The sequence below is a fragment of the Pseudohaliea sp. genome, assembly GCF_054552115.1.
Window position 1 is genome coordinate 1 of the sequence record NZ_JBTOLW010000007.1, and the last position, 54,523, is coordinate 54,523.

Below are 54,523 nucleotides of genomic sequence, written 5' to 3' on the forward strand. Positions count from 1 at the left end.
AGCCGGTCCAACCGCCCAGCTTGCCCACCGTCTTGCGATCAAACATTGCCGCGCCCCATTCCCATCCGGTCTCGGGCACAATACGGCGGGTGAGGTCAGGGGCTCAACGCCCCCGGAAACCTTCGAAGAACCTTTTTTTTGCCCGGATTTCCCGTCGAGGCCCCCGCCGTGCCGGAACTCCCCGAAGTCGAGACCACCCGCCGCGGCCTGGCTCCCCACGCCGTCGGCGAGCGCATCCTGGCCGTCACCGTCCGCGAGCCGCGGCTGCGCTGGCCCGTCGACCCGGTGCTGCCCGCTGCCCTCGCCGGCCAGCGGGTCGACGCCATCGACCGGCGCGCCAAGTACCTGCTCTTCCGCACGGCCGCCGGGCGCCTGGTGGTGCACCTCGGCATGTCCGGGTCCCTGCGCGTGCTGCCCGCCGATACGGCGCCGGCGCCGCACGACCACATTGACATCGTCCTCGAAAGCGGGGTCGTCCTGCGCTACAACGATCCGCGCCGCTTCGGCAGCTTCCACTGGCTCCCGGGGAACGAAGGGCACCCGCTGCTGGACCCGCTGGGTCCCGAACCGCTCGGCGATGCCTTCGATGGTGACTACCTGTACCGGCGCTCGCGCGGCCGGCGGGCCCCGGTCAAGGCTTTCATCATGGACGCGCGGATCGTGGTCGGCGTTGGCAACATCTACGCCGCCGAAGCCCTGTTCCTCGCCGGCATCTCCCCCCGGCGCCCGGCCGGGCGCATCAGCGCCGCGCGCTACGACGCGCTCGCCGGGCATATCCGCGCGGTACTGACGGCCGCCATCGCCCAGGGCGGAACCACGCTGCGGGATTTCGTCGGCAGCGACGGGCGCCCGGGCTACTTCGCGCAGCAGCTGTGGGTCTACGGCCGCGCCGGTGAGCCCTGCCGGCGCTGCGGGGCCCCGCTGCGGGAGCGGCGCATCGCCCAGCGCGCCAGCGTCTACTGCGTAGCCTGCCAGCGGTGAACGGGCTACACTAGACTCGATAAAGGGAGCGGACCGGCCGGTCCGGGGGAGAGAAACATGAAGCTTCTTGAGGGGCTGCCCGCCCTGCTGCTTGCACTGGTCATCGCCGCGCCGACGGTCCACGCCCAGGCGGTGGATGAAAAACCCAACGCGTTCGCCATGGTCGGTGATCTCGTGGTCGCCCGGCCCATCGGCCTGGCCATGACCGCGGTGGGCGCCGCGGCCTTCGTCGTCAGCCTGCCGTTCACGGCCCTGGCCGGTCATGTGGGCGAGTCCGCCGAGACCCTGGTGCTCGGCCCCGGCGAGGCGACCTTCATGCGCTGCCTGGGCTGCCGCGAGGCGGGCTATACCTACAAGGACAAGGAACTCCGCGACGCCCGCGGGCAGAACGACTGACCCGGGCCCGGGTCAGTCCGCGAACCGCGCCGCCAGGGCCTCCGCGACAGCCGGGGGCACGAAGGGTTCGACGTTGCCGTTGAGCGCTGCGATCTCCCTCACCAGCGAGGACGAGATGTAGGACAGGTGCTCCGAGGGCGTCAGGAAGATGCTCTCGAACTCCGGGTAGATCGCCCGGTTCATGTTCGCCAGCTGGAACTCGTACTCGAAATCCGCCACCGCGCGCAGGCCCCGGAGCACGCAGCGCGCGCCGAGGCCGCGGGCGAAGTCCGTGAGCAGGTTACTGAAACCCTGGACCTCCACGTTCGGCAGGTGGGCGAGGGAGCTTTCGCAGAGGGCGACGCGCTGCTCGAGGTTGAAGAGCGGGGTCTTCTTTTCACTCCAGGCAATGGCCACGACCACGCGGTCGAAGAGCCGGGCGGCGCGCTCCGCCAGGTCCACGTGACCGTTGGTGATCGGGTCGAAGGTCCCCGGGTAGATCACCGTTTCCCGACTCATGGCAGCGGTTCCCAGCGGCTGTTCACATAGGTTGAGGGCGCCGATGGTAAACAATTCACGGGAGGGCCACAAACGCTCACCCGGGGGCCACAAACGGCCGGTAGAGGCCGAACTGCACTCCCCCGCCGCGGCCGCTGCGGTGGCAGGCCCAGCCCCCGGGCAGCAGCGCCGCCGGGTCGCGCTGGTCCGTTTCCACGTAGACGAGCGTGTCCTCGTGGCAGAGCGGCGCGAGCCGCGCGCTGGCCCGGGCCAGCGCGTCGCCGGCGAAGGGCGGGTCGAGGAACACCAGGTCGAAGGGACCCTCGCCGTGCTCGAGGAAGCGCTCTGCGCGTTCGCAGCGGCAGACGGCCCGCTCTCCGGCGCCCAGCGTCGCGAGGACGGCGCGCAGGCGGTCCATGGCCTGGCGGTCGCTGTCCACGAAGGTGACGCTTGCGGCGCCGCGGGAGAGGGCCTCGAGGCCCAGGGCGCCGCTGCCGGCGAAGAGATCGAGGCAGCGGGCGCCGGGCACGACGGCCTGCAGCCAGTTGAAGAGGGTCTCGCGGACCCGGTCCGCGGTGGGCCGCAGCCCCGGCCGGTCCGCCACTGCCAGGCGGCGGCCGCGCCACTCGCCGCCGATGATGCGAAGGCCGCCTCTTCCCCTCCCTGCCGCCATTTTTCCCGCCTGTGCCACGGTGATAGCATAGGCGCCCCGCGGGCGCCCGCCCGCGCACTCTAGCACGGCAGACATGAAGTTCTTCAAACGCAGGAAAGGCGCTGCCGACGAGGGCGCCGAGGCGCCCGCGAGCGACGGCGCCACCCCACCGGACGGCTCCGCCGAAGCCGGCCCGCCCGCAGCCGCGGATCCACCCCCGGCAGCAGAGGAGAGCGCCGGGCCCGGTTTCTTCGCCCGCCTGCGCCGCGGTCTCGGCCGCACCAGCGACAACCTCGTCGCCGGCCTCGGCAACCTGTTCCTCGGCCGCAAGGAAATCGACGCCGAACTCCTCGAGGAGCTCGAATCCCGGCTGCTGCTGGCGGACGTCGGCGTCGACGCCACCGTGCACATCATCGAGCAGCTCACGCAGCGCGTCTCGCGCAAGGAGCTGACCGAGCCCGCGGCCCTGCGCGATGCGCTGCGCGAGGAGCTGCTGGCCATCCTCGAGCCCTGCGAGCGGCCGCTTGCCATCGGCGGCGCCGCGCCCTTCGTGATCCTCATGGTCGGCGTGAACGGCGTCGGCAAGACCACCACCATCGGCAAGCTGGCCCGCCGCTTCCGGGACGAGGGCCGCTCGGTGATGCTCGCCGCCGGCGACACCTTCCGCGCCGCCGCCGTCGAGCAGCTCCAGGCCTGGGGCGAACGCAACGCCGTGCCGGTGATCGCCCAGCACACGGGCGCCGACAGCGCCTCGGTGCTCTACGATGCCTTCGCCGCGGCCCGTGCCCGGGGCGTGGATGTCCTCATCGCCGACACCGCCGGCCGGCTGCACAACAAGGACCACCTCATGGACGAGCTGCGCAAGGTCGTGCGCGTCCTCGGCAAGCTGGACCCGGCCGCGCCGCACGAGGTGATGCTGGTGCTCGACGCCGGTACCGGGCAGAACGCCCTCGCCCAGGCGGATACCTTCACGGAGGCCGTGGGCGTGACCGGGCTCACGCTCACCAAGCTGGACGGCACGGCCAAGGGCGGCATCATCTTCGCCATCGCCCGCAAGCTGGGCCTGCCGATCCGCTTCATCGGCGTCGGTGAAAGCGCCCAGGACCTGCGCCCCTTCGCCGCCGGCGAGTTCATCGACGCCCTCTTCGACCGGGACTGAGCGCCCGGTGATCACCTTCGAGCGGGTCAGCAAGCGTTTCGAGGGCGGCCACGATGCGCTCCGCGATGTCTCCTTCGAGGTCGGTGCGGACGAGCTCGTGTTTCTCACCGGCCACTCCGGCGCGGGCAAGACCACGCTCCTGCGCCTCATCATGCTGCTCGAGCGGCCGAGCCGGGGCCGTGTCCTGGTGAACGGCCGTGACCTCTCGCGGATCGCCCGCCGCGGCATCCCGGCGCACCGCCGCGAGGTCGGCGTGGTGTTCCAGAACCACCGGCTGCTCTTTGACCGCAGCGTCTTCGACAACGTGGCCCTGCCGCTGTACATCGCGGGCTACGACCACCGCGAGGTCGGCAAGCGCGTGCGCGCCGCCCTCGACAAGGTCGGCCTGCTCCGCCACGAGCGCGCCATGCCCGTGACCCTGTCCGGGGGCGAGCAGCAGCGCGTGGGCATCGCCCGCGCCGTGGTCGGGCGGCCGCCGGTGCTGCTCGCCGACGAGCCCACGGGCAACCTCGACCCGGCGCTGTCGGCGGAGATCATGACCCTGTTCGAGGACTTCTCCCGCGTCGGCGTCACGGTGCTCATTGCCAGCCACGATCTCGCGCTGATCTCCCGGCTCCGGCACCGCATCATCACGCTGCGCGAGGGGCGCCTGATGGGAGCGCCGGCCTGATGGCGGCCCGGCCTGCGCGCCGCGACGGTGTGCGCCGCGAGGGCGCGCGCGTGCAGCGCACGCGGCTGTCGCACCGGGTCAATGCCTGGGTGCGCCATCACCGCCTGTCTGCGGCCGACAGCCTGCGCCGGGTGCTCGAGCGGCCCACGGGAAGCCTGCTGACCTGGCTGGTGGTAGGGATTGCCCTCGCGCTGCCGGTGAGCCTGGCCCTCTGCCTGGACAATCTCCGCGGCCTCGGTGGCGGGGTCGATACCCGGGCGCAGCTGTCCGTGTTCCTCCGTCCCGCGGTCGACGCCGCCGAGGGGCAGGCCCTGGCCGTCGAGCTCGGCGACCGCGCCGCTATCGCCGCGGCGACCTTCCGCTCCCGGGAGGCGGCGCTGGAGGAGTTCCGCGCCCGCTCCGGTTTCAGCGACGTGCTCGGCGGCCTGGAGGACAACCCCCTGCCCCACCTGCTCCTCGTCGTCCCCCGGGACCCGGCGCAGGCCGGCGCGCTGGCCGGGGAGATCGGGGCGCTCGCGGCCGTCGACGAGGTGGTCCTCGACCTGGCCTGGCTGGACCGCCTGCAGCGGCTCACCGAGCTCGGCCGGCGCCTGGTGCTGGTGGTGGCGCTGCTGCTGGCGGCCGGGGTGCTGCTGGTGCTCGGCAACACGATCCGCCTCGCCGTGGAGGGTCGCCGGGAGGAGATCGAGGTCACCCGCCTGGTGGGCGCGTCCGATGCCTTCGTGCGCCGGCCCTTCCTGTACTCGGGGCTCTGGTACGGTATCGGCGGCGGCGCCGTCGCGGCGCTGCTCGTGGCCGCGGTGTTCGCCGCGCTGCGCGGCCCGGTAGCACAGCTGGCCGCGGCCTACGGCGCGGACTGGCGCCTGGCGGGCCTGGGGCTCATCGACGCCTTCGGGCTGGTGCTGGCCGGCGGGGCCCTGGGCCTCGTCGCTGCCTGGCTTGCCGTCGGCCGGCACCTGCGGCTTGATCCCGGGGAACTTCCAGGGAATTAGCACTCTAATACGCTGAGTGCTAAAATCGAGCACCAGTTTGGAGGGGAACCGCATGAGCACCCAGCTTCAGCCCATCGACCAGATGGTGCCGGGGGGCAACCTTGCCGCCTACGTGCAGGCCGTTGCCAGCATCCCGGTACTGAGCGCCGAGCGCGAGCAGGAGCTCGCCCGGCAGCTCCATTACCACAACGACGTGCAGGCGGCGCGCGAGCTGGTGATGTCCCATCTGCGCTTCGTGGTGCACATCGCCCGCAGCTACAGCGGCTACGGCCTGGCCGAGGCCGACCTGATCCAGGAAGGCAACGTCGGCCTCATGAAGGCCGTGAAGCGCTTCGACCCGGAAAAGGGCGTGCGCCTCGTGTCCTTCGCCGTGCACTGGATCAAGGCCGAGATCCACGAATACATCCTGCGCAACTGGCGCATCGTCAAGGTTGCCACCACCAAGGCCCAGCGCAAGCTGTTCTTCAACCTGCGCAGCGCCAAGAAGAGCCTGGCCTGGCTCACCGCCGACGAAGCCCAGGCCGTCGCCGATGACCTCGGCGTCAACGTGCAGGAAGTTCAGCGCATGGAAGGCCGGCTCTCGAGCCGCGACCTCGCCTTCGACGCGCCGGTGGACGGCGATGACGAGGACGGCTGGCAGGCGCCGCAGTACTATCTCGAGGATCGGGGCGGCGACCCGGCAGACGCCGTGGAGTCCGAGGACTGGCGCGCGCAGAGCGAAGGACGGCTGCAGGAAGCCCTGCGCAACCTCGACGAGCGCAGCCGCGACATCGTCGCCCGGCGCTGGCTCGCCGACGACAAGGCGACGCTGCACGAACTCGCCGCCGAGTACGGGGTCTCCGCCGAGCGCATCCGCCAGCTCGAGCAGGCGGCCATGAAGAAACTGCGGACCGCCATCGCCGCCTGACCCGTGGCCAAGCTCTTTCTCTCCCTCGGCGCGCTGGCCGGCCTGCTGGCCGTGGCTTTCGGTGCCTTCGGCGCCCACGCCCTGCGCGGGCGCCTCGACGACTACGCCCGCGGCGTGTTCGAGACCGCGGTGCAGTACCACTTCTACCACGCGCTGGCCCTCGCCCTGGTCGGCGTGCTGTTGCTGTCGCAGCCGGCGACGGCGCTGCTGAAGTCCAGCGGCTGGCTCTTCCTCATCGGCATCGCCGTCTTTTCCGGCAGCCTCTATCTCCTCGCCATCACCGGTATCAAGTGGCTCGGCGCCGTCACGCCCATCGGCGGCCTCGCCTTCATCGCCGGCTGGGGGTGCCTCGCTGCGGCCGCCTGGAAGCTGCTGCCCTGAAGGGCGGCGCAGGTCCGTGAGCGACGAGGCCCCGCGCGAGCACCGCCCGATCCGCAGCTTCGTGCTGCGCCACGGCCGCATGACCACGGCGCAGCGCCGGGCCTGGGAGGCCGGCTGGGAGCGTTTCGGTATCGACTTCACGGGCCGGCCGCTGGACTTCGATGCGCTCTTCGGCCGCCCCGGGCCGCGGGTGCTGGAGATCGGTTTCGGCATGGGGCACTCCCTGGCGGCGATGGCCGCCGCGGCGCCGGACAGCAACTTCCTCGGCATCGAGGTGCACCGCCCCGGCGTGGGCAAGCTCCTGCACCTGGTGCAGGAGCAGGGCCTGGCGAACGTGCGTGTCATGTGCCATGACGCCGTGGAGGTACTCCGCGACGGCATCGCGCCCGACAGCCTCGATACGCTGCAGGTCTTCTTCCCCGACCCCTGGCACAAGAAGCGGCACCACAAGCGCCGCCTCATCCAGCCACCCTTCGTAGAACTGGCCGCCTCGCGGCTGCGCCCCGGCGGCCGGCTGCACCTGGCCACGGACTGGGAGAACTACGCCGAGCAGATGCTCGAGGTGCTCTCCGCCTGCCCGCTGCTCGAGAACACGGCCCCCGGCACCGGCTACGCGCCGCGCCCGGCCCACCGGCCGCTCACCAAGTTCGAGCAGCGGGGCGAGCGCCTGGGTCACGGGGTGTGGGACCTGCTCTTCACGCGACTCACGCCCTAGTCCTCGAAAAACGCCCCGACCACGTCGTCGAGAAAGGCCAGCCCCAGCGGCGTGGTGCCGAGGTGCGCCGGGTCGTCCCGCAGCAGCCCCTTGCCCACCAGCGCCGCCACCGTGGCCGCGATCGCCGCATCGTCCAGCCCCGTCGCCTCGGCGAAGCGCGCGCGCGGCACGCCCTCGACCAGCCGCAGCGCACCCAGCATGAACTCGCCGGCGAGGTCCGCGGGCTCGAGGGTGCGTTCGCTGGCGGTAAAGCCCCCGGGCGCGGCATCGAGGTAGGCCTCCGGCTGGCGCCGCTTGGCATAGCGGCGCACGCGGCCGTCCGCGCCGGTGACCTTGCCGTGAGCGCCGGCGCCGATGGCGAGGTAGTCGCCGAAGGTCCAGTAGCCGAGGTTGTGCCGGCAGCGCCGGCCGGGCCGGCTCCAGGCCGAGACCTCGTAGCGCCCGTAGCCGGCGCTCTCCAGCCGCTTCGCGCCCTCGCTCTCCAGGTCGCCGAGGATGGCCTCGCCCGGCAGCACCGGCGGGCGGCGGTGGAAGACCGTGTTCGGCTCGATGGTCAGCTGGTACCAGGACAGGTGTTCCGGGCCCAGGGCGATGGCCGTGTCCAGATCCGCCAGGCCCGCGGCCACGTCCTGCCCGGGCAGGCCGTGCATGAGGTCGAGGTTGAGGTTGTCAAAGCCCGCCTGGCGGGCCGCGGCGACGGCCGCGAGGGCCTGGAGGCGGTCGTGCACGCGCCCCAGCCGGCCCAGGGCGTCGTCGTCGAAGCTCTGGATGCCGAGGGAGAGGCGGTTGACGCCCGCGCGGCGGAAAGCGGCGAACTTCGCCGACTCGGCGCTGCCGGGGTTGGCCTCCAGGGTGATCTCCGCATCCGCCGCCAGCGCCACGCGCTCGCGGATGCCCTGCAGCAGCCGCGCGATCGCCTCGGCCGAGAACAGGCTGGGGGTGCCGCCGCCGATGAACACGGTGTCCACCGGCCGCCCGCGCGCCGCGGCGGCCTCGCCGTCGAGGTCCATAAGCAGTGCGGTGACGTAGGCATCCTCGGGCAGCTGCTGCCGCCCGTGGGAGTTGAAGTCGCAGTAGGGGCACTTGCGCTCGCACCAGGGCAGGTGCACGTAGAGCCCCAGCGGTGGGCGGTTCACGGTGTGGCGTCGAGCCCCCGCAGGGCCTCCAGCAGCGCGGCGCTGGCGCGGGCGCGATGGCTCAGCCGGCTCTTCTCCGCGGGCGCTAGCTCGGCGGCGGTCACCGCCAGGCCCTCGGGCTCGAACAGCGGGTCGTAGCCGAAGCCGCCGTCGCCGCTTACCGCCTCGCGGATCCGGCCGGGCCAGCGGCCCTCGGCGATCACCGGGGTCGGGTCGTCGCCGCTTCTCAGGTAGACCAGGGCGCAGTGAAAATGGGCGCCGCGCTGCTCCGCCGGGACCCCGGCGAGGGCCTTGAGCAGCTTCGCGTTATTGGCCGCGTCACCCTGGTTCCCGGCATAGCGCGCCGAGTAGATCCCCGGCGCCCCGCCGAGCGCATCCACGGCGAGCCCCGAGTCGTCGGCGATCGCCGGCAGCCCGGTGTGCGCCGCCGCCGCCCGCGCCTTGAGGATGGCGTTCTCCACGAAGGACAGGCCCGTTTCCTCGACTTCCGGTACCCCGAACTCGTCCTGCGGCCGCAGGGTGACGCCGAGCGGCGCGAGGGTGCGGGCGAGCTCGGTGATCTTGCCGCGGTTGCCGCTGGCGACGACGATCTCGGTCATGCGGGCCTCGTGAGGTGGTAGATGGCAGTCTGGGCGAACAGGTTCGGCCAGGCCCGGGCCAGGCCCGGGCCGCCGGCGCCGACCATGTCGCGGGCGAGGATGCGCACGCCGAGCTCGGCGCAGAGCTGCTCGAAATCGCGCACGGTGCAGAAGTGGATATTCGGCGTGTCGTACCAGCGGTAGGGCATGAAGCGCGACACGGGCATGCGGCCGCGGGTCGCCAGGTGCACCCGGCAGCGCCAGTGGCCGAAGTTCGGGAAGGTGACGATGCCCTGGCGGCCGACGCGGAGCATCTCGGCGAGCACCCGGTCCGGGTAGTGCATGGCCTGCAGGGCGTGGGCGAGCACGACCGTGTCGAAGCTCCCGTCCGGGAAGTTGGCCAGGCCCCGGTCCAGGTCCTGCTGCACGATGTTGAGGCCGCGGCCGACGGCCCGGGTGATGTTGTCCTCGTCGATCTCGATGCCGGTGCCGGCGGTGCCGCGCGTCTCGCGCAGGAACGCGAGGAACTCGCCGTCCCCGCAGCCGAGGTCGAGGACCCGGGAGCCCGGGTCGATCCAGCGGGCGCTGTGGGTGAGGTCCTGGCGCATCAGCTCACCTCTACCTGCTGCAGGTAGGCGCGGAACAGCGCCAGGTAGCGCGGGATGGGCATGAGGAAGGCGTCGTGGCCCTCGTCGGCGGCGATCTCCGCGTAGCTGACCTCGCGGCGCGCGGCGATGAGCGCGTCGACGATCTCCCGGGAGCGCGCCGGCGGGAAGCGCCAGTCCGTGGAGAAGGAGAGCACGAGGAAGCGGCAACGGGCGTGCTCGAAGGCGGCCACCGGGTCGTCGCCGTACTCGCGGGCGAGGTCGAAATAGTCCAGCGCCTGGGTCATGAGGATGTAGGTATTGGCGTCGAAGCTGTCGGAGAAGCGCGAGCCCTGGTAGCGCAGGTAGCTCTGCACCTGGAACTCCACCGGCTCGTCGCCGCCGACCTCGAAGCTGCCGGAGCGCAGCTCGCGGCCGAATTTGCTCGCCATGGCGTCGTCGGACAGGTAGGTGATGTGGCCGACCATGCGCGCGAGGCCGAGGCCCCGGGCCGGCACCTTGCCGGCGCGCAGGTAGTGGCCATCCTCGAAATCCGGGTCGGACTGGATGGCCTGGCGCGCGACCTCGTTGAAGGCGAGGTTCTGCGCCGAGAGCTTCATGGCGGCGGCGATGACGACGCAGTGGCGCAGCCGTTCGGGGTAGAGCAGTGCCCAGCGCATGGCCTGCATGCCGCCGAGGCTGCCGCCGATCACGGCCGCCCAGCAGTCGATGCCGAGCGCGTCGGCCAGCCGGGCCTGGCTGTGCACCCAGTCGCGCACACGCAGCGCCGGGAAGTCCGGCCCCCAGGGCTGGCCCGTGGCCGGGTTGATGGAGGCCGGCCCGCTGGAGCCGTGGCAGCCGCCCAGGTTGTTCAGGGAGACGACGAAGAAGCGCTCCGTGTCGATGGGCTTGCCGGGACCGATGCATTCGTCCCACCAGCCCGGCTTGCGGTCCGCCTCGCTGTGCCGGCCGGCGGCGTGGTGGTGGCCGGAGAGCGCGTGGCAGACGAGGATCGCGTTGTCCCGGGCGGCATTGAGCTCGCCGTAGGTCTCGTAGATGAGGTCATAGGCGGGCAGCACCCGCCCGCTGGCGAGCGTCAGGGGCTCGTCGAAATGCAGGGTCCGCGGCGTGACCAGGCCGACGGAGCCGGCATCGGGATGCGTGGCCACCGCGGTGCCGTCACACACCCATGACCAGCGCCGGGTGCAGCCCCACGCCGGCTGCCATGTGGCGCAGGGCGATCTGCAGCACGTTGATCAGGATGAAGACCAGGATCGGCGAGAAGTCGAGGCCGCCCATGGGCGGCAGGATGCGCCGCACCGGCGCCATCACGGGCTCCGTGATCTGCCACAGGAGCAGCAGCGCCGGGTGGCGGCTGGTCGGCGCGACCCAGCTGATGATGATCATGGCGAGCAGGGCGAAGAAGTAGATGTTGATCAGCAGCCCGAGCACGCCGATCACCGACCAGGCGAGGATGAGGGTCGGCCCGACCATCCCGACCCCGTGGATGAGGAGCAGGGTGATGATGCCGAGGGCCTGCAGCACCACCGCGAGTACCAGCGAGGCGCTGTCGAAGCGGCCGAAGGCGTGGAAGAGACGCCGCGTGGGCCGCACCAGCGGGTTGGTCGCCCGGACCACGAATTGGCTGATCGGGTTGTAGAAATCCGCCCGGGCGAAGTGGAACAGGAAGCGCAGCAGCATGACCAGGAGGTACAGGCTGAGGGCCGTCTGGATCAGGTAGGCGAAGATCTCGTTGATGGCACTCATGGTTTTATATCCTTTACTGCTCAGCCCAGCTCGTCGGCCATTTCCTTCGAGCGGGCCAGGCACGCGGCCATGGCCCGGGCGACCGTCGCCTCCAGGCCGTCACCCCGGAAGCTCTCGATGGCGCGCTCGGTGGTACCGCCGGGGGAGCAGACGCGCCGGCGCAGCTCGGCGAGCTCCACGCCGCTCTCCGCCGCCATGCGCGCGGCGCCGAGGCAGGTCTGGGCGGTGAGGGCGGTGGCGGTTTCCCGGTCGAGCCCCAGGCGCTCGCCCTCCGCTGCCATGGCCTCCATGAAGAGGAAAAAATAGGCCGGGCCGCTGCCGGAGACGGCGGTCACGGCGTGCAGGTCGTCTTCCGCCTCCACCCAGCGCACCAGGCCCACGGCGGAGAGGATCTTGGTGGCATGGGCGCGCTGGGTCTCGTTCACGGCGCCCGTCGCGTAGAGGCCGCTGGCACCGGCGCCGAGGAGCGCCGGCGTATTCGGCATACAGCGGATGACCGGAACGCCGGGGCCGAGCCAGCGCTCGAGGCTGGCGACGGGGATGCCCGCGGCGATGGACAGGGCGACGCTGTTCCCGCCGGCCAGCGCCGGGGCGATGTCGCTGCAGACCTGCTCCATGACCTGCGGCTTCACGGCGAGGATGACGACATCGGCGCCTTCGACGGCGGCGCGGTTGTCGCTGCCGGTAGTCACCGGGGCCACCTCGCGCAGCCGCGCGAGGCTGTCCGGCGACGGGTCGCTGGCGCTTAGCCTGGCCGGCGGATGCCCCTGGGCCACGAGCCCGCCGATGATGCTGGCGGCCATGTTGCCGGCGCCGATGAAGGCTATGCGGATCTCTGCCACGGCTTGCATTCCGGTTTCTGGAGAAGCCCGCGAGTATACATGGCGCTCACGCCGTAAATCACCCGCGGTGGTTCAGGTGCCCCGGGGGCCGAAGATCGCCGTGCCGATGCGCACCAGGGTCGCGCCCTCGGCGATGGCCGCCTCGAGGTCGGCGGACATGCCCATGGACAGCGTGTCCAGCCCCGGCGCCTCCTCGTGAAGGTCGGCGTGAAGGTCGGCGTGAAGGTCGGCGAGGAGGGCGGCCAGGCGGGCGAACGGCTCGCGCTTCAGGGCCTCGTCCTCGAACGGCGCGGGGATCGCCATGAGGCCGCGCAGCTCCAGGCGGGGCAGCCCGGCCACGGCGGCGGCCAGGGCCGGCAGCGCGTCGGGCTCGACGCCGGCCTTGCTCGCCTCGCCGGAGATGTTCACCTGCAGGCAGACCCTGAGCGGCGGCAGCTCCGCCGGGCGCTGCTCCGAGAGGCGGCGGGCGATCTTCAGCCGGTCGACGCTGTGCACCCAGTCGAAGTGCGCGGCGATCGCCCGGGTCTTGTTGGACTGGACCGGCCCGATGAAATGCCAGTGGATGCCGTCGAGGTCACGGGTGGCGGCGATCTTGTCCTCGGCCTCCTGCAGGTAGTTCTCGCCGAAGTGGCGCAGGCCCGCCGCGTAGGCGGCGCGGACGGCCTCGGCCGGGTGCGTCTTGCTCACGGCGAGGACATGGACCGCCTTCGGATCGCGGCCGGCTTTTTCCGCCGCGGCCCTGACCCGCCCAGAGACCTCTGCTATATTGCCCGCAATGCAATCCGCGTCCATGGCTGCATGGTAGCTCAAGGCGCGTGCTGCGGCGACAACGGACGTGTCGAGGGGGACCGGAAGCATGGACATTACTGAACTCCTGGCGTTCAGCGCCAAGCAGGGCGCGTCGGACCTGCACCTCTCTGCCGGGCTGCCGCCCATGATCCGCGTCGACGGTGACGTCCGCCGCATCAACCTGCCGCCGCTCGAGCACAAGCAGGTCCACGAGCTGCTGTACGACATCATGAACGACAAGCAGCGGAAGGATTACGAGGAGTTCCTCGAGACCGACTTCTCCTTCGAGGTCCCCGGCGTCGCCCGCTTCCGGGTCAACGTCTTCAACCAGAACCGCGGCGCCGGCGGCGTCTTCCGGACCATTCCCTCCCGCGTCTGGACCATGGAGGACCTCGGCATGGGCCAGGTCTTCCGCGACGTGTGCATGATGCCCCGGGGCCTGGTGCTGGTGACCGGTCCCACCGGCTCGGGCAAATCGACTACGCTGGCGGCGATGATCGACTACATCAACGACAACAAGTACGAGCACATCCTCACCATCGAGGACCCGATCGAGTTCGTGCACGAGAGCCGCAAGTGCCTGGTCAACCAGCGCGAGGTGCACCGGGACACGCTCGGTTTCGCCGAGGCCCTGCGCTCGGCGCTGCGGGAGGACCCGGACATCATCCTGGTGGGCGAGATGCGCGACCTCGAGACGATCCGCCTCGCCCTCACCGCCGCCGAGACGGGCCACCTGGTCTTCGGCACGCTGCACACGACCTCTGCGGCCAAGACCATCGACCGGGTCATCGACGTGTTCCCGGCGGCCGAGAAATCCATGGTGCGCTCCATGCTCTCGGAATCGCTGCAGGCGGTGATCTCGCAGACGCTGCTCAAGCGCGTGGGCGGCGGCCGGGTGGCGGCGCACGAGATCATGCGGGCGACCTCGGCAATCCGCAACCTGATCCGCGAGGACAAGGTCGCGCAGATGTACTCGGCGATCCAGACCGGCCAGGCCGTGGGCATGCAGACCATGGACCAGTGCCTGAAGGAGCTGGTGACCAAGCGCGTGGTCTCCCGCGACCACGCCCGCGAGAAGGCGCGAATCCCCGAAGACTTCTAGAGAGGTCCCTGGCCATGCACGTTGAAGAGCTCATGCGCGAGGTCGTGGAGCGCAACGCATCCGATGGCTTCCTCACCGCCCGCGCCGCTCCGGCAGTCAAGGTCGATGGGCAGATCTACTCCCTGGACCTGCCGGCGCTGGACGAGCACAAGGTGCGCGACGTCGTGCTGGCCACCCTCTCCGACACGCAGAAATCGGATTTCCTGCGCACCCACGAGTGCAACTACGCGCTGCAGTCGGAGGAATACGGCCGCTTCCGCGCCAGCGCCTTCGTCCAGCGGGGCAGCTGCGGCCTCGTGATCCGGCGCATCCAGACGCGGATCCCGCGGGTGGATGAGCTGGGCCTGCCGCCGATCATCGAGGACCTGGCCATGACCAAGCGCGGCCTGGTGATGTTCGTGGGCGGCACCGGCACCGGCAAGTCCACCTCCCTCGCCGCCATGATCGGGCACCGCAACCGCAATTCCCGGGGCCATATCTTCACCGTGGAGGACCCGATCGAGTTCATCCACGACCACGCCGGCTGCCTGGTGACCCAGCGCGAGGTCGGCCTCGACACGGACTCCTTCGAGGTCGCCCTGCAGAACGCCCTGCGCCAGGCGCCGGACGTGATCCTCATCGGCGAGGTGCGCAGCGCCGAGACCATGTCCCACGCCCTGGCCTTCGCGGAAACGGGGCACCTGTGCCTGTGCACCCTGCACGCCAACAACGCCAACCAGGCCCTGGACCGCATCCTCAGCTTCTTTCCCTCCGAGCTGCACAACCAGGTTTGGATGGACCTGTCGCTGAACCTCAAGGCGATGATCGCGCAGCAGCTGCTGCCGCGGAAGGAAGGGCCCGGGCGGGTGCCGGTGATGGAGGTGCTGCTTAACTCCGCGCTCATCGCCGACCACATCCGCAACGGCCAGGTGCACGAGATCAAGGGGGTCATCTCCCGCTCCAACGAGCAGGGCATGATGACCCTGGACCAGTCCCTCCTCGCCGCCTACAAGGAGGGCTTCATCAGCAGCGAAGAGGCGATCCGCAGCGCCGACTCGGCGAACGACGTGCGCCTCGGCATCAAGCTCCACGACAAGGGCCAGCGCGGGGTCGCCAGCCGGGTGAACCTCACCGTCGACGACAGCTGAGGCTAGCCGCGGCCGTTCAGCCAGCTCTCCAGGATGAGGCTGGCGGCGAGGCTGTCCACCGGGTCCCGGCGGTAATCCCCGCGGTGGCCGCGCTCCCGGGCCTCGGCCTTGGCGGCGTGGCTGGTCAGCCGCTCGTCCACCAGCTCCACCGGTTTGCCGAAGCGCCCGTGCAGGCGCCGGGCGAAGCGCCGCGCCCGCACGCCGATCTCGCTCGGGGTGCCGTCCATGTTCAGGGGGTCGCCCACCAGCAGCAGCTCCGGCTGCCACTCCTCGAGAAGCGTCGCAACGGCGTTCCAGTCCGGCTGCCCTTCCTTCGCGCGCAGCACCGTCAGCGGCTCGCAGGTGCCGAGCACCGCGTTGCCCACGGCGACGCCGATCTGCGTGAGGCCGAAATCGAAGGCCAGCAGGGTGCGTACCTCCTTCATTGCCTCCCCCGCCGGCTTCAGGCGTGGCCCGCCTCGCTGCTGATGAGGTTCATGTCGATGCCGAGGCGCCCGGCGGCGGCCTGCAGCCGCTGCTCCGGCGGGGTGTGGAAGATGATCGCCGGGTCCGCCGGCATCGTGAGCCAGCTGTTGCGGCTGATCTCCTCCTCCAGCTGCCCGGCGGACCAGCCGGCGTAGCCGAGGGCGACCAGGTACTCGCCGGGCCCCTCGCCGGCGGCGATGGCGCGGAGGATGTCCTGGGAGGTGGTGAGCAGCAGCTCTTGCGTCACCTGCAGGGTGGCGTCCCAGGCCCTTGGCCCGGGACGGTGCAGGATGAAGCCGTGGTCCGTCTGCACCGGGCCGCCGGCCATCACGGGGATGTCGCTGAAGTCGCGGCGGGTCTCGATCTCGAGGTGGTCGAAGATCTCGTCGAGGTCGAGATCCAGCGGGCGGTTGATAACCAGGCCCATGGCACCCGCCTCGCCGTGCTCGCAGACGTAGGTCACGCTGTGCGCGAAGATGCCCTCATCGAGGCTGGGCATGGCGAGCAGGAAGTGATCCCGCAGGCATTGGCTGGAGTGTCGGGCGGTGGCCATGGAAACAGTGTGCCCCCAAAGCCCTGCGGGCCGCTACCCCCCGACCGGTGCAAAGTCCCAGGTGCGGATGATCTCCAGCTTGTCGGCCTTCTCGCGCAGTGCCGGCGGAAAGGGCGCGTAGGGCGCCGCCATGCGCACGATCTTCAGGGCGGCCTCGTCGAGGACTGCGTAGCCGGAGGAGTCGAGGAGGTCCACGGTCTCCAGGCTGCCGTCGCTCTGCAGCACCACGCGCATCCGCAGCGCGCCGTAGAGCCCGTAGCGCAGGGAGGCGCGGGGGTAGTAGGCGTTGCCGACGGTCTCCAGCCGCTCCCGCCAGGCCTGCAGGTAATCCGCCTCCACCGCGCTCTTGGCCGATACGGCGGTGAGCGTTTGCACCCGCGGCGCGGTCGAGCTCGCTTCCTCGCGGTCCTGCACCGAGGCCTCGAGGGCCGCCAGGCGGCGCTGCAGGGCGGCCAGCCGGTCCGACGGGTTGCCGCCGGCCGTGCTGCCGCTCTCGACCACCGCGCGCTGCTTGCTGCGCCGGGCCGTGAGCAGGGCCCGGGCCGTGTCGCCGCCCTCCCCCGTACCGCGGCTGGCCCGCTGCTCGGCCCGCTGCGTGGGCACCGGCAGGGCGGGCGCCGCCCGCGGCGCCCGGTCCTGTTCGGCCCGGTCGCCGCTGCCCTGCTGGTCGGCCTGGGCGAGGTGGCTGGCCTCCGGCGGCGCGGCGGCGGGCACCTGCACCAGGGTCACCTCCAGCTGCCGCGGGACGCTTTCGCGGGTGAGGGCGTTGAAGGTGAGGCCGAAGATCAGCAGCGCGTGAACGGCGGCAGCGGGCAGCAGCGCCAGGACCAGCCGGTCCCGGGGGGCTGCGGGTGCTGGTGCCGCCGCTGTGCCCGCCGCAAGCGCCACGGCGCTAGCCGCGCGCCGCCAGCTCCGCGGCGATGCAGTCCATGAGCTGGCCGCCGATATCCAGCTCGCAGGCCGCGTCGATCTCGCGGATACAGGTGGGGCTGGTGACGTTGATCTCCGTGAGGTAGTCGCCGATCACGTCCAGGCCCACGAAGAGCAGGCCCTTCTCCACCAGCGTCGGGGCCACCTGCGCGGCGATCCACTGGTCCCGCTCGGACAGCGGCTGCGCCCGCCCGGTACCGCCGGCGGCGAGGTTGCCCCGAGTCTCGCCCCGCGACGGCAGCCGCGCCAGGCAGTAGGGCACCGGCTCGCCCTTGATCACCAGGATGCGCTTGTCGCCCTCGCTGATCTCGGGAATGTAGCGCTGGGCCATGATCGTGCGCTCGCCGTGCTCCGTGAGCAGCTCGAGGATCACCGACAGGTTCGGGTCCCCTGGGCCCACGCGGAAGATAGAATCCCCGCCCATGCCGTCCAGCGGCTTGTAGATCACGTCGCCGTGCTCGTCGTAGAAGGCACGCAGCCGCGCCATGTCGCCGCTCACCAGCACCGGCGGGCAGCACTCCGGAAACTGGTTGGCGAACATCTTCTCGTTGCAGTCGCGCAGCGCCTGGCAGCGGTTCACCACCAGCGTACCCAGCCGCTCGGCCGCCTCGAGAATATAGGTGTTGTAGACAAACTCGTTGTCGAAGGGCGGGTCCTTGCGCATCAGGATCACGTCCAGCTCCGCCAGATCCCGGTCCTGCCCCTCGCCCAGGTCAAACCAGTGCGAAGAATCCCGGTGCACCGCCAGCGGCGCCATGAACGCCCGCGGCACCCCCTGCACCAGCGACAGGTGCGCAGGCTCCATGTACCACAGCTTCCAGCCGCGGTCCTGCACCGCCCAGAGCATGGCCAGGGTGCTGTCCTTCTTGTACGTAATGTCGGCGATGGGATCCATCACCACGCCTACGCTGATCGTCATGCGGGGGGCTGCCTAGTTGGGGTGGGGATAAGCTACGTGGTGGGGGGCGGGGGCGCAAGGGAGTGTGTGGTGGTTCTCATTACTAGGGTGGTCTGGTGCCAGTTGGATTGCGGGGGGTGGGTTTGGTGCCTAGGCTGGAATGGATTGATGGCGGTGTTTGTTGGCTTTGGCTGAAGGCACGCGCCCGCTTCCGCTGCTCGCATAGATAGACTGGAGTGGTCGCGTTGAATGCGGTTCTTATCTTGGCCGCTGCGTAACAGCCTGATATCAATAGAGAAAAACGTTCAAAAATGATTTCGGCGCGGAGATAGCAGGAACGGAGATAGGCGGAATGGTCCGTATACTTAGCTGTTATATGGCAAGAGCGTAGCCGGCCGTAGAGGATCAAGCATGCATATCCACAAAGTCACAGTCAGGAACTTCCGGCTTCTGGCCGACGTGGAGATGGTGCTGGAAGACCAAACCACTCTCGTGGTCGGCCGCAACAATAGCGGCAAGACATCGCTTTCGGAGGCCATCCGCCGGTTTCTCGTAGACCAGAACCCGAAATTCCAGATCGAGGACTTTTCGAATGTCTCGTATGACGGCTTTTGCGAAGCGCTCAAGGCCAAGAACGCAGGTGGGCAAGACGATGAGGTTCGCGCTCTGATTCCGAGCATCGAGCTGCGACTCTTGTTCCGATATGACCCCGAACAACCCGAGCTCGGCCCTCTTAGCGACTTCGTCATCGACCTCGACCCCGACTGCAACGAAGCGCTCGTCGTGGCGCGCTACGAGTTGCGTGACGGCGCCATCGAGTCGCTGTTCGCCGATCAGCCGGCCGGCGAGCTGACCGAGGAATACCGGCTGACCTTCTTCCAACTGCTCCGCGAGCGCGTGCCCGCGCTCTTCGTCGACAGCATCTGGGCCGAAGACCCCAACGACTCCACCAACCGCAAGCAAATGACCGCGAGTGCGCTCCGGTCCCTCTTGAAGACGGGTTTCGTGAACGCCCAACGCGGGCTCGACGACGACACGTCGAGAGACACCGACGTTCTGGCCAAAATCCTGGAAGGTCTCTTCACTGCCGCGAAATCGCCGACCGCCAATCAGGCCGATCAAGTCATCGCTGAAGCTTTGCAGGAGGCCGTGCGCGACGTTCAGCAAACGATCGAGGGCGGTTTCAAGGAAGAGCTGCGGAAGCTGATGCCGACCTTGCGCACGTTCGGCTATCCCGGCCTCGACGGTTCCGAGTTGGAGACGGAGACGACACTCGACGTGGAGCGCCTCCTTTCACGCCACACCAAGGTGAGATACGCAGGCCATCACGGTATTCTGTTACCGGAGTCCTATACCGGCCTCGGGATACGCAACCTCATCTTCATCCTGCTTCGGATCGTCAGCTTCTATCGCACCTTCCGGGCCGAACCGACCGCCCCCGGCGTCCACCTCGTGTTCATCGAGGAACCCGAGGCTCACCTGCATCCCCAGATGCAGGAAGTGTTCATCCGCCAAGTGTCGAAGATCGCTCAGCAGCTCAGCGACGAGGAGGGCGCTCCCTTGCCCTGGCCGGTTCAGTTCATCGTATCGACGCACTCATCCCACGTCGCCAATGCGGCCGGCTTCGAGGCGATCCGGTATTTCCTCCCGACCGCCGCTGACGGCGTTCGCCAGACCGCGATCAAGGACCTGCGCGAGGGGCTGCGTGAAACACCGGAAGATCACAGAACGTTTCTCCACCAATATCTGACGCTGACTCGCTGTGACCTATTCTTCGCCGACAAGGCCATATTGATCGAAGGCACCAGCGAGCGCCTGCTGCTACCGGTCATCATCGAAAAGCTGGAGCAAGCCGAGCCCGACGCGCCCAAGCTGTCCAGCCAATACATGACGACTATGGAAGTCGGCGGTGCCTACGCGCACATATTCTTCGACCTTCTCGACTTTCTAGAGCTGCGGACACTCATAATCACTGACCTCGACTCCGTCGCTGCCCCCGGCGAGGCCGCTTGTCCGGTGCATGAGGGAGCGGCCACGAGTAACGCCTGTCTCAACACTTGGTTCGGAGATGGCGACTGCTCGCCCGAGGCCCTTCTGGCGAAAGATGACGCGGCCAAGGTCAAGGAACTCCGGCGTATAGCCTTTCAACGGCCCGAGGCCGAAGGCGATCCGTGCGGCCGCACTTTCGAGGACGCGTTCATGCTGGCGAATCCGGCGATGTTTGATATCGAAGGCGCCACGCCCGACGAGCAGGCCCAGTGCGCGTGGGACAAGCTCGATAAGATCAAGAAGTCCCAATTCGCCCTCAAATACGCTATCGACGAAACTGGCTGGACCGCGCCCGGATATATCCTCGACGGATTGAGATGGCTGGCGGCTGGTGGCATTCCCGATGCGGACGCGGCGATCGTCCAGGCAGCCGCCGCCGACCTCCCCGGAGCAGCAGCGGCTCATGATGAGTGAGGTCGTGGAACAATTGAATCCGGCCGAAGAGGCCAGCCAAAAAGCCCTCGCTGAGGTGTATGGCTGCCTAGAGCGCAAAGAGAGCTTCCTCGTCGAAGCCGGCGCTGGCGCCGGAAAGACCTACACGCTCGTCAAGGCGCTCCACTTCCTCATGGGCCGCTATGAGCACATTCTGCCGCAGCGGCATCAGAATATCGCGTGCATCACCTTCACAAACGTGGCGAAGGACGAGATCGACGCTCGGACGGACCGGAGCCCGCTCATCTATTGCAATACTATCCACGCATTCTGCTGGTCGCTCATCAGCGGTTTCCAAAGACAACTCCGGGAGCAGCTGCCGCAGCTCCAGCACTGGCCCGACAGGATCGCCGAAGTTGGCGACCTCGGCGAGCGTGCCGTTGAGTACGAGCTTGGGCACAGAAGCATCAACGACCGACGTGTCTCCATCCATCACGACGACGTTCTTATCCTGACTATCGCTCTCATGGACAACGCCAAGTTCAGACGCATCCTGGCGGACAAATACCCGATCATATTGATCGACGAGTATCAGGATACTAACGCCGACTGGATCGACTCGATCAAGGCCCACTTCCTCGGGCAGCAGGGATCGCCACAATTCGGCTTCTTCGGCGACCACTGGCAGAAAATCTATGGCGACGGATGCGGAAAGATCGAGCATCCAAGCCTGACGGTCGTCGGCAAGCAGGCGAACTTCCGGTCGGTTTCGACGGTCGTCGAATGCCTGAACCGCATGAGGCCCGAACTGCCTCAATTCGTGGTCGATCCGAACGAGCAGGGCTGTATCCACATCTTTCATACGAACACTTGGGCAGGTGACCGTCAGATGGGCAGCCACTGGGGCGGAGATCTTCCTACCGAAGTCGCAGATCGGGCACTTCAGACCGTCCTCAATCGTCTTGGCGAAGACGGCTGGGACCTATCTCCCGAGACCACCAAGATCTTGATGCTCACCCATCGTGTGCTTGCCGGCAAGCAGGGATATCCCAGCATTCCAACTGTCTTCGCGTTCAACGAGTCCTTCAAGAACAAAGAGCATCCGCATATCGCCTTTTTCGCCGACGCTCTGGAGCCGGCCTGTGAGGCTTACCTCTCCAAGAAGTACGGGGAGATGTTCCGTACACTCGGTTCTAACGTGCCGGCGATCCGCGCTCAGGCGGACAAAAAGAAATGGTCCGAGGCCATGGACAAGCTCATTGAGTTGAGAGCCAGCGCTACGGTCGGCGACGTGGTGGATCATTTGCTTGCGGTGCGCCGACCGAGGGTCCCGGATGCCGTCGAGCGGCGCGAACGCGAATTGCGGGAGTTTGACCCGGAGGCCGGCGAAGACATGCCGCGAGCGCTGAAGGAGCTCGGCGACCTCCGGGCCGTCTCGTACCGGGAAATCGTCGCCCTGTGCCGCTACCTGTCGGGCCATTCTCCGTTCGAGACGAAGCACGGAGTCAAGGGTGCCGAGTTCGAAAACGTCCTCGTCGTCGTTGGCAGAGGCTGGAACAAGTATAACTTCAACGAAATGCTCGAATTGGCTAGGGACGCCGCACAGGTTCCCGCAAACAAACAGGCCGCGTTCGAGCGCAATCGGAATCTCTTTTACGTCACCTGCTCGAGGCCCAAGAGGCGATTGGCTGTTCTCTTCACACAACAGCTTTCCGCCGCAGCCATGCAGACAGTTGCCGGGTGGTTTGGTGATGCAAACGTTGAACCTCTCAGGCTATAGGCAATCCTGTGCCTTCATCGCCGAGAGTGCAGACGAGTTGCCAGTCGATAGGCAGTCTAGAGACGTTCAATTGCCACATAACAATAGCATGCAGCGGGCGGCGCTCCGCGCCGCCGCTGATAATGAGCGTTAAGTGGAATCGGCATGATTTTTAGGCTCATGACATTCTGTCTCACTGCCGCATTGCTAGTGCTCGCGAATTTGGCGGTAGCTCAGAGTGCAGCGTTAGAAGAATGTCAGCACTGGCAGGCTAAAATCGAGTACTACACGCAGCTGCGACGGGCCGGCGGTTCCGCTGCGCAGATGGAGAGATGGAAGCAGCAAAGAGCAGAGTATGAAGAGCAGTTTCGTGAAAACCGGTGCCTCAAATATGGAAGGCTTCTTCGTGGTTCCTCTTGAAAAATGATGGCACTGCGCTTCCTTCTATCGCGCAGTGCGCGCAACGCACCTGCGCTAAAGAAGGCATTGGTTAGGCCATGGAGCGTAACGAAAAAGCCGCTAAGCTCAAGGAACTCCGGCATAAATCTGGAGCTGGCCTGCTTGAGTGTAAGAAAGCACTTCGTCGATGTGGAGGCGATGAACGCCGTGCGTTGGCTGAGCTTCGTAAACGAGGCCATGAGCCCCCTGAGCCGGAGACAGAACCAGTCGAGTAACGAGAACGCATAAGCCCCTGACCAGAGGGCGCAACGAATCGTGAAAGTCCCCGCTAGGAACTCGTGACCACATCTGATCAATCACCACCCCTGAACCCCACCGCACCCCATGAGAAAATACTGTATGAAAATACAGCTTCCCACGAGGTGCCCCATGACCGCCGCCCTCCCCCAACCCGCCCTGCAAACCCTCGAAGACCAGATCACGGAACTCGCCGCCCATATCAACGCCGCCACCTGGCGTCTGCTCACGCTCATCCGTGAATACGACCTCCGCAGCGGCTGGAATTGCGGCGCCACCAAGTCCTGCGCGCACTGGCTGAACTGGAAGTGCGGCATCGCCATCGGTGCAGCGCGGGAGAAGGTGCGGGTGGCGCATGCGCTGGCCGAACTGCCGAAGGTCAGCGAGGCCTTTCGGCTCGGCAGCCTCAGCTATTCCAAGGTGCGGGCGATTACCCGGGTGGCCACGCCGGAGAACGAGGACTACTTCCTGATGATCGCCCGGCACGGGACGGCGGCGCACGTGGAGCGCCTGGTGCAGGCCTACCGGCGCGTGGGCCGGGACGAGGCGCAGGCGCAGCTGGAGAACCGCAGGTTCAGCTACTACATCGACGAGGATGGCAGCTACGTGATCCGCGGCCGGCTGACGCCCGAGCAGGGGGAGCGGCTGATGCTGGCGCTCGATGCGGCGGTGGATGCCATGCCGCGGGATGATGACCTGTGCCCGACCCAGCGGCGGGCGGATGCGCTGGAGCGGCTGGCGGACAGCTACCTGGCTGGCGGTGACGGCGACAGCACCGGTGGTGACCGCTATACGGTCCACGTGCATACCCGGGCGGCCGACCTGGAGGCGGCCACTATCGACGACGAAGACGTTTCCGCGGAAACGTCCCGGCGCGCCGCCTGCGACTGCGGGGTGGTGCACTGGCTGGAGAACGACCGCGGCCAGGCGCTCGATATCGGCCGCCGCGCCCGCAATATCACCCCGGCCCTGCGGCGGGCGCTGGAACACCGCGACGGCGGCTGCACCTTCCCGGGCTGTACCACCCGCCGTCACGTCGATGCCCACCACGTGGTGCACTGGGCCGATGGCGGTGAGACGAAGCTCGACAACCTGGTGCTGCTCTGCCGCCATCACCACCGGCTGGTGCACGAAGGCGGCTACGCCGTGGCGCTGCCGGCCTCCGGCAAGGCGCGCTTCCGCGATCCCCGTGGCAACTTGGTGCCCCCGGCGCCGGACACGCGTTCCCGCGGGAACGTGGTAGCCCTTCATCATCACCACGACCGGGAACAGCTCCCTATCAGCCCGGCGACGCTCCCGCCACACTGGCAGGGCGAGCGGATGGACCTGGGGATGGCGGTGGAAGCGTTGCTGAGGCGGGACGGCAGGTTGAACCCGGGGCAGAGCCCCTGAACGGTGGCCCCTCCGCAGAGCTGATGCTGCACTGTCACCCGGTTTTCGGGTAGCTTTCGGGTTCGTGTCGTGTTCGGTTGCCTGTTTCAAGGGCAGGATGACGGCACCTCGACGCCACGGGAAGCGCAATGATTGTTCGCAAGCTACGTCTTCGCAACGGCTGGTCGCAGGACCAACTGGCCGAGTTGGCCGATGTCTCTGTCCGCACGATTCAGCGGGTCGAGCGAGGCCACAAGCCGAGCCTGGAAACAGCCAATGCGCTGGCCGCGGTGTTCGGGGTGGATGTCACCACCTTCATGACGGAGCACGAAACCATGATCAGTACCGAACAGGAAAAAGCGGCGACGACCAGTGAGCACCTTGAGCCCGATGAGGCCGAAGCGCTTGAGTACGCGAAGGGCATCAAGGACTTTCTGAGCGGCGTCGCCGCCTATGTCATTCTCGCGGCGGTCTTTTTTGCCGTGAAAGGCTTCCATGAGCCGGTCCTCTACTGGGTTTTCGGCGGCGTCGGCCTCGCGCTGACCGTGCAGGGGCTGGTGTCCTTCGAGGTGATACGCCTGCCATTTCAAGACCTTGAACGCAGGCTGGTAGAGAAACGACTGGGCCGCAAGCTATAGGCTCGCTGCTTCGCGGCGGAGCAATCGCTTCGCGCTATCCGAACTCAGCCGCCGACTTCGTTCAGCATCGCCTTGTCGCGAGTCCCGGCGGCTGTCGAGGGCGAGGGAGAGGTGGGGCGTAACGGCCATGATTGCCAGGGCGGCCATGGCGCACTTGCTCGTGAACATCCCGGTCACCGTAGAGGGGGTGGGTCGATGCCGATGCCACTAGCAGCTGGCACTTTCGGGGACGAGAAATCGCAGCCGAGGATTAGTGTGAAAGCTCTAGTTTTCCCGACCACACTCAGGGATGAGAAAGGGTCGTTTCCAACGACGGCCGGGAGGTGGCAAATGGCTACTCAAATGTTCGATGGCCGGGGGTGGCGGCAGGAGCTGTTTGCCGCGCTGCTTCTTGCGCTGGTGCTCTGGCTGCAGATCGCGGCGCTGCCTCACCTTGGCTGACGCCGCCGGGCGGTTAGAATCGGGGTCCCTACCCACCGCAATACAGGGCGACAGCGATCCCGGTCCGGCATTCCTTAAGGCTACTTCGATGGGGTGTGCTCTCCCCGAGCACGCGCGCGGCCTTCCTGCGCTTTGCCTGCGTCGGCCTCACCATGGCGCTCATCGACATCGGCCTGCTCTACCTGCTCAAGGACAGGCCCGCCTTCAACGCCTACACCGCCCGCCTGGTGTCCTATCCCGCCGGGCTGACGGTCGGTTACTTTCTCAACCGCTACTTCACCTTCCATCACATCGACAATGTCCGCCATGTGCTCGATGAGCTGGCGCGGTTTTTCGCTGTGCACGCGGTAGGCGGTCTCCTCAACTTCGGCGTCTTTTCCCTCGTTGTCTATGCCGGTGAGGGCGCTGCGATCCCGTCGTCCTGGGCGGTGGCTATTCCGCTGGTCGGCGTCTGCCTGGGTGGCGTGGTGGGGATGTGCTTCAACTTCTTCGTGTCGCGGGAGCTGGTGTTCGATGGTTGAAGCGCGGTGGCCGCATTTGGTGAACTGATGGGCAGGACGCCATAGCGTCATGACGCTATAGTGATGTCTTGTCATCGATTTCCCCGGAGCCTCCCATGGGCAAGCCGCTCAAGCGCTCGACCATCTACTTCGACCCTGAGCTTCACCGGGCCTTGCGGCTGCGTGCAGCGCATGCAAACCGGAGCCTGTCGGAAATCGTCAACGACGCCGTTCGCGAGCTGCTGGCGGAAGACCAGGAAGACCTGGCCGCGTGTGATGACCGCGTAGCCGAGCCGGAGATCAGCTACCAGGACCTGCTGGATGACCTGAAGGCCCATGGCAAGATCTAGTGGGCTACGCGCTCTCCTTCAAAAAGTCCGTCGCGAGGGATTTGCGGGCGATTCCCCGGCGGGACGTACAGCGCATCCTCAAGCGTATCGAAGCGCTTCGAACCGACCCGCGGCCCGTCAACTGCGAAAAGCTGTCGGGCCAGGAGCGCTACCGGGTGCGGCAAGGCGTTTACCGGATCGTCTACGAGATCGTCGATGAGCGGTTGGTTGTCCTTGTCATCAAGGTCGCTCACCGCAAGCAGGTTTATCGAAAGACCTGACTAGAACCGCAGATCCCCCCAGCGCGCCTGCAGCGCGGCCAGCGCCGCCAGCGGCGCGGTCTCCGTGCGCAGCACGCGCGGGCCCAGGGCCAGGGTGCCGAAGCCGGCGGCCTGGGCGCGGGTGACTTCCTCTTCCTCCAGCCCGCCCTCGGGGCCGCAGAGCAGCGCGACGGCGCCGGCGTAGGCCGGCAGGTCGCGGGGCTCGGCGCGGGGGTCGAGGACGAGGCGCAGCGGGGCGTCGACGCTGTCGAGCCAGCTGGCCAGGGGCTGCGGCCCGGCGATGGCGGGCACCCGGTTGCGGCCGCACTGTTCGCAGGCGCTCTCGGCGATGCGCTGCCAGTGGCCCTGCTTCTTCTCGCGCCGGTCCGCCGGCAGGTTGAGGCCGCGGGCCGTGAGCAGCGGCGCGATGCGGGCGATGCCGAGTTCCGTGGCCTTCTGCACGACCAGGTCCACCCGGTCGCCGCGGGAGATGGCGATGCCGAGCTCCACGGCGAGGGGGGATTCGCGGTCGATGGCGCGCGGGGCGCCGCAGCGCACGGTGACGCTGCGCTTGTCGGCGGCGAGGAGTTCGCCGGGGTACTCGCTGCCGCTGCCGTCGAAGAGCACGAGCCGGTCGCCGGGCTGCATGCGCAGGGTGCGGGCAATGTGCCGCGCGGGTTCCGCCTCCAGCGCCACCTCGGCGCCCTCGGCGAGAGGCTGGCGGGTGAAGAAGCGCGGGCGGTCCACGGCGGGCGCTAGGCCGCCAGGCCCAGGTTCTCGCAGATCTGCCGGGTCGGCTCCACCTGGTTCATGGTGTAGAAGTGCAGCCCCGGGGCGCCCGAGTCGAGCAGCGTGCCGCAGAGCTGGGTGACCACCTCGATGCCGAACTGGCGAATGCTCTCCTGGTCGTCGCCGAAGCCCTCGATGCGCTGGCAGATCCAGCGCGGGATCTCGGCGCCGCAGTTGCGCGAGAAGCGGGCCAGGTTCTGGAAGTTGGTGATCGGCATGATGCCGGGGACGATGGGCGCCTCGATACCGATGGCGGCGCACTGGTCCAGGAAGTAGAAGTACGCCTCCGGGCTGTAGAAGTACTGGGTGATGCCGCTGTCGGCGCCGGCGTCGAACTTGCCCTTGAGGTAGCGGATGTCGCTCTGGTAGCTCTGCGCCTGCGGGTGGATCTCCGGGTAGGCGGCCACCTCGATGTGAAAGTGATCCCCGGTGCGCTCGCGGATGAAGGCCACCAGCTCGCTGGCGTAGACGATGGTCGCCCCGGCACCGTTGCCGGAGGGGATGTCGCCGCGCAGCGCCACGATGCGGTCGATGCCGCGCGCCCGGTAGCGCTCGAGCATGTCCGCGATGGTGGCCGCGTCGTCACCGCCGAAGCTCAGGTGCGGCGCCACGGTCAGGCCCCGGTCCGCCAGGGCCGTCACCGTGTCGAAGGTGCGGTCCCGGGTGGAGCCGCCCGCGCCGTAGGTGACCGAGAAAAACCCCGGCGCAAGCGCCTGCAGCGCCGGGGCCGTCTGCGCCAGGAGTTTTTCCCGCCCGGCGTCCGTCTTGGGCGGGAAGAACTCGAAGCTGATCTCGGGCTTCCGTGCCATGGGCGGTCCTCAGTACTTGTAGCTCTCGGGCTTGAAGGGGCCGTCTACGGTGACGTGGATGTAGCCGGCCTGTTCCTCGGTGAGCTTCGTGAGCACACCGCCGAAGCCCGCCACCATGTCCGCGGCCACTTCCTCGTCCAGCTTCTTCGGCAGCACCTCGACCTTCAACGCGGCTTCCTTGAGCGCCGGCTCGAGGTCCGCGAAGCGGCGCTCGTAGAGGTAGATCTGCGCCAGCACCTGGTTGGCGAAGGAGCCGTCCATGATGCGCGACGGGTGCCCGGTGGCGTTGCCCAGGTTCACCAGCCGGCCCTCGGCAAGGAGGATGAGGTAGTCGTTCTGCGCCTGGTCGCGGTAGATCTTGTGCACCTGCGGCTTGATCTCTTCCCACTCCCAGTTCTTGCGCATGTAGGCCGTGTCGATCTCGTTGTCGAAGTGGCCGATGTTGCAGACCACGGCGTTGCGCTTGAGGTTGCGCAGCATGGCGGCGTTGCAGACGTCGTAATTGCCGGTGGCGGTGACCAGCAGGTCGATGCTGCCGAGCAGGTCCGTATCGATGCAGGCGTCCGTGCCGTCGTTGACGCCGTCCTTGAAGGGGGAGACGACCTCGAAGCCGTCCATGCAGGCCTGCATGGCGCAGATCGGGTCCACCTCCGTGACGCGCACGATCATGCCTTCCTGGCGCAGCGACTGGGCGGAACCCTTGCCCACGTCGCCGTAGCCGATGACCAGGGCGCGCTTGCCGGAGAGCAGGTGGTCCGTGGCGCGCTTGATGGCGTCGTTGAGGCTGTGGCGGCAGCCGTACTTGTTGTCGTTCTTGCTCTTGGTGACGCTGTCGTTCACGTTCACCGCCGGCACCTTCAGCGTGCCGTCCTTGAGCATTTCCTGCAGCCGGTGCACGCCGGTGGTGGTCTCCTCGGTGATGCCGTGGACCTTCTCCAGCATCTCCGGATACTTGTCGTGCAGCATGGCGGTGAGATCGCCGCCGTCATCGAGGACCATGTTCGCGTCCCAGGGCTGGCCGTCCTTGAGGATGGTCTGCTCGATGCACCACTCGTACTCCTCCTCCGTCTCGCCCTTCCAGGCGAACACCGGCACGCCGGCGGCGGCGATGGCGGCAGCGGCATGGTCCTGGGTGGAGAAGATGTTGCAGGAGGACCAGCGCACCTCGGCGCCGAGGGCGACCAGGGTCTCGATGAGCACGCCGGTCTGGATGGTCATATGGATGCAGCCGAGGATCTTCGCACCCTTTAGGGGCTGCTTCGCGGCGTATTTCTCGCGCAGGGCCATCAGCGCCGGCATTTCCGTTTCGGCGATTTCCAGCTCCCGCCGGCCCCATTCCGCGAGGCTGATGTCGGCGACCTTGTAGTCCTGCTTCGTGTCCAGTTGTTCTGCGGTGCTCATGATGTGTTCCCTGCTTGATAAACGTGATCGTTGAAGTCGTGGCTGACGCCGGTACTACGCGTTGCGCAGCGCGTCGGCCTTGTCGGTCTGTTCCCAGGTGAATTTCGCATCCTCGCGGCCGAAGTGGCCGTAGGCGGCGGTGTCGCGGTAGATCGGGCGCTTCAGGTCGAGCATCTCGATGAGGCCCCTGGGCCTGAGGTCGAAGTGCTCGCGTACCAGCTGCACGATGCGCTCGTCGCTCACCGAGCCGGTGCCGAAGGTGTTCACGGAGATGGAGGTGGGCTCGGCCACGCCGATGGCGTAGGACACCTGGATCTCGCAGCGCTCGGCGAGGCCGGCGGCGACGATGTTCTTGGCCACGTAGCGGCCGGCGTAGGCCGCCGAGCGGTCCACCTTGGACGGGTCCTTGCCGGAGAAGGCGCCGCCGCCGTGCCGGGCCATGCCGCCATAGGTGTCGACGATGATCTTGCGCCCTGTGAGGCCGCAGTCGCCCACGGGGCCACCGATGATGAACTGCCCCGTGGGGTTGATGTGGTAGCGGGTGTCGGCGTGCAGCCACTCGGCGGGCAGTACTTCCTTGATGATCAGGTCCATGACCGCGTCGTGGATGTCGCCCTGGGGTATGTCCTCGTCATGCTGCGTGGACAGGACCACCGCGTCCACGGCGACGGGCTGGCCGTGCTCGTAGCGCAGGGTGACCTGGCTCTTGGCATCCGGGCGCAGCCAGGGCAGCGTGCCGTGCTTGCGCAGCGCCGCCTGGCGCTCCACCAGCCGGTGCGCGTAGTAGATGGGGGCGGGCATGAGCACGTCGGTCTCGTTGCTGGCGTAACCGAACATCAGGCCCTGGTCGCCGGCGCCCTGCTCCTTGTCCTCGCCCTCGTCCACGCCCATGGCGATGTCCCGGCTCTGCTTGCCGATGGCGTTGAGCACGGCGCAGGAGGCGCCGTCGAAGCCGACCTTCGAACTGGTGTAGCCGATGTCCGTGACCACGCCGCGGACCACGTCCTCGAGGTCGACGTAGGTGTTGGTGGTCACCTCGCCGGCGATCACCACCATGCCGGTCTTGACCAGCGTTTCCACCGCGACCCGCGCATCCACGTCGTCGGCGAGGATGGCATCGAGGATGGCGTCGGAGATCTGGTCCGCCATCTTGTCCGGGTGGCCCTCGGAAACCGATTCCGAGGTGAAGATCGAGTAGTCGCTCATGCTGTGTCCTTAAAAGAAAGTCCTTACTGAGTCGCGTGGCCGAAGAGGCGCACCTGGATCTGGAAACCGTTGCGCTGGGCGAGAAAGCTGCTGGCGAGATCGCCGAGCCCCGCCTCGACCGCCCAGGCCGTGAGTTGCTCCGGTTCGAAGCCGAGCCAGAGGTCGCCGCAGTTCTCCCGGGCCCAGCCCTGGTGATGGCGGCAGAGGTCCGTGACCGCGATGACGCCGCCGGGCGCGAGGTGCGCGGCGGCGTCCGCGAGCACCCGGGCCGGGTCCGGCGTGTGGTGCAGGACCATGTTGATGACGATGCAGTCCGCTTTGATGCCCGCGAGCGCGGGGCTGCCGGTGTCACCCAGGATGAAGTCGACATTGCCGAGGCCGCTGCCCGCCGCGGTGGCGCGGCTGGCGGCGAGCATCTCCACCGCGTTGTCCAGGGCTACCACGCGGGTGAAGCGCGGGGCGAGGCGGGCGAGGAAGCGGCCGTCGCCGGGGCCGATCTCCAGGGCCAGCGCGCGCCGCGCCAGCGGCGCCTCCTCGAGGAGCTCGGCCACGGTGTCGGCGTACTGCCCGTAGCTGGCGATGAGGTCCTGCTGCTCGCGGAACTTGTGTGCGTTCAGGCGGAAAAAGTCCCGGGAGTTCTTCTCCCGCGCCTGCTGCAGCTGCGCAAGGCCCTGTTCCATGGCCGGCGGCAGCGGCAGCGCGTCCAGCTCGGCGAGCAGCGCCGCCGCCACGGCGCCGCCGCCCGAGGGCGCCAGCAGGTCGCTGCGCCGGTAGAAAATGCTCGTGCCCTCGCGGCGGCTGGTGACCAGCCCGGCCCGGGCGAGCACCTTCAGGTGGTGGCTGAGCGCCGGCTGGCGCATGGCCAGCAGGTCGCACAGCTCGGAGACCGCCAGCGAGTCGTTGTGCAGGGCGCGCAGAACGCGCAGGCGCAGCGGGTCCGCGCAGGCCTTGCAGGCCGCGGCGAGGTCCGCGAGGGCGGCGTCCGGTTCGCCGCGGGCGGCGACCGGTGTCAGGGAAGCTGCACCGTGCATGACGCGGAGTCTAGCAGCCCTGACAACCTATATCAAAAAATTTCGATATAGGACTTTTTACGTTGTTCCCCGCACCCCGCTGGGCCAGAATGCCGGGCTTTTGACACGGGGACGACCCTATGCCCGCCCGATCCGACCTCGCGCGCTCCGACCTTGCCAATGCCATCCGTGCCCTCAGCATGGACGCCGTGCAGCAGGCCAGCAGCGGCCACCCCGGCGCGCCCATGGGCATGGCCGACATCGCGGAAGTGCTCTGGAACGATTTTCTTGCGCACAACCCGGCGAATCCCGCCTGGCCGAACCGGGACCGCTTCGTGCTTTCCAACGGGCATGGCTCCATGCTCATCTACAGCCTGCTCCATCTCACGGGCTATGACCTCCCCATCGAGGAGCTGAAGAATTTCCGCCAGCTGCACAGCCGCACGCCGGGCCACCCGGAGTACGGCTACACGCCGGGCGTCGAGACCACCACCGGCCCCCTGGGCCAGGGCCTGGCCAACGCCGTGGGCATGGCCATCGCCGAGAAGACCCTGGCGGCGCAGTTCAACCGCCCCGGGCACACGGTGGTCGACCACCACACCTACGTGTTTCTCGGTGACGGCTGCCTCATGGAGGGCATCTCCCATGAGAGCAGTTCCCTCGCCGGCACCCTGGGTCTCGGCAAGCTCATCGCCTTCTACGACGACAACGGCATCTCCATCGACGGCGAGGTGGAAGGCTGGTTCACCGACGACACCCCGGGCCGCTTCCGCGCCTACGGCTGGCAGGTGATCGAGGCCGTCGACGGCCACGACCCGGAGGCCGTGCGCGCGGCCATCGAGGCCGCCCGGGCCGAAGACGGTAAGCCGACGCTGATCTGCTGCCGCACGGTGATCGGCAAGGGCGCCCCCAACAAGGCGGGCAGCGAGTCCTGCCACGGCGCGCCCCTGGGCGCGGACGAGGTCGCCGCCACCCGCGAGGCCCTGGGCTGGACGCACCCGCCCTTCGAGATCCCGCAGGCCATCTACGACGGCTGGGACGCCCGCGCCGCCGGCGCCGAGCGCGAGGCCGCCTGGGACGCCGCGATGGCGGCCTATGCGGAAGCGCACCCGGGCCTGGCCGCCGAGCTGTCCCGGCGCCTGGCGGGCGAGCTGCCGGCGAACTTCGGCGAGCGCGCGGAGGCCTTCATCGCCGAGTGCCAGGAGGCCGGCGCCAGCGTCGCCAGCCGCAAGGCCTCGCAGCAGTGCCTCAATGCCTATGGCGCCCTGCTGCCCGAGTTTCTCGGCGGCTCCGCGGACCTCGCCGGCTCCAACCTCACGCTCTGGGACGGCAGCAAGGCGGTGACGGCGGACGACGCGGCGGGCAACTACCTCTATTACGGCGTGCGCGAGTTCGCCATGACGGCCATCGCCAACGGCCTCGCCCTGCACGGCGGCTTCATCCCGTACACGGCGACCTTCCTCATCTTCATGGAGTACGCGCGCAACGCCGTGCGCATGGCGGCGCTCATGGGGCAGCCGCAGATCCTCGTCTACACGCACGACTCCATCGGCCTCGGCGAGGACGGCCCCACGCACCAGCCCGTGGAGCAGCTCACCGCCCTGCGCGCCACGCCCAAGCTGCACACCTGGCGTCCCTGCGACACGGTGGAGACCGCCGTGGCCTGGCGCGCCGCCATCGAGCGCCGCGACGGCCCGACCGCGCTGGTGTGCTCCCGCCAGGGCCTGCCGCACCAGGCCCGCGACGACGCCCGGGTCGCGGCCATCCACCGCGGCGGCTATGTCCTTCGCGATTGTGACGGCTCTCCCGAAGCCATCATCATCGCCACCGGCTCCGAGGTCGCCCTCGCCGTGGGCGCTGCGGAGCGCCTGGCGGAGCAGGGCCGCGCCGTGCGTGTCGTGTCCCTGCCCTGCGCCGAGGTCTTCGAGCAGCAGGACGCGGCCTACCGCGAGTCGGTGCTGCCGAGCGACCTGCTTGCCCGGGTGGCGGTCGAGGCTGGCCACCGCGACTGGTGGTACAAGTACGTCGGCCTCGACGGGCGCATCGTCGCCATGGACAGCTTCGGCGAATCCGCCCCCGCCGCCGCGCTGTTCGAGGAGTACGGCTTCACTGTCGACAACGTGGTGGCGGCGGTGGACGAGGTCCTGCAGCTCTAGCAATGCTGCGCCTCGCCATCAACGGCTACGGCCGCATCGGGCGCAGCGTCCTCCGGGCCCTGCAGGAAAGCCCGCTGCGCGAGGCGCTCAAGGTGGTCGCGGTGAACGAGCTGGCGGACGCGGCGACGGTGGTCCACCTCACCCGCTACGACAGTACCCACGGGCGCTTTCCCGCCGAGGTCGCCCCCTGCGAGGTCGGCTTCAGCGTCGCGGGGGAGCCGATCGCGCTGCTCCGGGAGGAAGACCCGGCGCAGCTCGACTGGGGCCGCCACGGGGTCGACCTCGTGCTCGAATGTTCCGGCGCCTTCAGCGACCGCGCCACCGCCGGGCAGCACCTCGCCGCCGGGGCCGGCCGGCTGCTCTTCTCGCAGCCGGCGCAGGCGGATGTCGACGCCACCGTGGTCTACGGGGTCAACCACGACTGCCTCGAGGCTCGCCACCGCATCGTGTCGGCCGCGTCCTGCACCACCAACGGCATCGTGCCGGTCATCGCCGCCCTGGATGACGCCTTCGGCATCGAGGTGGGCACCATTACCACCATCCACTCGGCGATGAACGACCAGCCGGTGCTCGACGCCTATCACCATACGGACCTGCGCAAGACCCGCGCGGCCTCCCGCTCCATCATCCCCATCGATACGGGCCTCGCCCGCGGCATCGAGCGCATCCTGCCGGCGCTCGCCGGGCGCTTCAGCGCGCAGGCGCTGCGCGTGCCGACGCTCAATGTCTCGGCGATGGACCTCACGGTGCAGGTGCGCGCCCCGGTGGACGAGGCAGCGGTGAACGCCGCGCTCGCCGCGGCCGCGGCGGCGCGTTTCGACGGCGTCCTCGGCTATACGGAGGAGCCGCTGGCCTCCTGTGATTTCAACCATGATCCGCGCTCCAGTATCATCGATGCCAGCCAGACCCGGGTCAGCGGCAGCCACCTGGTGAAGGTACTGACCTGGTTCGACAACGAGTGGGGCTACGCCAACCGCATGCTCGACGTCGCCCACTACTGGAGCCGCACCGCCTAGGCCCCGCAACCCCCGAGGAGCCCGCCATGTCCCTCTCCGTCAAGCTCATGCAGGACTTCCCCCTCGCCGGCCGCACGCTGCTGATCCGCGAGGACCTCAATGTGCCCCTCAAGGACGGCAGGGTCGCCTCCGATGCGCGCATCCGGGCCGCGCTGCCGACCATCGAGCAGGCCCTGGCCGCCGGCGCGAAGGTGCTGCTCATGTCGCACCTGGGCCGGCCGACGGAGGGAGATTTCGACCCGGCGCTGTCCCTGGAGCCGGTGGCCGCGCACCTCGGCGAGCTGCTCGGCCGCCCCGTGCCGCTCATCCCCGACTGGCGCGGCGGCGTGGTGTTCGGTGACGGCGAGATCGCCATGCTCGAGAACGTGCGCTTCAACAGCGGCGAGAAGAAAGACGACGAGGCCCTGGCGCGGGCCTACGCCGGCCTCTGCGACCTGTTCGTGATGGATGCCTTCGGCACCGCGCACCGGGCCCAGGCCTCGACTCACGGGGTGGCCCGTTACGCCCCGGCGGCCTGCGCGGGCCCGCTGCTCGCCGCGGAGCTGTCGGCCCTGGAGCGGGCGCTGGCGGAACCGGCGCGGCCCATGGTCGCCATCGTCGGTGGTTCCAAGGTCTCCACCAAGCTCACGGTACTCGAGACCCTCGCCGACAAGGTCGACCAGCTGGTGGTCGGCGGCGGTATTGCCAACACCTTCCTTGCCGCGGCCGGGTTCCCGGTGGGCAAGTCCCTCTGCGAGCACGACCTCGCGCCCGCGGCGAAAGCTCTCATGGAGAAAACCGCCGTGCCCCTGCCCGAGGACGTGGTGGTCGCCAGTGAGTTCAGCGCCGAGGCCGAGGCCACGGTGAAGGCGGCTTCCGAAGTGGGCCCGGAGGACATGATCCTCGACATCGGCCCCCGCGCCGCCGAGGCCCTGGCGGCGCAGCTCGCCGATGCCGGCACGATCCTCTGGAACGGTCCCGTGGGTGTGTTTGAATTCGAGGCTTTCGCGGGCGGCACCCGCGCCCTGGCGGAGGCCATCGCCGCCAGCGATGCCTTCTCCCTGGCGGGCGGCGGTGACACGCTGGCGGCTATCGACCGGTTCGGCATCGCCGACCGGGTCTCCTACATCTCCACCGGCGGCGGCGCCTTCCTCGAGTACGTGGAGGGCAAGACGCTGCCGGCGGTGGCGGTGCTGGAAGAGCGCGCTAGAGATGGAGGGTCGTAGCGACCCCGTCGAAGAACATCTGCACGGCGATGATCACCAGGATCATCCCCATGAGCCGCTCCATGGCGATCAGCCCCCGGTTGCCGAGGGCTTTCAGCAGTAGCGGCGACGCCATGAGCAGCACGGCAGACACGGCCCAGGCGCCGACGAGGGCGGCGGTCCAGTCGAGCATCCGCGACGGGTCCGTGTGTACCATGAGCATGGCGATTGCCAGCGACGACGGGCCGGCCACGGCCGGAATGGCCAGCGGCACGATGAAGGGCTCCCCGTCCGGCGAGTCGCCGATCATCCCGTAGGGCGAGGGGAAGATCATGCGGATGGCGATCAGGAACAGGATGATCGCGCCGGCGATGCTGATCGACTCCTGCCTGAGGCCCATGAGATCGAGCGCCGTGCTCCCGCCCCAGAGGAACAGGAGCAGCACGCCCAGGGCCACCAGCAGCTCCCGGAAGATCACCCACTGGCGCCGCTTCGGGTCGACGTCCTTGAGCACGGACAGGAAGATGGGCACGTTGCCCAGCGGGTCCATGACCAGGAGCAGGGTGATGAAGGCGCTGAAGGCGGTATCCATGGTGCTACAATTGTCTCATGAAACGCCGGGGGGCACCGCCCCGGCAGGAGGCTGGCCATGCCCCGCTACACGCTCCTTGCGCTGTTGCTGCTCTTCCTCGCCGGCTGCACCTCGCAGCCACCGCCGCAGTTTTCGGCCGAAGCGCAGTTCGGCGCCGACGACCTGCTCGATGGCCGGCTCTTCGGCGTCGGCCCGGAGGAGGCGCCCGGGGACCCGGCCCTTCTCGCCGTCAACGACGACATGCGCGCCTTTCTCGCCGAGCGTGTACCGGCGCGTGCCAGTGACTCGCGCAAGGTCGATCTCATCCTGGAGGGCATCCTCGAGGGCGGCCTGAAGCTCGAGTACGACAACCTCCTCACCCTGCCCGCCAGCGAGGCCTTCTACCGCCGCGCCGGCAACTGCATGAGCTTCACCAACCTGTTCCTCGCCCTCGCCCGGGAGGCGGGGGTGCGCGCCAGCTACCAGGAGGTCATGGTGCCCCCGACCTGGACCGAGGGCGAGCACGCCTGGTTCTACAACCTGCATGTGAACGTCCTCGTGGACCTGCCGGGGGCGGAGCAGGTGGTCGACTTCAACATCGGCGACTACATGCGGGCCTACCCGCGGCGGCTGCTCAGCGACGAGGCCGGGGAGTCGCACTACCACAACAACCTGGGCGTGCACTACATGACGCACGACGACCCCGCCCGGGCTTTCCTGCACTTCCGCCGGGCGCTGGCGCTCCAGCCCGGTGCCGGCCACGTGTGGACCAACCTCGGCACGCTCTACCGGCGGCAGGGGGAGACCGCCCGGGCCGAGGCCGCGTTCCGGCATGCCATCGACCTCGACCGGGAGCCCGTTGCCATGAGCAACCTGGCGCGTCTCTATCGCGAGCAGGGTCTGCCCCGGCTGGCGGCGAACTACGCGCGGCAGGTGGAGCGCGTGCGCTCGAAGAATCCCTACTACCAGTACTACCGGGCAGAGCAGTCCTACGAGGCGGGCGCCTACCTCAAGGCGCAGCGGCATCTCGAGAAGGCGCTGCGGATGCAGGCGAAGGACCACCGCTTCCACCACCTCATGGCGATGATCTTGACCCAGCGGCGCCAGCCGCAGCTCGCGCGGCAGTTCCTGCGCCAGGCCGAGGCGCTGGCTGCGGATGCCGACAAGGCTCGCTACGGCAACAAGCTCGAACTCCTCGCCGGGAGCTAGCGCTCTGGTAGAATCGCGGGCCGCAACCATCGACGCAGGAACACCATGGCCCAAGCCCGCAAACGCCGCGCCGCCGCAATCCCGGCATCCCTGAAAGATGCCCTCTCCCTGCACCGGGCCGGCCGCCTCGGGGAGGCCGAGCGCGCCTACCGCGCCACCCTCGCGGCCCACCCGGCGCACCCGCAGGCCCTCCATGGCCTCGGCACGCTCTACTACCAGCTGGGCCGCCTTGAAGCGGCGCGGGACTGTCTCGCCGAGGCCGTTGCGCGAAAAGCCGGGCTGCACGGCGCCTGGTACGAGCTCGGCAACGTGCGCCGGGATCTCGGCGACGTGGCCGGCGCCGTCACGGGCTACCGCCGTGCCCTGCAGCACGCGCCGGACTTCGCCCCGGCCCACTGTGCCCTGGCCCGGCTGCGTGATGGCAGTGACACCGCCGCCGAGGCCGCGGAGGCGAAGGCCCTGCGCCAGGTATATGCCCGCAGCAAGGCTGGCTCCCTCGAGCGTCGCGATCTCGCCTGGGGCCTGGCCGCCGTCGCCGAGCGCGCGGGCGATGTAGAGGACACGCTTGCCCACCTCGCCGAGGCCCATGCCGTGGATGCGGCGCGCCAGCCCTTCGATGTGGCCGGCGCGAGCCGCTATTTCGATGCCCTGGCCGGGGCCCTGGACGCCGATACCATTGCCTCCCGAGCCGCAGACGGCGGCAGCGGCAGCGAGCTGCCGGTCTTCGTCTTCGGCCTGCCGCGCTCGGGCACGACCCTGGTGGAGCAGGTGCTGGACAGCCACAGCGCCGTCCATGGCGCCGGCGAACTGCGGCTCATCGGCGATCTCTGCGGCGACCTCGAGCGCCGCACGCGACAGCCCTTCAATGTCGCCTTCGCCCGGCTCTCGGCGGCGGACCGGCGCGGCATCGCCGGCACCTATCTCAAGGCCCTGCAGTCCCGGGCGCCGCTGGCGCGGCGGGTCGTCGACAAGATGCCGGCGAACTTCCTGGCCCTGCCGCTGCTCGCCTGCCTGTTCCCGAAGGCGCGCTTCATCCACTGCCGGCGCGATGCCCTGGCGAACTGCTGGTCCATCTACCGCACCCGTTTCGACGAACCGCACCGCTATGCGGGCAGCCCGGCGGACCTCGGCGCCTACTGGCGCCTCTACGACGACTACCTGGCGCGCATGGGTGAGCTGCTGGGGGACCGGCTGTATACCGTCAGCTACGAAGAGCTCGTCGCGAGTCCGGAGCCCGTGATCAACGCGTTCCTGGCGCACTGCGGCCTCGAGCCGGAGGCCGCCTGCCTTGCGCCCCAGGACAATCCGCGGCCCGTCACCACGGCGAGCACGCTGCAGGTCCGCCAGCCGATCCACGGCGATGCTGTTGCAGCGCATCGTCCCTTCACCGATGCCCTGCCCGCCCTGCGCGAGGCGCTGGAGGCGGGCCGATGAGCGACCTGCTCAAACAGGGCCTCGAGGCGCTGCGCGCCGGTGACGCCCCGGCGGCGGTTGCCGCGCTGGAACAGCTGACCGCCGGTGGCGAGGCTGACAGCTCGGCCTGGCTCGCCCTGGCCTTCGCGCGGGTCAACAGCGGCGACAGCGACGGCGCCCTGGCGGCCGTGGACCGGGCCCTGGAGAAAGACCCGCGGAACCTCCGCGCCCTGCTGTTCAAGGGCGACCACCTGGACCGGCTCGGCCGCTCGCGCAGCGCCATGGGTTTCTACCAGGCGGCGCTCGGCATCGCCGCGCAGCTCACGGAGGCGCCGCCCCGGGACGTGCAGGAGGGGCTGAAGCGGGCGGCTGCCAGCAGCGACCGCCTCGCCGATGCCTACGAGGCGCACCTGCGCGGCGCCCTCGAGGCAGCGGGTTTCCGGGACGACGTGGCGCCGCGCTTCGCGGAGTCCTTCGACATCCTCTGCGGCCGCAAGCCGGTGCAGTACCAGCAGCCCACGCGCTACCTCTTCCCCGGCCTGCCGCAGATCGCCTTCTACCCGCGGGAGACCTTCCCCTGGCTCGAGGAACTGGAGTCGCACACGGCGGCGATCCGCGCCGAGCTCGAGGCCCTGCTCGCCGGCGAGGAGCGCTTCCGCCCCTACCTGGAGCAGGACCCGCACTCGCCGCAGCTGAATGACAGCTCGAACGTGGGCAGCATGGACTGGAGCGCCTTCTACCTCTGGCGCGATGGCGCGCTGGTGGAAGAGAACGCCGCCCGCTGCCCGGCGACGGTGGCGGCCCTGGAGGGTGTCCCGGGCCCGGATGTCCCGGGGCAGACGCCCACGGCGCTGTTCTCCCGCCTGAAGGCGGGCACGCACATTCCGCCCCACAACGGCATGGTCAATACCCGGCTCATCTGCCACCTGCCGATCATCGTGCCGCCCGACTGTGGCGAGCTGCGGGTGGGGAACTACACGCGCCCCTGGGTCGAGGGTGAGGCCTTCGTGTTCGACGACAGCGTGGAGCACGAGGCCATCAACCGCTCGGAGCATGAGCGGGTCGTGCTGCTCTTCGATATCTGGCGACCGGAACTGACGGAAGACGAGCGCCACTGGGTGCGGACCTTGCTGCAGGCGGTAGATACCTTCAGCGACTGACCTTTTTTCCGCGCAGGATCCACGCGCCGTCCCGGGCCGGTTCGCCCAGCGCCAGGCGGGCCGGTTCGTCCACGGTGAGGCCGCCGGCGGCCAGGCGCTCGCGCCAGGCGGTGAGGGCGGTCTCGTCGAGGGCGGCGTCGAGCATGGATTGCATGCGCTCACGCCAGGCGGCCATGGCGGCCTCGACCTTCTCCGCCCAGGCGATGACCTCCGCCGGCTCGAAGGCGTTCATCTTCCGGTACATGTGGGCGATGTCGGCGTAGGTGCGGAAAACGAGCCCCCCGCCGATCTCCTTGCCGTGCTCCCTGATCACGCCCTCCATGGCCTGTACGCAGGGGGCCAGGTCGCGGTCCGCCTGTTCGAAGGCGTCGCGGGTGCCGCGGCCCTGGCGCAGGGCCAGGGCCTCCTCGATGAGGCGGATGAAGGCGGGTAGGACACCGCTGTCGTGGACACCCTCGAGGGCGTCGCGGTTGGTCCGGCATTCCTCCCAGATCGCGCCGTTCTTCAGGTGCATGAGAAAGGCGATGGAGCCGCCGGGACGCAGCACTCGGGCGGCCTCGTCGGCGGCTTCCAGCGGGGCGTACTCGATGCCGAACTGGCTGACCACGTGGTCGAAGAAGGCATCGGGCAGGGGAATGTCGTCTGCGCTGGCGCAGACGGCGGCCACGGCCGGGTGCTGCGCCGTGACCAGGTCGATGGCGGCCTCGCTCACGTCGAGGCAGGTGATGCGGAAGTGGCGCAGGTTGTTGCGGGCGACGGACTCGGCCAGGGCAGTGACGGCGCCGTGGCCGCAGCCGAGGTCCAGGAGGCGGGTGCGCCCGTCATCGGCGAACGCGCAGGACGTGAAGAACGCCAGCCAGTAGTCCCGGAGCGCGGGGTCGCGGGCCCCGATCTCGGGTACCACGCCGGCGCGCCGGGTCCGCTCCCAGTAGTCTTCCCAGGCCTGGGCGTCAGTGCTGTTCATGGGCTAAAGCATGCCTCCTTCGCATCGTGAGCACAAAAAAAAGGCCAACACGAGGTTGGCCTTTTCCTTGCCGGCGGGGCGCCCGGGGGCGCATCGCCGGTGTGGTTTCCAGCTTAGAACTGGAAGGTACCGCCGATGAAGTAGTAGCGGCCCAGCGCATCGTAGACGCCGGCGAAGGTGTTGCCGTTACCGAAGATGGACGGGCCAGCGTCGGTGAAGGGCGGATCTTCGTCGGTGACGTTCTGGATACCGGCGCGGAGCGTGATCATATCCGTGATGTCCCAGATACCGGACAGGTCCAGATAGTTCTGCTCGGGCAGGTTCCAGTTGTCGGCTGCGTCATCGATCTCGCTCATGTAGCGCCACTGGGCGGACAGGGTCACGGACCAGGGCGTCATCCAGGAGACGCGCAGGTTGTTCTGCCATTCGAAGGTCGGCGCACCGCAGGAGTCGCTCCAGATGCCCACGCAGTCTTCGATCGGCTCGCCGACGAATTCCTGCTGATCCCAGGTCGTCAGGTAGGTACCGATGTTGGCGAAGTTCACGCTACCCATGTCGCCCACACCCAGGGTGTAGTCGATGGTGTAGTCGAAACCTTCCGTGGCGAAGAAGCCGATGTTCTCGTCGACGGAGAGGACGTTGTCCTGGCCGATCCACAGCGTACCCGTGCCCGGGCCGCGGTTGACGCGGTCACAGAACTGCGCCTGGCCCGTCTCGAGGCAGCGGTCGATCGTCGTCGGCGAGGCGATACCGGCGATGGCGTCCTTCACTTCGATGTCGAAGTAGTCCACCGTGATGGTCAGGTCCTCTACGAAGGACGGCGACCAGATGACCCCGTAGGAGTAGGTATCGGACTCTTCCGGCTCGAGGTCCGGGTTACCACCCGTGATCTCGTTGTACTGGCCGGCCGGGGAGTCGGCGATGTTGCCGTACTGCGCCTGGGTGACGCCGGTGCGGGCACACTGCTCGAAGCTCGCCGTCGGGTTCGGGCCGGCACACTTGTCCTCGGCCATGTCGAACAGGCCGATCGACTGCGGGCGGAACAGCTCGCGGATGTTCGCTGCACGAACGGCGCGGTTGTAGCTCGCACGCAGCCGGATGTCCGGCGTGACGGACCAGGCCATGGCGACCTTGTAGGTGTCGGTGTCGATGTTGGTCGAGTAGTCCGAGTAGCGGTAGCCCAGGTCCAGGCTGACCTCTTCCGCGAACTGCTTGCCTTCAACGATCGGGATGTTGATCTCGGTGAAGAACTCCTGGACATCGAAGCCGCCGTTGACGCCGAGCGTCGGGCCGCCCTGGCCGGCACCGTCGCCGCTGGTGAAGCCCGTATCGGGTTCGTAGTTCAGGTTTTCCTCACGGTACTCGTAACCGAGGACCACGGAGACGCCGCTCTCTGCCGTCGGCAGAGCGATGCCGTACTCGCCGAGGTTACCGGTGACGTAGCCGAGCATGACCGTCTGGTCCGTGGTGCCGCGTGCGAAGAGCGGGGCGACCAGGTAATCGGTCATGTCAGACGTCACCGCACCCTCTTCAAAGATGTTCCACGGAACGCAGCCCGGGTCAACGCCGTTGAGGGCGGAGCGACACACCGTCTCGCCGGTGTCCGGATCGGTGACGGCGTCGAGCGCACGCCCGATGCGGGTAATCGACAGGTCGTTGTTGTAGGTCTGCTCGAGGCTGGTTTCCGCGTACTGGTAGGACGCCTCGTAGCTCCAGGCGTCGTTGATCTCGCCGCGCATGCCGAACACGCCACGGAAGGTGGTGTGGCGGATGTCGTTGTTGCGGAAGCCGCCCTCGACGTTACGACGGCCGACGAACACGTCCTGGAACTCGTTTTCCGTGAGGCCGTACTGGCCGCAGATCAGGTCGAACTGCTGCTCGGACAGGAACGGGTTGCCGCAGGACAGTTCGCTGGTCACGAAGAACGCACCGGAGGGAGCGATCTGCGCATTGGAGCGGTTGTCCATGAAGTTGAACTCGGTGAACACTTCCGCGTGCTCGTTGATCTGGTAACGACCGAACATGCCGGCGGTGTAGCGCTCGTCCGGACGCTGCAGGAAGTTGTCCGGGCCGAAGTTGTACAGCGGGCCGAAGGGGCGGAACTCGTTGCCTTCAACGCTGTAGTCGAAGCTGCCGGGACCGGTGTCGGAAAGCAGACCGAAGTCCGTGAAGCGGCCCCACGGCACCGTGGAGGAGCCACCGCAGGACGGGTCATTCTCATCGCCCCGGATGGCGCAGTTGGAGTAGTCGCGGTCACCCCAGCGGACTTCCTCGATGTTCCGGTAGGTCACGTAACCGGTGACGTTGCCGCGGCCGCCGTCGAGGTTGGCACCGATGATCAGGGACAGATCCTGGATGTCGCCGTCGCTGACGGAACCGTCGGGCGCAGTGAAGCCGGCTTCCCGGTTGATGCGCTGGGCCGTGCCGTTGTCGTTCTCGTGCTGGTAGCCCGAGTACTGGACGTCGAGCTGAACGCCTTCGAAGTCGTCGACCATGATGAAGTTCACAACGCCGGCAACAGCGTCGGAGCCGTAGGTCGAGGAGGCGCCGCCGGTGAGCACTTCGACGCGCTCGATGAGGGCAGCCGGGATGTTGTTGATGTCAGCGCCCTGGCCGCCGGCAAGCGGGGAGCCGATGGGCAGGCGGCGGCCGTTCATGAGTACCAGGGTGCGGTTCGCGCCGAGGTTACGCAGGTTGATGGTGGCCGTACCGGTGGCGCCGTTGGCCTGGTTGGCGTTGTTGCCCGGGTAGACCGAGGGCAGGTCGTTCAGGAGGTCTTCCACACGGGTGACACCCTGGAACTTGAACTGCTCGGAATCTACCTGGGTGACCGGGCTGGAGCTGATCAGGTTGGCTTTCTGGATACGGGAACCCGTAACCACCACTTCTTCGACCAGCGCCTCTTCCTGGGCGAGGGCCTGGCCGGGCAGAACCGCGGCGGCGCCCAGGCCCAGGGCAGCGGACACTGCCGTGGTCAGACGATGCTTTCTCAACATAGTTAAACCCCTGTTTGTCATGCAAGCATGCTTTGGATTACTTGCGGCACAAGCCACAGTGCGGGCAACTTTACACGTATGTGACACGGCGTGTGTCCCGCCCCCGGGTCTTTTTGTGACATATTCACAAGATTCCGGCGGAACTTGTAAAAGTACCGTTTTTTTCAAGCGCTTAGTCGGGGTTTCTCAGATGTGAACGCAGGCAACATGGCCGGTGAGGCTAGCGGATCCGGGTGACGCCCACGCGGCGGCCCGTGGCGACATGGGTCAGGCGCCAGAAGCCGAAGAAGTTCTTGTCGAGCACCACGTCGCGCTCGCTGCCGTTATAGGCAAAGCGGCCGTCCAGGCGCTGCTGCCAGACCTGGCCGTTGTCGAGGTGAAAGAGCGTGTTTCCGCTCCAGCCCTCGAAGGGTGCCCGCACCCGGGCCTTGATGCGGGCTTCCTGCTTCGCGTCCCGGACCTCGTCGCTGGTGTTGCGCAGCGTCTCGGCCTCGCCGGCTGTATAGCGCAGCAGCCAGCCGTCCAGGGCCTTGCGCTCGGCCTCGCTGAGCTTGTCGAGGCCCGCCGCCTCGTACTCCTCCGGGCTCATGAGCTTGCGGATGCCCGGGAAGTCCTCCGCCAGGGCGGGGGCAAGGCCGGCAACGGTCAGCACGAACAGCACGGCGAGGCGGCGCATCAGAACAGCACCCGGCTGCGGATGGTGGCCTCGATGTCGGCCAGCGCCCGGAGCGCCACGTCGGAGTACTCCGCGTCCACGTCGATGACCACGTAGCCGATGGCGTCGTTGGTCTGCAGGAACTGGGCGGACACGTTCACCCCGGTATCCGAGAACACCTGGTTGATGGCGCTCATGACGCCGGGCACGTTGTGGTGGATGTGCAGCAGCCGGTGGCAGCCGGCGTGCTCCGGCAGGGCCACCTCCGGAAAGTTCACGGAGGAGGTGGTGGTGCCGTTGTCGCTGTAGCGCGCCAGCTTCTCCGCCACCTCCATGCCGATGTTCTCCTGCGCCTCCATGGTGCTGCCGCCGATATGGGGCGTGAGGATGGCCTGGTCGAAGGCGCGCAGCGGCGAGACGAACTCGTCGCTGTTGGAGCGCGGCTCCACCGGGAAGACGTCGATGGCCGCCCCGGCCAGGTGGCCGCTCTCCAGGCGCCCGGCGAGGGCGTCGATGTCCACGACCGTGCCCCGGGAGGCGTTGATGAGAATGCTGCCCCGCGGCATCCGGTCGAGCTCGGCCCCGCCGATCATCCCGGCCGTGGACGGGGTCTCCGGCACGTGCAGGGAGACCACGTCCGACTGGGCGAGGAGGGAGTCCAGGCTGCCGAGCTGCCGGGCATTGCCCAGCGGCAGCTTGTTGACCACGTCGAAGAACTGCACTTTCATGCCGAGCCCCTCGGCGATGACGCCGAGCTGCATGCCGATGTTGCCGTAGCCGATGATGCCCAGGCGCTTGCCGCGGATCTCGTAGCTGTTCGCCGCGCTCTTCAGCCACTCGCCGCGGTGGGCGGCGGCGTTCTTGGCCGGGATGCCGCGCAGCAGCAGGATGGCCTCGGCGATCACCAGTTCGGCGACGCTGCGCGTATTGGAAAACGGCGCGTTGAAGACGGGGATGCCGCGCCGCGTGGCGGCGCCCAGGTCCACCTGGTTGGTGCCGATGCAGAAACAGCCCACCGCCACCAGCTTGCGCGCGTGCTCGAGGATCTCGTCGGTCAGCTGCGTGCGCGAGCGGATGCCCACGAAGTGGGCATCGGCGATGGCGGCCTTCAGCTCTTCCGGCGGCAGGGCCTTGGGGTGCCACTCGATGTTGTCGTAGCCGGCGGCGTTGAGTGCCTCGACGGCGGAGTCATGAATGCCCTCCAGCAGGAGGAACTTGATCTTGCGCTTCTGCAGCGAGGTCCTGCCCATGGTGTGTGGTGCCCTGATGAAGTGACTGGAACGCGGTAACCGGGGCCGCCGCTGGCCGGCGGGGCGCGGCATGATAGCATACGCGCCCTTCTTATATCGGCAGCAGCAGGGGCGGCAAGCGGGATGGCGGACGTGACTCCGTTGGCACAGGAACAGCGCTCGGCACTCGCGGAGATCGTCGGCCCCGACCGCGTGCTGGCCGGCCCGGAGGCGGCGGAGCAGTACGGCCGCGACTGGACCCGGGCCCATGCCCCGGCGCCCTGTGCCGTCGTGCTCCCCGGCAGCATCGCCGAGGTGCAGGCGGTGGTCCGCTACGCCCGCCGCGCGGGCCTGGCCATCGTTCCCAGCGGCGGCCGCACCGGCCTCTCGGCCGGCGCCGTCGCCGCCCGCGGTGAACTGGTGCTCGTGCTCGACCGCCTGAACAGCATCGAGGATTTCTCACCCGTCGACCGCACCGTGCGCTGCGGTGCGGGCGTCGTCACCGCCGACCTGCAGGCCTTCGCCGAGGACAAGGGGCTCTTCTATCCCGTGGACTTCGCCTCCGCGGGCTCCAGCCAGGTCGGCGGCAACGTCGCCACCAATGCCGGCGGCATCAAGGTCATCCGCCACGGCATGACCCGTGACTGGGTGGCCGGCGTCAAGCTGGTCACCGGCACCGGCGAGCTCCTGGACCTGAACCGCGGCCTGATCAAGAACAACGCGGGCTACGACCTGCGCCACCTCGTCATCGGCTCCGAGGGCACCCTCGGTGTGATCGTCGAGGTCACCGTCGCCCTTGCCGACCCGCCCGGCGACCTCGCCGTGATGGTCCTCGGCGTGCCGGACATGGCGGCGATCATGGACGTGCTGCACCGCGCCCGCGGCCGCCTGCAGCTGCACGCCTTCGAGTTCTTCTCCGAAGACGCCCTGGCCCGGGTGGTCGAACACCAGGGCCTTCAGCGCCCCTTCGAGACGGAAGCGCCCTTTTATGCCCTCCTCGAGTTCGCCCAGCCGGACGAGGCCGCCCTCGATGCCGCCATGGCGGTCTTCGAGGAAACGGTGGAACAGGGCTGGGTCCTCGATGGCGCCGTCAGCCAGAGCGTCGCCCAGGCGCAGTCCCTGTGGCGCCTGCGCGAGGACATCTCCGAGACCATCTCGCGCTGGACACCCTACAAGAACGATATCTCCACCCGCGTCTCCGATGTGCCCGGTTTCCTCGCCGAGGTCGACCGGGTCGTCACGGAGCACTACCCCGATTTCCAGATCATCTGGTTCGGCCACATCGGCGACGGCAATGTGCACCTCAATGTCCTGAAGCCCGACGAGCTGCCCATGGACGAGTTCCAGGCCCGCTGCGGCGAGGTCAGCCGCTGGGTTTTCGAGATCGTGAAGCGCCACGGCGGCAGCGTCTCCGCCGAGCACGGTGTCGGGCTCCTGAAGAAGGACTACCTCGGCTACAGCCGCTCCGGGGCGGAGATCGAGATCATGCGCGGCATCAAGCGCGTCTTCGACCCGGACGGCATCATGAACCCCGGGAAGATCTTCGACCTGTAATTACAGCACCGCATTCATTGGCGGCAGTCTGAGTCCTGAGAACTCGAGACATGCCGGCGACGCGGGTGCCCGTAGCACGGCCCGTCGCCCGGAAAAGGCCTGCGGGACACGCCGGTTCGCCATCCATGGCGGCTCGGGCTCGGCATCCATGCCTCGCACGGTCCCGCAGGCCTTCTCCGGGCCACGGGCCTGCCGCTGTGCCAACGAACGGCGCTGCCGAGATCTCGTACTGGCACTGGCACTGGCTTCAGGCGTCAGGGGTCAGGCTCCAGACGTCAGGCGGCAGGTGCAGCTATTCCCCCTGCGGGACGTGCGCGGCCATGGACGGCCGCGCCCGAGCTGCCATGGATGGCGCTTTTGCGGTCCCGCAGGGGGAATAGCTGCAGCTGACGCCGAACTACGAAGCACCCCCAGCCCGAACTACGAAGCACCCCAGGAACAGCTAGTCCACCTGCCCGAGGTACAGCTGGTAAGCGGGGTTCTCCGACTCGTCCCAGAACGGGTAGCCGATGGCGTCGAGGGTCTTGTGGACCTCGCGTTCCTCGCCCTTCGGCGCCTGGATACCGACCAGGATGCGGCCGTAGGCGGCGCCGTGGTTGCGGTAGTGGAAGGTCGAGATGTTCCAGCGCTGGCCGAGACCCGAGAGAAACCGGAGCAGGGCGCCGGGCCGCTCCGGGAACTCGACGCGGTAGATCGTCTCCCGGCCCATGTCGGCCGGTGCGCGGCCGCCGACCATGTAGCGGATGTGCAGCTTGGCCATCTCGTTGTCCGTGAGATCCTGGGCCTCGTAGCCCTCCGCCGTCAGCTTCGCGAGCACCCCGGCGAGATCGTCACCGCCCGGCGTCACCGTCAGGCCCACGAACACCCGGGCCGAGTTCGGGCTCGCGTAGCGGTAGTTGAACTCCGTGATGTTGCGCTTGCCGAGGGCGCTGCAGAAGGCGCGGAAACTGCCCGGGCGCTCCGGGATCGTCACCGAGATGATCGCCTCCCGGTGCTCGCCGATCTCCGTGCGCTCCGAGATATAGCGCAGCCGGTCGAAGTTCGTGTTCGCCCCGGAGAGGATGGCGAGGAGCTGCTGGCCCGTCACGCCGCGCTCCTCCACGTACTTCTTCAGCCCGGCGAGGGCCAGGGCGCCGGCGGGTTCGGCGATACCGCGGGTGTCCTCGAAAATGTCCTTGATCGCCGCGCACATCTCGTCGGCGGAGGCCGTGATCACCTCGTCCACCGTGTCGCGGATCACCCGGAAGGTCTCCTTGCCCACCTGGGCGACCGCGCAGCCGTCGGCGAACAGGCCCACCTCCTTCAGCCGGGCCCGCCGGCCCTTCTCCAGGGCGAGCTTCAGGCAGGCCGCGTCCTCGGGCTCGACGCCGATGATGCGGGTCTTCGGCCAGACATAGCGGACGTAGGCGGCGACGCCGGCGAGGAGGCCGCCGCCGCCGACCGGGACGAAGAGGGCGTCCAGGGGCTCCTGGTGCTGGCGCACGATCTCCATGCCCACGGTCCCCTGGCCGGCGATCACGTCCGGGTCGTCGAAGGGGTGGACGAAGGTCATGCCCTGCTCCGCCACCAGCTTCTGCGCATGGGCATAGGCCTCGTCGAAGGCGTCCCCCTGCAGAACGACCTTCGCGCCGCGGTTGCGCACCGCGTCCACCTTGATCTGCGGCGTTGTCCGGGGCATCACGATCACGGCGCGCACCCCCATGCGCTGCGCCGCCATGGCGAGGCCCTGCGCATGGTTGCCGGCGGAGGCGGCGACCACGCCGCGGGCGCGCTGTTCGTCACTCAGGCGGTACATCTTGTTGTGGGCGCCGCGCAGCTTGAAGGAGAACACCGGCTGCAGGTCCTCGCGCTTCAGCCAGACGTGGTTGTCGAGGCGCGCAGAGAGTAGCCGCGCCTCGTCCACCGGCGTTTCCCGCGCGACGTCGTAGACCTTGGCGTCGAGGATGCGCTTGATGTAGCTCTGGGGCATGCGGTCACCGCTTCAGGGAGGGCCTGGAAAAGTGCCCGCATGGTAAAGCAGCGGCCGCAGCAATGCAGCCCGGGGCGTCCGCGGTACACTAGCGCCCGGGCAACAGCGGGGAGATTCCATGCACCAGGATAAGAAGGACCAGGATAAGAAGGGCCAGGACAGCAAGAAGCAGGCCGTCGCGGATGCGGCGCTGGCGTACCTCCGGCCGAAGCTGGAGAACGACACCATCGTCGGCATCGGCACCGGCTCGACGGCCAACCGCTTTATCGACGGCCTCGCCGCCGTGAAGGGCAGCATCGGTGGCACCGTCGCCAGTTCCGAGGCCTCCGCGGAGCGGCTGCGCGGTCACGGCATCCCGGTCTACGACCTCAACAGCGTGGACCGGGTCGCGTTCTACGTGGACGGTGCCGACGAGGCCAACGAGCAGCTGCAGCTGGTCAAGGGTGGCGGCGGTGCGCTGACGCGGGAAAAGATCGTGGCCGCGGTGGCGGAGGAGTTCCTGTGCATCGCCGACGACAGCAAGCTGGTGCGCATCCTCGGCGATTTTCCGCTACCGGTGGAGGTGATCCCCATGGCCCGCGGCCACGTCGCCCGGGAGCTGGTCCGCCTCGGCGGCGACCCGGTCTACCGGGAGGGCGTGGTGACCGACAACGGCAACATCATCCTCGATGTCTACCACTTTCCCGTCGCCCAGCCGGTGGCGATGGAGGAGACGCTGAACAACATCACCGGGGTGGTGTGCAATGGCCTCTTCGCCCGGCGGCCCGCAGACCGGCTGTTCCTGGCGGGCGATGAAGGTGTTCGGGAACTGCGCCGCGAACCGGCGGGTGGCTAGAAAAAACTCTCTGCAACGGGTTGACGTGTTGCATTCTGCATTATTCCCGGTATGCTCTGTGAAAAAGTCACAAAGCTGACCGCGAAAAATACTGGACAATGCCGTGAAGGGCGCCGGCAAGGCAGCCAGAAGCGGCAGCACACGGAAACGCCTGAAGATGAGAGTGACCGATGAAGAACCGGCCTGACACCATGCTAGTGCTCCTCGCTGCCTTCGTCCTGGGGGTCGTGGTGACCCTGCTGTTGCCCGCCTCTTCGAGCCGCACCGTCGCGGCGCCCGAGTCCCCGCTGCAGGCGGGCCTGCTGCTCGAGCGCTAGGCGGGCGCCGCTGCCGGGCGCCACCCCGTCTCCGTCAGCACGCCGTCCAGGGGCACATCCCAGGGTTCCTGCGGCAGCGTCTCCACCCCCTGTTCCCCGTAGGCGACCCCCACGAGCAGCCCCGGTCGGGCTGTCGCCAGGGTCCGGTCGTAGTAGCCCGCACCCATCCCCAGCCGCACGCCGGCCGCGGTGAAACCCACCAGGGGCAGGCAGAGCAGGTCCAGCTTCTCCACGGGGAGCGGCGCGCCCGCCGCCGGTTCGCCGATCCCGTAGCGGTTCGGCACCAGGGGGTCGCCGGGTGTCCAGCGGTGGAAGGTGAGCGCCCGGTCGTCGCCGACGCGCGGCAGGTAGGCCAGCAGGCCGGCGGCCGTTGCCGCCGCCAGCAGCGGGGCCGGGTCCAGTTCGCCGTCGGCCGCCACGTAGGCGGCGATGCGGGCGCCGGGGCGCCAGCCCGGCAGCGCTGGGGCGTGGCCCGCGAGTTGACGCGCCGCAGCCGCGCGCGCCTGCGGCGCCAGTGCCCGGCGCGCCGCGCGGAGCTGTAGGCGCAGGGCCGCCTTGGCGGTGCGGGCATCGTGCTCGGCGTCGGTCGTCATGACGGTTGCGGCAGGGGGTTGAGGCAACATTGAGGCAGAAGAGAAGTAGGTTCCCGGCGTACCGCTGACAGGTCGGCCCTTGAACCCGATGGCTCAAGGTGGAGGCCGCCGCATCGCATCAGGCTTCCCGGTACAGGCCGGACTTGCACAACAGCGATTTTGGTGGCCCCCGGTAACACAGTTATCGGCTCGAGGACTGATAGTCTGGCGCATACGCCAGGTAACCAGCCTTTATTATAGCGCAGGGGGCGCCCCGGGCCGAGCGGGGTGGCGGAATTCAGCTGATCTCGATCTGCCGGAGCTGGTGGAGGGCTTCATCCAGCTTGCGGTTGAGCCCCCGGAAGGCGCTGTCCACGCTGCCATCGTCGGGCAGCCGGTCCACGGCTTCCTCGCCCCGTTCCGCCCGCAGCAGGTCGTAGCTGATATTGAGGGCCGCCATCACGGCGATGCGTTCGAGGCCGATCACCTTGCCGGTGTCGCGGATCGCACGCATCTGCTCGTCAAGGTAGCCGGCGGCGGCCGCGAGGTCGGCTGCCTGGTCCTCGGGGCAGGCGACCTGGTAGTCCTTGTCGAGGATCGTGACCGAGACGGTGTGGGGCGCCATGGGTCTACTCCAGGTCGCGAAGGCGGGCGAGCGTGGCTTCCACCCGCGTCCGTGCGAGGTCGTTCTTCTCGATGAGTTCCCGGCGCTCCTGGCGCCAGCCCAGGTTCTCCGCTTTCAGCTGGCGGTTCTCGCGATTGAGCTCCGCGCACAACTCGATGAGCTGGTCGATCTTGTTTTCCAGCAGCTTGAGCGCATCGTCCGCCATATCGTCAGGTATTGCCGCTACACTTGGCATTCCGCGAGGTCTCCCGCACTATAGACCCCGCATCCCGAGGAGGTCAACGGCGTAAATGCCAGTCAATTCAACCATCTGCCGCGCTTTTTGCAGGCAACCTCATAGGCAGCCTCACAGGCAGCTTCGCAGGCAGGCCGCATGATCGGGCTGTTCGATCCGGCGCCCGGCGAGGCCGGTGACCTGCCCGCCTTCGACGAGGTGGCCGACCACCTGGTCGAGCAGGGCGTCTCCCAGTCCCCGTCGGAACTGCACGGCTGCCTCGCCGGGCTGCTGGCCGGCGGTGCCGACCCGTCCCCGGAAGCGGGGCTCGCCGGTGTCGGTTCCGCCCTGGGCTTCGACCCGCACGGCGAACTCGCCGACGGGCTGCAGCGCTTCTACGTCGGCACGGCCCGGCTGCTGACCGACGAGGCGCTGCGCTTCCAGCCGCTGCTGCCCGATGACGACAGCGACCTCGGCGAGCGGACCGTGGCGCTCGCGGACTGGTGCCGGGGGTTCCTTTCGGGCTTCGCCCAGGCCCGGGTGAGCAGCCGCAGCACGGATGCCGCGGTCGCGGCGGACAGCGCCGAGGCGCTCAAGGACTTCGCGGCGATCGCCCAGGCCGGCGGTGGCGACGACACCGATGACGAGGCGGAGCAGGCCTATGCGGACCTGGTCGAGTACCTGCGTTTCGCGGCCATGAACATCATCCTCGACAGCCTGCGCCAGGCCGCGGAAGCCCCGCCGGTCTCCCCGCCCGCCGGCAGCACGGTGCACTGAGCGCGCCATGGCGCAGGTGCGGGGCATCGGCAAGCGCGAGTTCGCGCGCAGGCGGCGCAACCTCATGGCGCTCATGGAGCCGAACAGCATTGCCATCGTTCCCTCGGCGCGGCAGCAGTACCGCAACCGCGACACCGAGTACCCCTTCCGCCAGGACAGCGACTTCCTCTACCTGACGGGCTTCCAGGAGCCCGATGCCGTGCTCGTCCTGGTGCCGGGGCGCCGCCACGGCCAGGTCGTCCTCTTCTGCCGTGACCGGGACCCGGGGCGGGAACTCTGGGACGGCTACCGCGCCGGCCCCGAGGTGGCCGTCGAGCGCTACGGCGCCGACGACGCCTTCCCCGTCGGCGATATCGACGACATTCTTCCCGGCCTCATCGAGGGCCGGGAGCGGGTCTACTACTCCATGGGCCGCAACCGCGGCTTCGATGCCCGGCTCATGGGCTGGGTCAACAGCATCCGCGAGCGCGAGGCCAGCGGGGCCGTGCCGCCGGGGGAGTTCACGGACCTCGACCACATGCTTCACGAGCTGCGGCTGGTCAAGAGTGCCGGCGAACTCCGCGTCATGCGCCGCGCGGCCCAGGTCACCGCCGACGCGCACTGCACCGCCATGCGCGCCTGCCGCCCCGGCCTCTACGAGTACCAGCTGGAGGCGGAGCTCGCCTATGCCTACGCCCGCGGCGGGGCGCGCTTCCCGGCCTACCCCGCCATCGTCGGCGGCGGCGCCAACGGCTGCATCCTCCACTACGTCGAGAACAGCGAGCGGCTCCGCGACGGTGATCTCGTGCTCATCGACGCCGGCTGCGAGTACCACGGCTACGCGGCGGATGTCACCCGCACCTTCCCGGTGAACGGCCGTTTCAGCGCCGCCCAGCGCGCGCTCTACGAGGTGGTGCAGGCGGCCCATGCCGCCGGCATCGCCGCCTCGCGGGCCGGCAATCACTGGAACCAGCCCCACGACGCGACCGTGCGCGTCATCACCGAGGGGCTGGTGGACCTGGGGCTGCTCCGCGGACGGGTGCCGAAGCTGATCAAGGACGGTGCCTACCGGGATTTCTACATGCACCGCGCGGGCCACTGGCTCGGGCTCGACGTGCACGACGTCGGCGACTACCGGGTCGGCGGCGAGTGGCGGCTGCTCGAGCCCGGCATGGTGATGACCATGGAACCGGGCATCTACGTGGCGCCGGACAACAGCCGCGTGGCGAAGAAGTGGCGCGGGATCGGCATCCGTATCGAGGACGACGTCGCCATCGGCGACGACGGGCCCGAGGTGCTGACCGCGGGGGCGCCGGTGGCGCCCGACGACATCGAAGCCCTGATGGCGGCCTGATGAGCCGGCGCATCGTCATTGCCGGCGGCGGCATGGTGGGCAT

General features: G+C 68.5%; 56 protein-coding genes and 1 other RNA gene (1 of these 57 cut by a window edge). 29 read left to right on the forward strand and 28 right to left on the reverse strand.

The window, feature by feature from the left end:
• Positions 1-168 precede the first annotated feature (168 nt).
• Together mutM and ACX93N_RS05215 are read left to right on the forward strand one after the other, a co-directional pair.
• Positions 169-981 (forward strand): bifunctional DNA-formamidopyrimidine glycosylase/DNA-(apurinic or apyrimidinic site) lyase, encoded by an 813-nt coding sequence (gene mutM / locus ACX93N_RS05210; protein ID WP_459427341.1) that lies wholly within the window; start codon positions 169-171, stop codon positions 979-981.
• 57 nt (positions 982-1,038) lie between these two features.
• A complete protein-coding gene (locus tag ACX93N_RS05215; protein ID WP_459427342.1) occupies positions 1,039-1,377 on the forward strand; it encodes a hypothetical protein in 339 nt (112 codons plus the stop codon).
• A gap of 12 nt (positions 1,378-1,389) precedes the next feature.
• On the opposite strand, the gene coaD is transcribed toward ACX93N_RS05215, so the two are convergent.
• Positions 1,390-1,875 carry a pantetheine-phosphate adenylyltransferase gene (coaD, locus tag ACX93N_RS05220; RefSeq protein WP_459427343.1) on the reverse strand — a complete coding sequence of 162 codons (486 nt, stop codon included), beginning with the start codon at positions 1,873-1,875 and terminating at the stop codon, positions 1,390-1,392.
• A 76-nt stretch (positions 1,876-1,951) separates the two neighbouring features.
• Positions 1,952-2,527, reverse strand: a complete 576-nt coding sequence (gene rsmD / locus ACX93N_RS05225) for a 16S rRNA (guanine(966)-N(2))-methyltransferase RsmD (protein ID WP_459427344.1) — start codon at positions 2,525-2,527, stop codon at positions 1,952-1,954.
• A 73-nt stretch (positions 2,528-2,600) separates the two neighbouring features.
• On the opposite strand from rsmD, the gene ftsY reads away from it, so the two are divergent.
• Genes ftsY through trmB form a run of 6 tightly spaced genes read left to right on the forward strand, consistent with a single transcriptional unit; the run spans position 2,601 to position 7,330 of the window.
• Entirely contained in the window at positions 2,601-3,665 is a 1,065-nt protein-coding gene (gene ftsY / locus ACX93N_RS05230) for a signal recognition particle-docking protein FtsY (protein ID WP_459427345.1), read from the forward strand.
• A gap of 7 nt (positions 3,666-3,672) precedes the next feature.
• The gene (gene ftsE / locus ACX93N_RS05235) at positions 3,673-4,335 is read left to right on the forward strand and encodes a cell division ATP-binding protein FtsE (RefSeq protein ID WP_459427346.1); all 663 of its coding nucleotides are present in this window, start codon (positions 3,673-3,675) and stop codon (positions 4,333-4,335) included.
• Entirely contained in the window at positions 4,335-5,327 is a 993-nt protein-coding gene (ftsX, locus tag ACX93N_RS05240) for a permease-like cell division protein FtsX (protein WP_459427347.1), read from the forward strand. Before ftsE ends, ftsX begins: the two co-directional genes overlap by 1 nt.
• Positions 5,328-5,379: 52 nt before the next feature.
• A complete protein-coding gene (rpoH, locus tag ACX93N_RS05245) occupies positions 5,380-6,234 on the forward strand; it encodes an RNA polymerase sigma factor RpoH (RefSeq protein WP_459427348.1) in 855 nt (284 codons plus the stop codon).
• A 3-nt stretch (positions 6,235-6,237) separates the two neighbouring features.
• On the forward strand, positions 6,238-6,615 hold the full coding sequence (locus ACX93N_RS05250) for a DUF423 domain-containing protein (protein WP_459427349.1): 378 nt from the start codon (positions 6,238-6,240) through the stop codon (positions 6,613-6,615).
• A 16-nt stretch (positions 6,616-6,631) separates the two neighbouring features.
• Positions 6,632-7,330, forward strand: coding sequence for a tRNA (guanosine(46)-N7)-methyltransferase TrmB (trmB, locus tag ACX93N_RS05255; RefSeq protein WP_459427350.1), 699 nt, complete (start codon positions 6,632-6,634; stop codon positions 7,328-7,330).
• Here the strand turns inward: trmB and hemW are convergent.
• The 7 genes from hemW to ACX93N_RS05290 form a co-directional block, all read right to left on the reverse strand.
• Positions 7,327-8,466: a radical SAM family heme chaperone HemW gene (hemW, locus tag ACX93N_RS05260; RefSeq protein WP_459427351.1), complete on the reverse strand. Its 1,140-nt coding sequence runs from the start codon at positions 8,464-8,466 to the stop codon at positions 7,327-7,329. The two genes, trmB and hemW, sit on opposite strands and share 4 nt — an antisense overlap.
• Complete coding sequence (gene rdgB / locus ACX93N_RS05265; protein ID WP_459427352.1) at positions 8,463-9,065, reverse strand: RdgB/HAM1 family non-canonical purine NTP pyrophosphatase; 603 nt, start codon at positions 9,063-9,065, stop codon at positions 8,463-8,465. The genes hemW and rdgB overlap by 4 nt, the downstream gene beginning before the upstream one ends.
• On the reverse strand, positions 9,062-9,652 hold the full coding sequence (gene metW / locus ACX93N_RS05270; protein WP_459427353.1) for a methionine biosynthesis protein MetW: 591 nt from the start codon (positions 9,650-9,652) through the stop codon (positions 9,062-9,064). Before metW ends, rdgB begins: the two co-directional genes overlap by 4 nt.
• Entirely contained in the window at positions 9,652-10,797 is a 1,146-nt protein-coding gene (metX, locus tag ACX93N_RS05275; protein WP_459427466.1) for a homoserine O-succinyltransferase MetX, read from the reverse strand. Before metX ends, metW begins: the two co-directional genes overlap by 1 nt.
• A 10-nt stretch (positions 10,798-10,807) precedes the next feature.
• Positions 10,808-11,395, reverse strand: a complete 588-nt coding sequence (locus ACX93N_RS05280; RefSeq protein WP_459427354.1) for a YggT family protein — start codon at positions 11,393-11,395, stop codon at positions 10,808-10,810.
• A gap of 20 nt (positions 11,396-11,415) precedes the next feature.
• Positions 11,416-12,246 carry a pyrroline-5-carboxylate reductase gene (gene proC, locus ACX93N_RS05285; protein ID WP_459427355.1) on the reverse strand — a complete coding sequence of 277 codons (831 nt, stop codon included), beginning with the start codon at positions 12,244-12,246 and terminating at the stop codon, positions 11,416-11,418.
• Positions 12,247-12,309: 63 nt separating this feature from the next.
• Entirely contained in the window at positions 12,310-13,101 is a 792-nt protein-coding gene (locus ACX93N_RS05290; protein ID WP_459427356.1) for a YggS family pyridoxal phosphate-dependent enzyme, read from the reverse strand.
• Here ACX93N_RS05290 and ACX93N_RS05295 point away from each other — a divergent pair.
• Both ACX93N_RS05295 and ACX93N_RS05300 read left to right on the forward strand, forming a co-directional pair.
• Positions 13,094-14,128, forward strand: coding sequence for a type IV pilus twitching motility protein PilT (locus ACX93N_RS05295; RefSeq protein WP_459427357.1), 1,035 nt, complete (start codon positions 13,094-13,096; stop codon positions 14,126-14,128). The genes ACX93N_RS05290 and ACX93N_RS05295 overlap by 8 nt on opposite strands.
• A 14-nt stretch (positions 14,129-14,142) precedes the next feature.
• Positions 14,143-15,255 carry a PilT/PilU family type 4a pilus ATPase gene (locus ACX93N_RS05300; RefSeq protein ID WP_459427358.1) on the forward strand — a complete coding sequence of 371 codons (1,113 nt, stop codon included), beginning with the start codon at positions 14,143-14,145 and terminating at the stop codon, positions 15,253-15,255.
• A 2-nt stretch (positions 15,256-15,257) separates the two neighbouring features.
• Here ACX93N_RS05300 and ruvX read toward each other — a convergent pair whose 3' ends face one another.
• Genes ruvX through gshB form a run of 4 tightly spaced genes read right to left on the reverse strand, consistent with a single transcriptional unit; the run spans position 15,258 to position 18,122 of the window.
• Entirely contained in the window at positions 15,258-15,680 is a 423-nt protein-coding gene (gene ruvX, locus ACX93N_RS05305; protein ID WP_459427359.1) for a Holliday junction resolvase RuvX, read from the reverse strand.
• A 17-nt stretch (positions 15,681-15,697) separates the two neighbouring features.
• Positions 15,698-16,273 (reverse strand): YqgE/AlgH family protein, encoded by a 576-nt coding sequence (locus tag ACX93N_RS05310; protein ID WP_459427360.1) that lies wholly within the window; start codon positions 16,271-16,273, stop codon positions 15,698-15,700.
• A gap of 33 nt (positions 16,274-16,306) precedes the next feature.
• Complete coding sequence (locus ACX93N_RS05315; RefSeq protein ID WP_459427361.1) at positions 16,307-17,161, reverse strand: energy transducer TonB; 855 nt, start codon at positions 17,159-17,161, stop codon at positions 16,307-16,309.
• 4 nt (positions 17,162-17,165) lie between these two features.
• Positions 17,166-18,122: a glutathione synthase gene (gene gshB, locus ACX93N_RS05320; protein ID WP_459427362.1), complete on the reverse strand. Its 957-nt coding sequence runs from the start codon at positions 18,120-18,122 to the stop codon at positions 17,166-17,168.
• 390 nt (positions 18,123-18,512) lie between these two features.
• On the opposite strand from gshB, the gene ACX93N_RS05325 reads away from it, so the two are divergent.
• From ACX93N_RS05325 to ACX93N_RS05355, 7 genes are all read left to right on the forward strand, one after another.
• Complete coding sequence (locus ACX93N_RS05325; protein WP_459427363.1) at positions 18,513-20,564, forward strand: ATP-dependent nuclease; 2,052 nt, start codon at positions 18,513-18,515, stop codon at positions 20,562-20,564.
• Positions 20,554-22,302: a UvrD-helicase domain-containing protein gene (locus ACX93N_RS05330; RefSeq protein ID WP_459427364.1), complete on the forward strand. Its 1,749-nt coding sequence runs from the start codon at positions 20,554-20,556 to the stop codon at positions 22,300-22,302. The genes ACX93N_RS05325 and ACX93N_RS05330 overlap by 11 nt, the downstream gene beginning before the upstream one ends.
• 807 nt (positions 22,303-23,109) lie before the next feature.
• Positions 23,110-24,369, forward strand: a complete 1,260-nt coding sequence (locus tag ACX93N_RS05335; protein WP_459427365.1) for an HNH endonuclease signature motif containing protein — start codon at positions 23,110-23,112, stop codon at positions 24,367-24,369.
• Positions 24,370-24,497: 128 nt separating this feature from the next.
• Positions 24,498-24,986 (forward strand): helix-turn-helix domain-containing protein, encoded by a 489-nt coding sequence (locus tag ACX93N_RS05340; RefSeq protein WP_459427366.1) that lies wholly within the window; start codon positions 24,498-24,500, stop codon positions 24,984-24,986.
• A gap of 536 nt (positions 24,987-25,522) precedes the next feature.
• Entirely contained in the window at positions 25,523-25,948 is a 426-nt protein-coding gene (locus ACX93N_RS05345; protein ID WP_459427367.1) for a GtrA family protein, read from the forward strand.
• A gap of 95 nt (positions 25,949-26,043) precedes the next feature.
• Positions 26,044-26,277: a CopG family transcriptional regulator gene (locus ACX93N_RS05350; protein ID WP_459427368.1), complete on the forward strand. Its 234-nt coding sequence runs from the start codon at positions 26,044-26,046 to the stop codon at positions 26,275-26,277.
• Complete coding sequence (locus ACX93N_RS05355; protein ID WP_459427369.1) at positions 26,277-26,537, forward strand: type II toxin-antitoxin system RelE family toxin; 261 nt, start codon at positions 26,277-26,279, stop codon at positions 26,535-26,537. Before ACX93N_RS05350 ends, ACX93N_RS05355 begins: the two co-directional genes overlap by 1 nt.
• On the opposite strand, the gene ACX93N_RS05360 is transcribed toward ACX93N_RS05355, so the two are convergent.
• The 5 genes from ACX93N_RS05360 to ACX93N_RS05380 are packed head-to-tail and all read right to left on the reverse strand — an operon-like array spanning position 26,538 to position 31,752.
• Entirely contained in the window at positions 26,538-27,263 is a 726-nt protein-coding gene (locus tag ACX93N_RS05360; protein WP_459427370.1) for a 16S rRNA (uracil(1498)-N(3))-methyltransferase, read from the reverse strand.
• 8 nt (positions 27,264-27,271) lie between these two features.
• Positions 27,272-28,114, reverse strand: coding sequence for a methylenetetrahydrofolate reductase [NAD(P)H] (gene metF, locus ACX93N_RS05365; protein WP_459427371.1), 843 nt, complete (start codon positions 28,112-28,114; stop codon positions 27,272-27,274).
• A 9-nt stretch (positions 28,115-28,123) separates the two neighbouring features.
• Positions 28,124-29,515 carry an adenosylhomocysteinase gene (gene ahcY / locus ACX93N_RS05370; protein WP_459427372.1) on the reverse strand — a complete coding sequence of 464 codons (1,392 nt, stop codon included), beginning with the start codon at positions 29,513-29,515 and terminating at the stop codon, positions 28,124-28,126.
• Between the two features lie 54 nt (positions 29,516-29,569).
• Complete coding sequence (metK, locus tag ACX93N_RS05375; protein ID WP_459427373.1) at positions 29,570-30,721, reverse strand: methionine adenosyltransferase; 1,152 nt, start codon at positions 30,719-30,721, stop codon at positions 29,570-29,572.
• Positions 30,722-30,744: 23 nt separating this feature from the next.
• The gene (locus tag ACX93N_RS05380) at positions 30,745-31,752 is read right to left on the reverse strand and encodes an ArsR/SmtB family transcription factor (protein WP_459427374.1); all 1,008 of its coding nucleotides are present in this window, start codon (positions 31,750-31,752) and stop codon (positions 30,745-30,747) included.
• 119 nt (positions 31,753-31,871) lie between these two features.
• On the opposite strand from ACX93N_RS05380, the gene tkt reads away from it, so the two are divergent.
• The 3 genes from tkt to ACX93N_RS05395 are packed head-to-tail and all read left to right on the forward strand — an operon-like array spanning position 31,872 to position 36,108.
• Positions 31,872-33,887: a transketolase gene (gene tkt / locus ACX93N_RS05385; RefSeq protein WP_459427375.1), complete on the forward strand. Its 2,016-nt coding sequence runs from the start codon at positions 31,872-31,874 to the stop codon at positions 33,885-33,887.
• A gap of 2 nt (positions 33,888-33,889) precedes the next feature.
• A complete protein-coding gene (locus ACX93N_RS05390; RefSeq protein ID WP_459427376.1) occupies positions 33,890-34,903 on the forward strand; it encodes a glyceraldehyde 3-phosphate dehydrogenase NAD-binding domain-containing protein in 1,014 nt (337 codons plus the stop codon).
• Positions 34,904-34,929: 26 nt separating this feature from the next.
• Positions 34,930-36,108, forward strand: coding sequence for a phosphoglycerate kinase (locus ACX93N_RS05395; protein WP_459427377.1), 1,179 nt, complete (start codon positions 34,930-34,932; stop codon positions 36,106-36,108).
• Here ACX93N_RS05395 and ACX93N_RS05400 read toward each other — a convergent pair.
• A complete protein-coding gene (locus tag ACX93N_RS05400; RefSeq protein ID WP_459427378.1) occupies positions 36,089-36,679 on the reverse strand; it encodes a YhgN family NAAT transporter in 591 nt (196 codons plus the stop codon). The genes ACX93N_RS05395 and ACX93N_RS05400 overlap by 20 nt on opposite strands.
• Positions 36,680-36,736: 57 nt before the next feature.
• Here ACX93N_RS05400 and ACX93N_RS05405 point away from each other — a divergent pair, with 57 nt between their 5' ends.
• From ACX93N_RS05405 to ACX93N_RS05415, 3 genes are read left to right on the forward strand one after another with little or no spacing between them, the layout of a single operon-like run.
• Positions 36,737-37,867: a tetratricopeptide repeat protein gene (locus ACX93N_RS05405; RefSeq protein WP_459427379.1), complete on the forward strand. Its 1,131-nt coding sequence runs from the start codon at positions 36,737-36,739 to the stop codon at positions 37,865-37,867.
• 45 nt (positions 37,868-37,912) lie between these two features.
• Positions 37,913-39,301, forward strand: a complete 1,389-nt coding sequence (locus tag ACX93N_RS05410) for a sulfotransferase family protein (protein WP_459427380.1) — start codon at positions 37,913-37,915, stop codon at positions 39,299-39,301.
• Positions 39,298-40,440 (forward strand): aspartyl/asparaginyl beta-hydroxylase domain-containing protein, encoded by a 1,143-nt coding sequence (locus ACX93N_RS05415; protein WP_459427381.1) that lies wholly within the window; start codon positions 39,298-39,300, stop codon positions 40,438-40,440. Before ACX93N_RS05410 ends, ACX93N_RS05415 begins: the two co-directional genes overlap by 4 nt.
• On the opposite strand, the gene ACX93N_RS05420 is transcribed toward ACX93N_RS05415, so the two are convergent.
• From ACX93N_RS05420 to serA, 4 genes are all read right to left on the reverse strand, one after another.
• Positions 40,430-41,404: a class I SAM-dependent methyltransferase gene (locus tag ACX93N_RS05420; protein ID WP_459427382.1), complete on the reverse strand. Its 975-nt coding sequence runs from the start codon at positions 41,402-41,404 to the stop codon at positions 40,430-40,432. The two genes, ACX93N_RS05415 and ACX93N_RS05420, sit on opposite strands and share 11 nt — an antisense overlap.
• A gap of 113 nt (positions 41,405-41,517) precedes the next feature.
• Entirely contained in the window at positions 41,518-44,400 is a 2,883-nt protein-coding gene (locus ACX93N_RS05425; RefSeq protein ID WP_459427383.1) for a TonB-dependent receptor domain-containing protein, read from the reverse strand.
• Between the two features lie 220 nt (positions 44,401-44,620).
• Positions 44,621-45,076, reverse strand: coding sequence for a hypothetical protein (locus tag ACX93N_RS05430; RefSeq protein ID WP_459427384.1), 456 nt, complete (start codon positions 45,074-45,076; stop codon positions 44,621-44,623).
• Positions 45,076-46,305, reverse strand: a complete 1,230-nt coding sequence (serA, locus tag ACX93N_RS05435) for a phosphoglycerate dehydrogenase (protein ID WP_459427385.1) — start codon at positions 46,303-46,305, stop codon at positions 45,076-45,078. The genes ACX93N_RS05430 and serA overlap by 1 nt, the downstream gene beginning before the upstream one ends.
• Positions 46,306-46,428: 123 nt before the next feature.
• Between serA and ACX93N_RS05440 the strand changes: the two genes are divergently transcribed.
• Entirely contained in the window at positions 46,429-47,838 is a 1,410-nt protein-coding gene (locus tag ACX93N_RS05440) for an FAD-binding oxidoreductase (RefSeq protein ID WP_459427386.1), read from the forward strand.
• Between the two features lie 442 nt (positions 47,839-48,280).
• Here ACX93N_RS05440 and ilvA read toward each other — a convergent pair whose 3' ends face one another.
• Positions 48,281-49,807, reverse strand: a complete 1,527-nt coding sequence (gene ilvA, locus ACX93N_RS05445; protein ID WP_459427387.1) for a threonine ammonia-lyase, biosynthetic — start codon at positions 49,805-49,807, stop codon at positions 48,281-48,283.
• Positions 49,808-49,925: 118 nt separating this feature from the next.
• Between ilvA and rpiA the strand changes: the two genes are divergently transcribed.
• Together rpiA and ACX93N_RS05455 are read left to right on the forward strand one after the other, a co-directional pair.
• A complete protein-coding gene (gene rpiA / locus ACX93N_RS05450) occupies positions 49,926-50,642 on the forward strand; it encodes a ribose-5-phosphate isomerase RpiA (RefSeq protein WP_459427388.1) in 717 nt (238 codons plus the stop codon).
• Positions 50,643-50,812: 170 nt separating this feature from the next.
• Positions 50,813-50,959, forward strand: coding sequence for a hypothetical protein (locus ACX93N_RS05455; RefSeq protein WP_459427389.1), 147 nt, complete (start codon positions 50,813-50,815; stop codon positions 50,957-50,959).
• On the opposite strand, the gene ACX93N_RS05460 is transcribed toward ACX93N_RS05455, so the two are convergent.
• From ACX93N_RS05460 to ACX93N_RS05475, 4 genes are all read right to left on the reverse strand, one after another.
• Positions 50,956-51,552, reverse strand: coding sequence for a 5-formyltetrahydrofolate cyclo-ligase (locus tag ACX93N_RS05460; protein WP_459427390.1), 597 nt, complete (start codon positions 51,550-51,552; stop codon positions 50,956-50,958). The two genes, ACX93N_RS05455 and ACX93N_RS05460, sit on opposite strands and share 4 nt — an antisense overlap.
• A 46-nt stretch (positions 51,553-51,598) precedes the next feature.
• A non-coding RNA gene (gene ssrS / locus ACX93N_RS05465) (6S RNA) lies at positions 51,599-51,778 on the reverse strand.
• Positions 51,779-51,829: 51 nt separating this feature from the next.
• The gene (locus tag ACX93N_RS05470; protein ID WP_459427391.1) at positions 51,830-52,156 is read right to left on the reverse strand and encodes a cell division protein ZapA; all 327 of its coding nucleotides are present in this window, start codon (positions 52,154-52,156) and stop codon (positions 51,830-51,832) included.
• A gap of 4 nt (positions 52,157-52,160) precedes the next feature.
• On the reverse strand, positions 52,161-52,361 hold the full coding sequence (locus ACX93N_RS05475) for a TIGR02449 family protein (RefSeq protein ID WP_459427392.1): 201 nt from the start codon (positions 52,359-52,361) through the stop codon (positions 52,161-52,163).
• Between the two features lie 168 nt (positions 52,362-52,529).
• Between ACX93N_RS05475 and ACX93N_RS05480 the strand changes: the two genes are divergently transcribed.
• The 3 genes in view from ACX93N_RS05480 to ubiH are tightly spaced (at most 7 nt apart) and all read left to right on the forward strand, a layout consistent with a single transcriptional unit that may run on beyond the window.
• On the forward strand, positions 52,530-53,147 hold the full coding sequence (locus ACX93N_RS05480; protein ID WP_459427393.1) for a UPF0149 family protein: 618 nt from the start codon (positions 52,530-52,532) through the stop codon (positions 53,145-53,147).
• A 7-nt stretch (positions 53,148-53,154) separates the two neighbouring features.
• Positions 53,155-54,480 (forward strand): Xaa-Pro aminopeptidase, encoded by a 1,326-nt coding sequence (gene pepP, locus ACX93N_RS05485; protein WP_459427394.1) that lies wholly within the window; start codon positions 53,155-53,157, stop codon positions 54,478-54,480.
• Positions 54,480-54,523 carry the 5' portion of a 2-octaprenyl-6-methoxyphenyl hydroxylase gene (gene ubiH, locus ACX93N_RS05490; protein WP_459427395.1) on the forward strand. The gene runs 1,186 nt beyond the window's last position, so 44 of the gene's 1,230 nt are visible here — the first part of the coding sequence; it begins with the start codon at positions 54,480-54,482; its stop codon lies off the right edge, out of view. Before pepP ends, ubiH begins: the two co-directional genes overlap by 1 nt.

Excerpts from the sequence above, each read along its gene's own strand:
- rdgB (WP_459427352.1), bottom strand. The coding sequence starts at position 9,065 with ATGACCGAGATCGTCGTCGCCAGCGGCAACCGCGGCAAGATCACCGAG.
- ACX93N_RS05460 (WP_459427390.1), bottom strand. The coding sequence starts at position 51,552 with ATGACGACCGACGCCGAGCACGATGCCCGCACCGCCAAGGCGGCCCTG.
- ACX93N_RS05415 (WP_459427381.1), top strand. The coding sequence starts at position 39,298 with ATGAGCGACCTGCTCAAACAGGGCCTCGAGGCGCTGCGCGCCGGTGAC.
- ACX93N_RS05380 (WP_459427374.1), bottom strand. The coding sequence starts at position 31,752 with ATGCACGGTGCAGCTTCCCTGACACCGGTCGCCGCCCGCGGCGAACCG.
- ACX93N_RS05330 (WP_459427364.1), top strand. The coding sequence starts at position 20,554 with ATGATGAGTGAGGTCGTGGAACAATTGAATCCGGCCGAAGAGGCCAGC.
- rpoH (WP_459427348.1), top strand. The coding sequence starts at position 5,380 with ATGAGCACCCAGCTTCAGCCCATCGACCAGATGGTGCCGGGGGGCAAC.
- proC (WP_459427355.1), bottom strand. The coding sequence starts at position 12,246 with ATGCAAGCCGTGGCAGAGATCCGCATAGCCTTCATCGGCGCCGGCAAC.
- ACX93N_RS05350 (WP_459427368.1), top strand. The coding sequence starts at position 26,044 with ATGGGCAAGCCGCTCAAGCGCTCGACCATCTACTTCGACCCTGAGCTT.
- ACX93N_RS05480 (WP_459427393.1), top strand. The coding sequence starts at position 52,530 with ATGATCGGGCTGTTCGATCCGGCGCCCGGCGAGGCCGGTGACCTGCCC.
- ftsY (WP_459427345.1), top strand. The coding sequence starts at position 2,601 with ATGAAGTTCTTCAAACGCAGGAAAGGCGCTGCCGACGAGGGCGCCGAG.
- ACX93N_RS05405 (WP_459427379.1), top strand. The coding sequence starts at position 36,737 with ATGCCCCGCTACACGCTCCTTGCGCTGTTGCTGCTCTTCCTCGCCGGC.
- ruvX (WP_459427359.1), bottom strand. The coding sequence starts at position 15,680 with ATGAAGGAGGTACGCACCCTGCTGGCCTTCGATTTCGGCCTCACGCAG.
- ACX93N_RS05470 (WP_459427391.1), bottom strand. The coding sequence starts at position 52,156 with ATGGCGCCCCACACCGTCTCGGTCACGATCCTCGACAAGGACTACCAG.
- ACX93N_RS05425 (WP_459427383.1), bottom strand. The coding sequence starts at position 44,400 with ATGTTGAGAAAGCATCGTCTGACCACGGCAGTGTCCGCTGCCCTGGGC.
- metK (WP_459427373.1), bottom strand. The coding sequence starts at position 30,721 with ATGAGCGACTACTCGATCTTCACCTCGGAATCGGTTTCCGAGGGCCAC.
- rsmD (WP_459427344.1), bottom strand. The coding sequence starts at position 2,527 with ATGGCGGCAGGGAGGGGAAGAGGCGGCCTTCGCATCATCGGCGGCGAG.
- tkt (WP_459427375.1), top strand. The coding sequence starts at position 31,872 with ATGCCCGCCCGATCCGACCTCGCGCGCTCCGACCTTGCCAATGCCATC.
- metW (WP_459427353.1), bottom strand. The coding sequence starts at position 9,652 with ATGCGCCAGGACCTCACCCACAGCGCCCGCTGGATCGACCCGGGCTCC.
- ACX93N_RS05340 (WP_459427366.1), top strand. The coding sequence starts at position 24,498 with ATGATTGTTCGCAAGCTACGTCTTCGCAACGGCTGGTCGCAGGACCAA.
- coaD (WP_459427343.1), bottom strand. The coding sequence starts at position 1,875 with ATGAGTCGGGAAACGGTGATCTACCCGGGGACCTTCGACCCGATCACC.
- rpiA (WP_459427388.1), top strand. The coding sequence starts at position 49,926 with ATGCACCAGGATAAGAAGGACCAGGATAAGAAGGGCCAGGACAGCAAG.
- ACX93N_RS05475 (WP_459427392.1), bottom strand. The coding sequence starts at position 52,361 with ATGGCGGACGATGCGCTCAAGCTGCTGGAAAACAAGATCGACCAGCTC.
- pepP (WP_459427394.1), top strand. The coding sequence starts at position 53,155 with ATGGCGCAGGTGCGGGGCATCGGCAAGCGCGAGTTCGCGCGCAGGCGG.
- ahcY (WP_459427372.1), bottom strand. The coding sequence starts at position 29,515 with ATGAGCACCGCAGAACAACTGGACACGAAGCAGGACTACAAGGTCGCC.
- ACX93N_RS05295 (WP_459427357.1), top strand. The coding sequence starts at position 13,094 with ATGGACATTACTGAACTCCTGGCGTTCAGCGCCAAGCAGGGCGCGTCG.
- ftsX (WP_459427347.1), top strand. The coding sequence starts at position 4,335 with ATGGCGGCCCGGCCTGCGCGCCGCGACGGTGTGCGCCGCGAGGGCGCG.
- ACX93N_RS05300 (WP_459427358.1), top strand. The coding sequence starts at position 14,143 with ATGCACGTTGAAGAGCTCATGCGCGAGGTCGTGGAGCGCAACGCATCC.
- ACX93N_RS05410 (WP_459427380.1), top strand. The coding sequence starts at position 37,913 with ATGGCCCAAGCCCGCAAACGCCGCGCCGCCGCAATCCCGGCATCCCTG.
- serA (WP_459427385.1), bottom strand. The coding sequence starts at position 46,305 with ATGGGCAGGACCTCGCTGCAGAAGCGCAAGATCAAGTTCCTCCTGCTG.
- ACX93N_RS05390 (WP_459427376.1), top strand. The coding sequence starts at position 33,890 with ATGCTGCGCCTCGCCATCAACGGCTACGGCCGCATCGGGCGCAGCGTC.
- metF (WP_459427371.1), bottom strand. The coding sequence starts at position 28,114 with ATGGCACGGAAGCCCGAGATCAGCTTCGAGTTCTTCCCGCCCAAGACG.
- ACX93N_RS05440 (WP_459427386.1), top strand. The coding sequence starts at position 46,429 with ATGGCGGACGTGACTCCGTTGGCACAGGAACAGCGCTCGGCACTCGCG.
- ACX93N_RS05400 (WP_459427378.1), bottom strand. The coding sequence starts at position 36,679 with ATGGATACCGCCTTCAGCGCCTTCATCACCCTGCTCCTGGTCATGGAC.
- ACX93N_RS05420 (WP_459427382.1), bottom strand. The coding sequence starts at position 41,404 with ATGAACAGCACTGACGCCCAGGCCTGGGAAGACTACTGGGAGCGGACC.
- ACX93N_RS05325 (WP_459427363.1), top strand. The coding sequence starts at position 18,513 with ATGCATATCCACAAAGTCACAGTCAGGAACTTCCGGCTTCTGGCCGAC.
- ilvA (WP_459427387.1), bottom strand. The coding sequence starts at position 49,807 with ATGCCCCAGAGCTACATCAAGCGCATCCTCGACGCCAAGGTCTACGAC.
- ACX93N_RS05290 (WP_459427356.1), bottom strand. The coding sequence starts at position 13,101 with ATGTCCATGCTTCCGGTCCCCCTCGACACGTCCGTTGTCGCCGCAGCA.
- ACX93N_RS05335 (WP_459427365.1), top strand. The coding sequence starts at position 23,110 with ATGACCGCCGCCCTCCCCCAACCCGCCCTGCAAACCCTCGAAGACCAG.
- ACX93N_RS05430 (WP_459427384.1), bottom strand. The coding sequence starts at position 45,076 with ATGCGCCGCCTCGCCGTGCTGTTCGTGCTGACCGTTGCCGGCCTTGCC.
- ACX93N_RS05395 (WP_459427377.1), top strand. The coding sequence starts at position 34,930 with ATGTCCCTCTCCGTCAAGCTCATGCAGGACTTCCCCCTCGCCGGCCGC.
- ACX93N_RS05455 (WP_459427389.1), top strand. The coding sequence starts at position 50,813 with ATGAAGAACCGGCCTGACACCATGCTAGTGCTCCTCGCTGCCTTCGTC.
- ACX93N_RS05310 (WP_459427360.1), bottom strand. The coding sequence starts at position 16,273 with ATGGCCACCGCCCGACACTCCAGCCAATGCCTGCGGGATCACTTCCTG.
- ACX93N_RS05280 (WP_459427354.1), bottom strand. The coding sequence starts at position 11,395 with ATGAGTGCCATCAACGAGATCTTCGCCTACCTGATCCAGACGGCCCTC.
- gshB (WP_459427362.1), bottom strand. The coding sequence starts at position 18,122 with ATGACGATCAGCGTAGGCGTGGTGATGGATCCCATCGCCGACATTACG.
- ACX93N_RS05215 (WP_459427342.1), top strand. The coding sequence starts at position 1,039 with ATGAAGCTTCTTGAGGGGCTGCCCGCCCTGCTGCTTGCACTGGTCATC.